41 protein-coding genes are annotated in these 57,671 nt (G+C 42.9%); 14 read left to right on the top strand and 27 right to left on the bottom strand.

What is annotated here, in order from left to right:
* Window positions 1–112: 112 nt before the first annotated feature.
* From B4Q04_RS10555 to pxpA, 10 genes are all read right to left on the bottom strand, one after another.
* Entirely contained in the window at window positions 113–1,693 is a 1,581-nt protein-coding gene (locus tag B4Q04_RS10555; RefSeq protein ID WP_088696762.1) for an NADP-dependent glyceraldehyde-3-phosphate dehydrogenase, read from the bottom strand.
* Window positions 1,694–1,831: 138 nt separating this feature from the next.
* Window positions 1,832–3,082 carry a threonine ammonia-lyase gene (ilvA, locus tag B4Q04_RS10560; protein WP_013995888.1) on the bottom strand — a complete coding sequence of 417 codons (1,251 nt, stop codon included), beginning with the start codon at window positions 3,080–3,082 and terminating at the stop codon, window positions 1,832–1,834.
* A gap of 77 nt (window positions 3,083–3,159) precedes the next feature.
* Window positions 3,160–4,635, bottom strand: coding sequence for a ketol-acid reductoisomerase (gene ilvC / locus B4Q04_RS10565; protein WP_013995889.1), 1,476 nt, complete (start codon window positions 4,633–4,635; stop codon window positions 3,160–3,162).
* A gap of 95 nt (window positions 4,636–4,730) precedes the next feature.
* Window positions 4,731–5,261, bottom strand: coding sequence for an acetolactate synthase small subunit (ilvN, locus tag B4Q04_RS10570; protein ID WP_013995890.1), 531 nt, complete (start codon window positions 5,259–5,261; stop codon window positions 4,731–4,733).
* Window positions 5,262–5,610: 349 nt separating this feature from the next.
* Entirely contained in the window at window positions 5,611–6,192 is a 582-nt protein-coding gene (locus tag B4Q04_RS10575) for an O-methyltransferase (RefSeq protein ID WP_088696763.1), read from the bottom strand.
* Between the two features lie 28 nt (window positions 6,193–6,220).
* Window positions 6,221–7,954, bottom strand: a complete 1,734-nt coding sequence (gene ilvB, locus B4Q04_RS10580; RefSeq protein ID WP_013995892.1) for a biosynthetic-type acetolactate synthase large subunit — start codon at window positions 7,952–7,954, stop codon at window positions 6,221–6,223.
* Between the two features lie 82 nt (window positions 7,955–8,036).
* On the bottom strand, window positions 8,037–9,713 hold the full coding sequence (ilvD, locus tag B4Q04_RS10585; protein ID WP_013995893.1) for a dihydroxy-acid dehydratase: 1,677 nt from the start codon (window positions 9,711–9,713) through the stop codon (window positions 8,037–8,039).
* Between the two features lie 425 nt (window positions 9,714–10,138).
* Window positions 10,139–10,978: a biotin-dependent carboxyltransferase family protein gene (locus B4Q04_RS10590; RefSeq protein WP_013995894.1), complete on the bottom strand. Its 840-nt coding sequence runs from the start codon at window positions 10,976–10,978 to the stop codon at window positions 10,139–10,141.
* Entirely contained in the window at window positions 10,971–11,708 is a 738-nt protein-coding gene (gene pxpB, locus B4Q04_RS10595; protein WP_088696764.1) for a 5-oxoprolinase subunit PxpB, read from the bottom strand. Before pxpB ends, B4Q04_RS10590 begins: the two co-directional genes overlap by 8 nt.
* On the bottom strand, window positions 11,705–12,448 hold the full coding sequence (pxpA, locus tag B4Q04_RS10600) for a 5-oxoprolinase subunit PxpA (protein WP_013995896.1): 744 nt from the start codon (window positions 12,446–12,448) through the stop codon (window positions 11,705–11,707). The genes pxpB and pxpA overlap by 4 nt, the downstream gene beginning before the upstream one ends.
* Before the next feature lie 283 nt (window positions 12,449–12,731).
* On the opposite strand from pxpA, the gene B4Q04_RS10605 reads away from it, so the two are divergent.
* Together B4Q04_RS10605 and B4Q04_RS10610 are read left to right on the top strand one after the other, a co-directional pair.
* Entirely contained in the window at window positions 12,732–13,175 is a 444-nt protein-coding gene (locus B4Q04_RS10605) for a hypothetical protein (RefSeq protein ID WP_013995897.1), read from the top strand.
* A gap of 17 nt (window positions 13,176–13,192) precedes the next feature.
* Window positions 13,193–13,756: a hypothetical protein gene (locus B4Q04_RS10610; RefSeq protein ID WP_123772358.1), complete on the top strand. Its 564-nt coding sequence runs from the start codon at window positions 13,193–13,195 to the stop codon at window positions 13,754–13,756.
* Between the two features lie 864 nt (window positions 13,757–14,620).
* Here B4Q04_RS10610 and B4Q04_RS10615 read toward each other — a convergent pair.
* From B4Q04_RS10615 to B4Q04_RS10640, 6 genes are all read right to left on the bottom strand, one after another.
* Complete coding sequence (locus tag B4Q04_RS10615) at window positions 14,621–16,156, bottom strand: YifB family Mg chelatase-like AAA ATPase (protein ID WP_088696766.1); 1,536 nt, start codon at window positions 16,154–16,156, stop codon at window positions 14,621–14,623.
* A 51-nt stretch (window positions 16,157–16,207) separates the two neighbouring features.
* Window positions 16,208–18,607 carry a penicillin acylase family protein gene (locus B4Q04_RS10620; RefSeq protein ID WP_088696767.1) on the bottom strand — a complete coding sequence of 800 codons (2,400 nt, stop codon included), beginning with the start codon at window positions 18,605–18,607 and terminating at the stop codon, window positions 16,208–16,210.
* 465 nt (window positions 18,608–19,072) lie between these two features.
* Entirely contained in the window at window positions 19,073–21,040 is a 1,968-nt protein-coding gene (locus tag B4Q04_RS10625; protein WP_088696768.1) for a protein-disulfide reductase DsbD family protein, read from the bottom strand.
* Window positions 21,037–22,344 (bottom strand): tRNA lysidine(34) synthetase TilS, encoded by a 1,308-nt coding sequence (tilS, locus tag B4Q04_RS10630; protein ID WP_088696769.1) that lies wholly within the window; start codon window positions 22,342–22,344, stop codon window positions 21,037–21,039. The genes B4Q04_RS10625 and tilS overlap by 4 nt, the downstream gene beginning before the upstream one ends.
* A gap of 61 nt (window positions 22,345–22,405) precedes the next feature.
* Entirely contained in the window at window positions 22,406–23,704 is a 1,299-nt protein-coding gene (locus B4Q04_RS10635; protein ID WP_088696770.1) for an anthranilate synthase component I family protein, read from the bottom strand.
* 10 nt (window positions 23,705–23,714) lie between these two features.
* The gene (locus B4Q04_RS10640) at window positions 23,715–24,248 is read right to left on the bottom strand and encodes an NADPH-dependent FMN reductase (RefSeq protein WP_013995926.1); all 534 of its coding nucleotides are present in this window, start codon (window positions 24,246–24,248) and stop codon (window positions 23,715–23,717) included.
* A 221-nt stretch (window positions 24,249–24,469) separates the two neighbouring features.
* On the opposite strand from B4Q04_RS10640, the gene B4Q04_RS10645 reads away from it, so the two are divergent.
* The gene (locus B4Q04_RS10645) at window positions 24,470–25,654 is read left to right on the top strand and encodes a heparan-alpha-glucosaminide N-acetyltransferase domain-containing protein (RefSeq protein WP_088696771.1); all 1,185 of its coding nucleotides are present in this window, start codon (window positions 24,470–24,472) and stop codon (window positions 25,652–25,654) included.
* An 83-nt stretch (window positions 25,655–25,737) separates the two neighbouring features.
* Here the strand turns inward: B4Q04_RS10645 and lpdA are convergent, their stop codons facing one another.
* Window positions 25,738–27,144, bottom strand: a complete 1,407-nt coding sequence (gene lpdA, locus B4Q04_RS10650) for a dihydrolipoyl dehydrogenase (protein WP_088696772.1) — start codon at window positions 27,142–27,144, stop codon at window positions 25,738–25,740.
* Between the two features lie 131 nt (window positions 27,145–27,275).
* On the opposite strand from lpdA, the gene nhaC reads away from it, so the two are divergent.
* The 11 genes from nhaC (at window position 27,276) to ribB (ending at window position 39,247) form a co-directional block, all read left to right on the top strand.
* Window positions 27,276–28,754 carry a Na+/H+ antiporter NhaC gene (nhaC, locus tag B4Q04_RS10655; protein WP_088696773.1) on the top strand — a complete coding sequence of 493 codons (1,479 nt, stop codon included), beginning with the start codon at window positions 27,276–27,278 and terminating at the stop codon, window positions 28,752–28,754.
* Between the two features lie 249 nt (window positions 28,755–29,003).
* A complete protein-coding gene (locus B4Q04_RS10660; RefSeq protein WP_013995931.1) occupies window positions 29,004–29,648 on the top strand; it encodes a peroxiredoxin in 645 nt (214 codons plus the stop codon).
* A 104-nt stretch (window positions 29,649–29,752) separates the two neighbouring features.
* Entirely contained in the window at window positions 29,753–30,067 is a 315-nt protein-coding gene (locus B4Q04_RS10665; protein WP_013995932.1) for a thioredoxin family protein, read from the top strand.
* Entirely contained in the window at window positions 30,048–30,305 is a 258-nt protein-coding gene (locus B4Q04_RS10670; RefSeq protein ID WP_013995933.1) for a DUF6952 family protein, read from the top strand. Before B4Q04_RS10665 ends, B4Q04_RS10670 begins: the two co-directional genes overlap by 20 nt.
* Before the next feature lie 188 nt (window positions 30,306–30,493).
* Window positions 30,494–31,000: a thiol peroxidase gene (gene tpx, locus B4Q04_RS10675; RefSeq protein ID WP_088696774.1), complete on the top strand. Its 507-nt coding sequence runs from the start codon at window positions 30,494–30,496 to the stop codon at window positions 30,998–31,000.
* Window positions 30,993–31,361, top strand: a complete 369-nt coding sequence (locus B4Q04_RS10680) for a diacylglycerol kinase (protein WP_013995935.1) — start codon at window positions 30,993–30,995, stop codon at window positions 31,359–31,361. The genes tpx and B4Q04_RS10680 overlap by 8 nt, the downstream gene beginning before the upstream one ends.
* A 53-nt stretch (window positions 31,362–31,414) precedes the next feature.
* Window positions 31,415–33,364 (top strand): LTA synthase family protein, encoded by a 1,950-nt coding sequence (locus B4Q04_RS10685; protein ID WP_013995936.1) that lies wholly within the window; start codon window positions 31,415–31,417, stop codon window positions 33,362–33,364.
* 109 nt (window positions 33,365–33,473) lie between these two features.
* Entirely contained in the window at window positions 33,474–35,867 is a 2,394-nt protein-coding gene (locus tag B4Q04_RS10690; protein WP_088696775.1) for a DNA translocase FtsK, read from the top strand.
* A gap of 26 nt (window positions 35,868–35,893) precedes the next feature.
* A complete protein-coding gene (locus B4Q04_RS10695) occupies window positions 35,894–36,538 on the top strand; it encodes a LolA family protein (RefSeq protein WP_013995938.1) in 645 nt (214 codons plus the stop codon).
* Between the two features lie 79 nt (window positions 36,539–36,617).
* The gene (locus B4Q04_RS10700; RefSeq protein WP_013995939.1) at window positions 36,618–38,108 is read left to right on the top strand and encodes an LptF/LptG family permease; all 1,491 of its coding nucleotides are present in this window, start codon (window positions 36,618–36,620) and stop codon (window positions 38,106–38,108) included.
* Between the two features lie 8 nt (window positions 38,109–38,116).
* Entirely contained in the window at window positions 38,117–39,247 is a 1,131-nt protein-coding gene (ribB, locus tag B4Q04_RS10705; RefSeq protein WP_084724411.1) for a 3,4-dihydroxy-2-butanone-4-phosphate synthase, read from the top strand.
* 19 nt (window positions 39,248–39,266) lie between these two features.
* Here the strand turns inward: ribB and B4Q04_RS10710 are convergent, their stop codons facing one another.
* The 10 genes from B4Q04_RS10710 to B4Q04_RS10755 all read right to left on the bottom strand — a co-directional run bounded on the left by B4Q04_RS10710 (window position 39,267) and on the right by B4Q04_RS10755 (window position 57,175).
* Entirely contained in the window at window positions 39,267–43,301 is a 4,035-nt protein-coding gene (locus tag B4Q04_RS10710; RefSeq protein ID WP_088696776.1) for a hybrid sensor histidine kinase/response regulator transcription factor, read from the bottom strand.
* Between the two features lie 62 nt (window positions 43,302–43,363).
* Window positions 43,364–45,676, bottom strand: coding sequence for a GH92 family glycosyl hydrolase (locus B4Q04_RS10715; protein WP_088696777.1), 2,313 nt, complete (start codon window positions 45,674–45,676; stop codon window positions 43,364–43,366).
* Between the two features lie 13 nt (window positions 45,677–45,689).
* Window positions 45,690–47,741, bottom strand: a complete 2,052-nt coding sequence (locus B4Q04_RS10720) for a glycosyl hydrolase 115 family protein (protein WP_088696778.1) — start codon at window positions 47,739–47,741, stop codon at window positions 45,690–45,692.
* 97 nt (window positions 47,742–47,838) lie between these two features.
* Window positions 47,839–49,500 carry a RagB/SusD family nutrient uptake outer membrane protein gene (locus B4Q04_RS10725; RefSeq protein WP_088696779.1) on the bottom strand — a complete coding sequence of 554 codons (1,662 nt, stop codon included), beginning with the start codon at window positions 49,498–49,500 and terminating at the stop codon, window positions 47,839–47,841.
* 18 nt (window positions 49,501–49,518) lie between these two features.
* Window positions 49,519–52,593, bottom strand: coding sequence for a SusC/RagA family TonB-linked outer membrane protein (locus B4Q04_RS10730; protein ID WP_088696780.1), 3,075 nt, complete (start codon window positions 52,591–52,593; stop codon window positions 49,519–49,521).
* A gap of 377 nt (window positions 52,594–52,970) precedes the next feature.
* Window positions 52,971–53,756, bottom strand: a complete 786-nt coding sequence (locus B4Q04_RS10735) for a DUF1080 domain-containing protein (protein ID WP_013995946.1) — start codon at window positions 53,754–53,756, stop codon at window positions 52,971–52,973.
* 88 nt (window positions 53,757–53,844) lie between these two features.
* On the bottom strand, window positions 53,845–55,035 hold the full coding sequence (locus B4Q04_RS10740) for a DegT/DnrJ/EryC1/StrS family aminotransferase (RefSeq protein WP_013995947.1): 1,191 nt from the start codon (window positions 55,033–55,035) through the stop codon (window positions 53,845–53,847).
* A gap of 55 nt (window positions 55,036–55,090) precedes the next feature.
* Complete coding sequence (locus tag B4Q04_RS10745; protein WP_088696815.1) at window positions 55,091–55,723, bottom strand: nitroreductase family protein; 633 nt, start codon at window positions 55,721–55,723, stop codon at window positions 55,091–55,093.
* A gap of 45 nt (window positions 55,724–55,768) precedes the next feature.
* Window positions 55,769–56,278, bottom strand: a complete 510-nt coding sequence (locus tag B4Q04_RS10750; protein ID WP_317042119.1) for a sulfite exporter TauE/SafE family protein — start codon at window positions 56,276–56,278, stop codon at window positions 55,769–55,771.
* 255 nt (window positions 56,279–56,533) lie between these two features.
* Window positions 56,534–57,175, bottom strand: coding sequence for a response regulator transcription factor (locus B4Q04_RS10755; protein ID WP_013995955.1), 642 nt, complete (start codon window positions 57,173–57,175; stop codon window positions 56,534–56,536).
* Window positions 57,176–57,671: the final 496 nt, after the last annotated feature.

Here is a 57,671-nt window from a genome sequence, read left to right on the forward strand (position 1 = left end):
ATAGGGGTAAAATCTTATACTTCAAACATATGTTAGCGTTTCAAGGGAAACCTTGAAAGATATACAAAGCTACGATTGAAACCTTTGTGCTTTTGTAGTTTAACGGGATAGATTACAAAATATAATCCGTACTCACGAAGTTAGACAGCTTGGCTTCTAATAACTGCTGAATAGTTTCATTGTTTAAATCGTTATCCTTAAAGGCGACAAATGTTCGAATAGAGAAGGATCGCAAAGCATCATGAACGCTTAAAGTGGCCTGGGCCGAATCTTTTCTTCCCGTAAAGGGATACACATCGGGACCACGTTGGCAAGAACTGTTCAAGTTCACCCTACACACCAAGTTAACTAAGGAATCAATTAAGGGGGAAAGTGCGTATACATCCTTTCCGAACAAACTCACCTGTTGTCCGTAATTACTTTCCGCCATATCGTTTAAGGGCTCTTCAATATCGGAGAATGAAAGTACAGGTACCACAGGTCCGAACTGTTCCTCTTGGTATACCCTCATATCCTTGCTTACCGGATAAAGCACGGCAGGCCAGATATAATTATCAAATTTTTGACCTCCCTTTTTGTTCTTTATTTTTGCTCCTTTTTCAAGGGCATCATCGATCAACTCTTGAATATAGGCCGGTTTTCCCGGTTCTGGAAGAGGCGTCAATTTCACCCCGTCTTCCCAAGGATTACCGAATTTCAAAGCATCGACCTTTTTTGAATACCGTTTCAAAAACTCGTCTTTGATATCCTCATGTACATAGATCACCTTTAAGGCCGTACATCGCTGACCATTAAAAGACAGGGTTCCGGCAATACACTCGTCGATGGTCAGATCTAGGTCGGCATCGGGAAGAATAATGGCCGGATTCTTTGCCTCTAAACCTAAAACCAAACGCAAACGGTTACTTTTAGGGTGTTGCTCTTGCAAGGCATTTGCCGATTTACTGTTTCCTATCAAGGCCAATACATCTACCTTACCGGTCTGCATAATGGGTGCGGCAACGGCCCTACCCCTTCCGAAAAGGATGTTTACTACACCTTTAGGGAAACTAGTCTGAAAGGCCTCCAACAAAGGCGCAATCAATAAGACCCCGTGCTTTGCCGGCTTAAAAATAGTGGTATTCCCCATAATAATGGCAGGAATAAGCAATGCAAAGGTTTCATTGAGCGGATAGTTATAAGGCCCCAAACAAAGTACAACGCCTACAGGTCCCCTTTTAATATGGGCATACACACCATCATGTTTTTGAAACTTGGCCGAATTACGGTCCAAATCCTTATACTCCTCAATGGTATCGTTTATATAATCTACGGTACGGTCAAATTCTTTCTGGCTATCGGGTAATGATTTGCCGATTTCCCACATCAGCAATTTTACGATTTCCTCCCGTTTGGTCTTCATCTGCCGTACAAAGTTCTCCATACATTCAATACGGTCTTTTACGTGCATGGTCGGCCAAACGCCTTGCCCCCTATTAAAAGCCTTCATGGCGGAATCTAGGGCATCAAGGGCTTCAGGCTCACCCATATCGGGAATACTTCCCAACAATGTGGGTTTGTAGGCTTCGGTAGAAGATATGGTAGAAAAGACCTCAGTGGTCTTACCTTCCCACGTTTTCAGTTCTCCGTTTACCAGGTATTTTCTTTGGTCTATTATCTTGTTAATCTGATATTCTTCAGGTATAGTTGTCATTTTAAAAAGGTTAGTTCTTTAACTTAAAAAATTAAGGAGTACAATTCTTACAAAAGTACATAATTAAAAAAATCGAAGTTACCTAAAATAGGCCTCCCTTACACGAATTTCATAAAACAACCGAAAATCGTGAAACCTCTACACGAGATACTGAAACAAATCGGGTTTGTCGTTCAGGTAGTCCCCATAAAAGTTGTTTGCCTTCATTCGCTGTACCAGCGGTTCTAGGTCGTCAGGACTTTTAAGCTCGATACCGACAATGGCCGGCGCGTTTTCACGACTCGACTTTTTTGAATATTCAAAATGGGTGATATCATCATCAGGACCTAAGATCTCTGCTACGAACTCCTTTAAGGCACCGGGTCTTTGTGGAAACCTCACAATAAAATAATGTTTAAGGCGGCCGTATAAAAGCGCCCTTTCCTTAATCTCCGCTGTTCGGGTAATATCGTTATTGCTTCCACTAAGAATGCAAACAACGGTCTTGTCCTTTATTTCGGATGCAAAGCCATCCAAAGCCGCTATGGTCAATGCCCCGGCAGGTTCGACTACAATGGCATCCCTATTGTACAGATCAAGAATGGTCTGGCAAACTTTACCTTCCGGCACGGTTACCATATCATAAAGACCTTCCTTACAGATGGAAAAGGTCAAATCCCCCACTTTTTGCACCGCAGCCCCATCAATAAACTTATCGATTTTGGAAAGCTCCGTATTCACATTGTTTTCCATGGAAGTCTTCATCGATGGCGCCCCTTCTGGCTCAACACCTATGATTTTGGTACTAGGCGACAGTTCTTTAAAGACGCCTATTAAACCCGAAGCGAGTCCACCTCCGCCCACGGCCACAAAAATGTAATCTATAGGCTCTTTAAACTGCTCCAAGAGCTCCAAGCCTACCGTACCCTGCCCTTCAATGACCTTAGGGTCGTCAAAAGGATGGATATAGGTCTTATTGTTGCTTTCACAAAATGCCCTGGCACTTTTGGACGAGTCGTCAAAAGTATCGCCCTCAAGAACAACGGTGACCCATTCACCGCCGAACATTTTGGTCTGCTCTATTTTTTGCTTCGGTGTTACCGAAGGCATATATACCGTCCCTTGAATTTTTAGGTGATTACAAGCAAAGGCTACGCCTTGGGCATGGTTTCCCGCACTGGCGCACACAATTCCCTTTGCCCTTTCCCCTTCAGAAAGCGAATTGATCTTATTGAATGCCCCACGAATTTTATAGGAACGCACCCGATGCAAGTCTTCCCGCTTAAGAAGGACATTGGCACCGTAAGCCTTTGACAGCCGTATGCTTTGCATTAGCGGGGTTTCCGTAGCCACTTGGGCTATGGTCACAGCCGCCTTTTTGATATCCGGTATACTAGGAAAATACGTCATATTAAAAAACCCTGTCTAGAATTTTAACTTCCTATAGTTTGGAAGACTAAAAAAACCGGACAGGGTCGTTTTATCAATTATACAATCGGCTTCATGGCCGTCATAGAAGCACGAAGTCTAGCGCCTACGATTTCGACCGGATGCTCACGAAGTACTTTGTTCACTGCTATGAGTTTAGCATTGTCTACCCCGTTATCTTTACCTTCGCCATAAGCCTTACCGATAACGTCGGTATCGATTTTCTTCATAAAATCGGCCAATAGAGGCTTACAGGCATGATCGAACAGGTAACAACCGTACTCAGCGGTATCGGAAATAACGCGGTTCATCTCGAACAATTTCTTTCTTGCAATGGTATTTGCAATTAGCGGGGTTTCGTGCAATGACTCATAGTAAGCCGACTCACCGATAATACCCGATTCCGTCATGCTTTCATAAGCCAATTCAACACCGGCCCTTACCATTGCGATCATTAACACTCCATTGTCATAAAATTCTTGCTCAGATATTTTATCGTCACCTGCAGGAGTTTTTTCAAAAGCCGTTTCACCGGTTTCCGCACGCCAAGTCAAAAGATTTTTATCGTCATTGGCCCAGTCTTCCATCATGGTTTTTGAGAAATGACCGGTCATAATATCATCCATATGCTTTTGGAAAAGCGGACGCATAATCTCTTTCAATTCTTCAGAAAGTTCAAAAGCCTTGATTTTGGCAGGATTCGACAAACGATCCATCATATTGGTGATACCACCGTATTTCATTCCTTCGGTAATGGTCTCCCATCCGTATTGGATTAATTTGGAAGCATAGCCGGCATCGATTCCCTTTTCGATCATTTTGTCGAAACAAAGAATACTACCTGTTTGCAACAATCCACAAAGGATAGTTTGCTCACCCATTAAATCGGACTTTACTTCGGCAACAAAGGAAGATTCCAAAACACCTGCCCTATGGCCTCCTGTGGCGGCGGCATATGCCTTGGCCTGCTCCAAGCCCTTTCCTTCAGGATCGTTCTCTGGGTGAACCGCGATCAAGGTAGGTACACCAAAACCTCTTTTATATTCTTCACGCACCTCAGAACCCGGACTCTTAGGCGCTACCATAATAACGGTAAGGTCTTCGCGTACTTGGGTACCTTCTTCCACAATATTAAAACCATGTGAATACGATAAAGTCGCTCCCTTTTTCATCAATGGCATTACCGCTCCAACAACGGCAGTATGTTGTTTGTCAGGAGTAAGGTTGATCACCATATCGGCACTAGGAATCAATTCCGCATAGGTACCAACGGTAAAACCGTTTTCCGTAGCGTTCAAAAACGATTGTCTTTTTTCTTTAATTGCGGCATCCCTTAGCGCGTACGAAATATCAAGACCCGAATCACGCATGTTAAGTCCTTGATTGAGACCTTGGGCCCCACAACCAACGATAACTATTTTCTTTCCTTTTAAAGCCGATACACCTTCGGAGAATTCCGAAGCTTCCATAAACCTACATTTTCCCAACTGGGCCAATTGATCTCTTAAAGAAAGTGTATTAAAGTAATTTGCCATTTTTCAATCGTGTTTTTCAAATTCTCGCTAAAGCTATCTTACTTCATAGACATCAACAAGACTTTTTATTAAATTAATTATTGAATATAATTTTGTTATTTTTCTTGATAAAATTCATTGAGCAAAGCGGTAATCCGCATTTCCTCCTTAGATACCGAAATACGGCCCGAACGTACAAATTGCATAATACCGAAAGGCTTTAATTGATCGTACATTTCATCGATTTCGTTTCTACGTCCCGATTTAGCGATCACAAAAAAGTCGCGCGCCACGGTAACGATCTGCGAGTTGTTCTCTTTTATGATATTTTGGATCTGTCTTTCATCGAACAAGAGCGCCGATGCAATCTTAAACAGGGCCGATTCTTGATAGATCGTTTCGTCGTCGGTATGATAAAAGGCCTTTATCACTTCGATCTGTTTTTCTATCTGACCTACGATATTGTGCGTCCATCGCTCGGTGGTATGCACAACAATGGTAAATTTAGATACGCCATCTATCTCTGACTTAGAAACGTTTAAACTCTCTATGTTAATGTGTCTCTTTAAGAAAATCCCTGAAATTCTATTCAGCAAACCTACATTGTTCTCGGAATATACCGATATGGTAAACCATTGTTTTTCCATTGCGTATTTTAATAGTATCTGATCGAGCGCAGTCGACAACCAAATTATTCAATTTTATTCGCCCCCAACTGCGCTCGAGGGTTATTATCTTCTTTATTTATTCGCTATAATCCGAATACGTTTGTAATCGGTATACCACTTATTCCCTATAAATCGTTCGTCTTTTTTACCTTAAAGATTAACTCACCCGAACCACAATCCAAATCAAGGATTCTTTCATGCGATTTTGGTGAAAAGCCCTATCAAGGCTTTCCTATAATCGTATACGAAAGCATGCTTATTATCGTAAAATCAAGCATTCCAACTCTGTACTACTTGACTCATCCATACTTTTTTCAAAGACCTGCGCCTATTTGGTTTTTACCGCAACGATGAGGCCTGTCGACCAGTCCAACTTGGTCAAAACAAAATCATCCCGGCCTTCCAAATAGCCTATCAAACGCCCTACATTATCTTCATGGCCTTCAGGCCAATTGGGTTGGACCGCCATATCGTCCACAACATAGAAACCTCCTATAGCCAAAAGACGAAGCGTTTCATCTATTTCACTGTATTTTCCAGGCCAAGCATCGGCAAAAATCAAATCGAAATGCCCCCCTTCATACGAACGGATCCAATCCGACCCATCTTGACAAATCAATTCCACCCCTTCGTCGGCCCCAAAATACTCCGATACGATCTCTATGAGGTCACTATCATTGTCTACCGAAACCAAACTGCTATCAGGCCCCATACCATCGATCATCCAAGATAGGCTCAAGCCAATGCCCGTGCCCATCTCCAAAAATCTTCCGTTGGGCTTTGACAACATCAATGTTTTCAACAAGCTACCGACATATAGATCGGAAGGCATGGTAAAGCCCACTTCCTTCGATTTTCGCTGAATCTCTTGATAGATTTTTGGTTGATCCGATATTTGGGAGTCGAGCATATCTCTAGTCTATGAGGACAAGCCCCTATTATTTCAATCGTATTTCGGAAACAGAAGCCCCGGAAGGAATCATCGGAAACACGTTGTCTTCCTTCTCCACCTTAACCTCTAGGAAATAAGGCTTATCAGAAGCGATCATTTCTTGAATGGCCGTTTTAAGATCTTCCCTTTTGCTCACCCTTTTCGCCTCGATGCTGTAACCTTCGGCAATCTTGACAAAATCAGGGTTTACCATTACGGTAGAAGCATATCTCTTATCAAAGAAAAGCTCTTGCCACTGACGTACCATACCCAAATGGTCATTGTTCAATACCACGATCTTAACAGGAACGTTATGCTGGAAAATCACCCCAAGTTCTTGAATGGTCATTTGGTAGCCCCCGTCTCCGATAATGGCGACCACTTCACGGTCCATAGCACCCATTTTGGCCCCTATGGCCGCAGGAAGGGCAAATCCCATTGTACCCAATCCCCCGGAAGTAATATTACTCTTAGTCTTTTTGAATTTCGCATACCGACAGCCTATCATTTGATGCTGACCTACATCGGTAACGATTACCGCATTTTGCTCGGATGCGATGTTTATCTCCTCGATTACCTCGCCCATGGTCAAACCTTCTTTGGTAGGGTGAATATCGTTCTTGATCACCTGATCAAATTCGATTTTATATTTTTCCTTGAACTCGTTATGCCAAGCTTCATGCTTGTTCTCGTTGATCAATGGAAGCAACAAGCCCAAAGTCTCTTTAGAATCGCCCAGAACCGCTACATCGGCATGGACATTCTTGTTTATCTCCGCCTTATCTATCTCAAAGTGAATAACTTTAGCTTGTTTGGCATAGGTATCCAGACTTCCCGTAACACGATCATCGAAGCGCATACCTATTGCTATAAGCACATCACACTCGTTGGTCAACATATTAGGTCCGTAGTTTCCGTGCATTCCTACCATACCAACATTCAAAGGGTGCTCGCTATCTAAGGCCGAAGCCCCCATGATTGTCCAAGCTGCGGGAATACCCGATTTTTCGACCAAGGCCTTAAGCTCCTCTTCGGCCCTTCCCAAAATAATACCCTGACCCCAAACTATAAATGGTTTCTTTGCATTATTGATCAGTTCGGCCGCCGCCTCAATAGATTCGACCTTTGGTTTAGGCACCGCATCATAACTTCTTACGGCAGTGCATTTTTCATAACTAAATTCAAATTCGTCGAACTGGGCGTTCTTAGTGATATCCACCAATACCGGACCCGGTCTTCCCGATCTGGCAATATAGAAAGCCTTTGCCATGATTTCAGGAATTTCGGAAGCCTCGGTAATCTGATAGTTCCATTTGGTCACAGGAGTCGAAATTCCGATAATATCGGTTTCTTGAAAAGCATCGGACCCCAGCAAATGACGGGTGACCTGCCCTGTAATACACACCATGGGCGTAGAATCTATCTGAGCATCTGCCAAACCTGTCACCAAGTTGGTCGCACCCGGTCCGGAAGTAGCCATAGCCACCCCCACTTTACCCGAAACACGGGCATAACCTTGGGCCGCATGCGCCGCACCCTGTTCATGGCGCGTTAAAATATGGGTAAGCTTATCCTGAAACTTGTACAGCTCATCATAGACCGGCATGATGGCCCCGCCAGGATACCCATAAAGTAAATCGACCCCTTCGGCCAGCAGACAATGAATAATAGCTTCGGCCCCACTGATCTTCAGAGTTTCCTTCTTTGGGTTTTCCTGTGTTTTTATTTTTACTGTTTCCATAGGTCTTTAAATCCTTAAATAGCTAATCTGCAGAGACCTCTCTGCCAAAACACCTCCCATAACAAGAGGTTCTTGTTTTTTATTAAAATTCATCCGTTACACAACCCTGCGCCGCCGATGAGACCGAACGGGCATACTTGTACAACACTCCTTTTTTAAACTTCAATTCAGGCTCTACCCAAGATTCCTTGCGTTTAGCCAATTCTTCATCGGAAACCTCAACATTTATAGAGTTGGTTTCAGCATCGATGGTAATGATATCACCATCTTGTACCAAGGCTATGGTTCCACCTTCTTGCGCTTCGGGGGAAATATGCCCTACCACAAAACCGTGCGTCCCTCCCGAGAAACGACCATCGGTAATCAAGGCCACATCCTTACCTAGGCCCGCACCCATAATAGCTGCGGTAGGCTTCAACATTTCCGGCATTCCCGGTCCTCCCTTAGGTCCTTCGTAACGAATGACCACTACATCGCCTTTCTTTACCAATCCGGTACGAATACCGTCGTTGGCCGCATATTCACTATCAAACACTTTGGCGGTTCCCTTGAACAACAACCCTTCTTTACCCGTAATCTTGGCGACCGAACCATTTTCGGCCAGGTTTCCATAAAGCATACGCAAATGGCCCGTTGCCTTGATCGGCTTATCGAGCGGCATAATAACCTCTTGCCCTTCTTCTAAATCCGGAACATTTTCAAGGTTCTCCGCCAATGTTTTTCCAGTAACCGTTAAACAATCGCCATGTAATAAACCGTTCTTCAACAAATACTTTAATACAGCAGGTATACCACCTACACGGTGAACATCTTCCATTAAAAATTTACCGCTAGGTTTCAAATCGGCGATAAAAGGTGTTGTATCACTTATATGTTGAAAATCTTGTAAAGTAAATTCTATATCCGCCGCTCTTGCGATGGCCAAAAAGTGTAGTACCGCATTCGTAGAGCCCCCCATAATAGTGACCAATCGAATAGCGTTTTCCAAAGATTTTCGCGTAACGATGTCCAAAGGTTTGATATCCTTTTCGATCAATACACGCATTTGCTTACCGGCAGCAATACATTCTTGTTTCTTATCGTCGCTTATGGCCGGGTTTGAAGAGTTATACGGCAAGGACATCCCTAGGGCCTCAATCGCCGAGGCCATAGTGTTGGCCGTATACATACCACCACACGCACCTGCGCCCGGAATGGATTTTTTGATAATACATTTATACTCGGTCTCCTCCATGGTTCCCGCAACTTTCTCCCCCCACGCCTCAAAAGCTGAAACAATGTCCAGTTTCTTATTATTATGGCATCCTGAAGCAATGGTTCCACCGTAGACCAAAATAGCAGGACGGTTCAACCGCAACATCGCCATCAAGGCCCCTGGCATATTTTTATCACAACCAACAACGGTTACCAATCCATCATAAGACATACCCTGAACCACCGTTTCCATAGAATCGGCGATCAAATCTCTTGACGGCAAGGAAAAACGCATCCCTGGTGTACCCATAGATATACCATCACTGACCCCAATCGTATTAAAGATAAGGCCGACCGTTTCTTTTGAATTGACCCCTTCCTTGACCAACTTGGCCAAATCGTTAAGGTGCATATTACAAGGGTTGCCCTCATAGCCCGTACTGGCAATACCGATCAAGGGTTTATTGAAGTCTTCGTCTTTAAAACCGATGGCATATAACATTGCCTGAGCAGCCGGTTGAGTTGGGTCTTGAGTTACGTTTTTGCTATACTTGTTAAGTTCCATTGAGAGATTTAAAATTGATTGTTCAGTTTACACTAAATGTTCTTTATATTCAAAGGTATCGTTTTCTATATTTCAGTATTTTCCATTGCGCTCCCCTATCTAAATCCAATAGTTAAAAAAATTACACAACACACTATAAAACAACTATTTAACTATTATTTTTTATCATATTCAATTCGTCTTCCATCGACCTTACAGGGCGCATAACCACAGGTTTAAAACCCACTTCATCACTAAAATTAAAAAGGCCTGTATCAGTTTTACATGATACAGGCCTTTCCAAACAATGAAAATCTGCATCATTCCTCTTTAGGAATGACTCTCACAACCACGATAGTATGTGTACTTATTTTCATCATAACAATATTACGTAAAATGAGGTTTTACAACAATGAACAATTCACAGAAATACACATCTATTTTTATCAATTCAATTGAAAATGCACCTCATCACCATACTTTTTCTGGGACAAAATCGAAATCGCCCTATCAGAAAGCTGTAAAACCCTCGGATAGCCACCAGTGGTCTGCCCGTCTTTCATCAAAATAATCAATTTACCGGAAGGGGTGAGTTGCACCGTTCCGGGAAGTGTCGCCGAGGTAATCATCGAAGTCTTGATGCCTATAATCTTTTCTTCCAATTGATAGGCCATTCTATTGTTTTCGTTCGCTATGGAGAATGCCTTATAAAACAACATCTCCAACTGCTTATCGGAAAGACTGTCGTACTCCGGTCCTTTTGACACGGTCAACACCTGTTCCTCCAAAAAGGAATCAACTTTCAATTTGCTGATTTTAGGTTTAAAATCAAGGCAAGTCTCATAAGGCAACTCTTCCCCATCTACAAGGTGGCTCTTTTTGGTTACGGAAGAAAACAAGGAACGACTACCCAACACCACAGGCGTTTTAAAGCCGCCTTTTACAGCCAGATAACTACGAAATCCCTTTTCAAGTTTCCCAAAGGAGAGGATATCGCCCTCGGAAACCTTGATTACCTCGTAATTGGCCACAGGTTCATTGTTCAAGGTAGCACTCAACAATGCTCCCCCTATAGCGATATACGTAGCTTCCTCAAAAAGCAAGGTCGGGCCGGTCATGGTTATTTCCAAGACGGCCGAAGCACTATCGTTCTCCAAAAGCTGATTTATTTTTTTTGCCGAAAAACCATCCATAAACCCCGCAACGGGCACCCCCTTGTCCAAAAAACCATAACGACCCACATCCTGGACCGTAGTAAATAGTCCTGATTTAAGTATTTTAAGCATCTAGCAAAATTTTTTCCAATTTGTAAATACCCACTTCACCTTCAATCTTATGCAAATCGTATTCCGCCCTATTTACGGAATAGAACTGCACCTGATCACCCACACTGACAAAGCAGGGCTCTTCTTTCTTAGGGTTGAACATGGGTACCGGGCAGTTTCCGATAATGTTCCACCCCCCAGGCGATTCTTGAGGATATATCCCCGTCTGCTTCCCTGCCAAGCCCACGGATCCCGCCACCACCTTCGGACGGGGCTGCGGCCTCCTATCGAACTCCAATGTTTCGGGAAGTCCCCCCAAATAAGTGAAGCCCGGCAAAAATCCTATACCGAATACCGTATAAACATGGGAAGTATGCAAGGTTACAATTTCACCTATAGACATTCCGGACCTCTCGGCGATTTCAATTAAATCTATCCCGAAGTCCAAATCATAGCATACGGGCAAACGCCAAAGCACACGCTGCCTCTTGACCACTTTAATATCCTCGTTATACCAATTTTGAAGCTTCTCCTTAAAAGCATCGAACTCGATCGGCTCTTCCCGGTAGATCAACGCAACGGAATTATAGGCCGGCACAATTTCCCAACGGTCACTCTTTAAGCAACACTCCCTCAAATACTGGGTAAATTGAAGAATATCTTCCAATATATCACGATCCACCCTACTTGGCCATTCCAAAAGGATGGCATGCCTACCAAAGGGCCGTATGGAAATAGAATACTTTTTCACTTTTCTATCAATATATTTAGGTGCGACAATTCTTGAGTAAGATACAATACTATTTGCAATGCACCTTGGGTATCCCCATGAACACAAAAAGTATCGGCAAGTATCTTTACCTTCTTTCCCGTAACCGTAACCACCTGCTGTGTGCCTACCATTTCGGCTACGTGCGCCAAGACCTCTTCTTTAGATGTTATCAGTCCGTTCCCAAACCGACGGGAAACCAAACTTAAATCGTCGTTATAGTTACGATCGGCAAATGCCTCATACTTTATCTTAAACCCTGAACACAGGGCCTCCTTTGCCACTTCTGAGCCATAGGGCACATATATAAAGGTAGTTTTCTTGTATTTTTCCACAGCCATCAAAAACAGACGGGCCAAATCGACATCTTTGGCAATATCGTTATACAAGGCCCCATGGGCCTTAATATGGTGCATAGATTTTCCTTTCTCAAGAAGCGTTCCTTCCAAAAGGGATATCTGCTCCCTAATACTGCCTATCAGTTCGGCTTCGGGTATTTGTATAGAAACCCTGCCAAAGTTGGATGTATCGGGATAGGAAGGATGCGCCCCCACTTTTACATTATATATATGCGCAAGATCTACGATATCGGAAATACTCTGCGCGTTACCCGCATGCCCTCCACAGGCCACATTGCACGATGAGATCAAGGGCAAAAGATCCTTTTCAAGACCTATACCTTCACCCACATCACTATTTAAGTCTATATAACTTGGCTTCATCCTTCGTCTTTAAAATTTCTAAATTACTCATAATCTTTTAGACCGTTAAAACCTTAAAATGGTTTTTTAAATAGGGCAAGAGTAGAAATTCAGCTCCCTTTCAACCCTTCATTTCACAACAGTTTTAACATTTTTTAATGTCGTTTATCTAAAAAATTGCAGTTCGTCTAAAACTAGGGTGTCATATATCGAGAGTATATAATATCCGAAAAAATTACGGGTTATTATTATCCCAAATCGAACTCCCCCTACATTTTAATCGGGGCCAAATTGACCTACTGAAATGAAGTGCTTAGAATGTAACAGAAAGCTTGGCTACACCGACCACAAAAATTCGATGGACGAATTAGGTGTCGAACTTTGCAGCGAACACCGACCAAGGATAAAAAAATTAATGCTGACGAACAACACCCCTCGAGAGGCCATACAACTGTATTATGGACTCAAAGAAGCGGGCGTGAGCTCAATGCTTGAGTGGTGGGACGGTAAAAAATCTATCGACATAGCCATTTCAAGGGTCAAACTCAATATCGAAATCGACACAGAATACCATATGATGACCCATGAACAGGCCATCAACGACCTCGAAGAGGCCATGCATTCCTTTCAAAATGGTTTTACGACCATAAGAATTCCCCATGTCCTAATAAAATATTATCTTAAAGAAACCGTTACTAATATTCTAGGGATAATGGAAGGCTTGCGCGTACATATCAAAGCGATATAAACCAAAACCTTAATGCCATGCCACACACTACAAAGATCTTAAAGACTCCTTTAAGAATTTCAATTGCTGTTTTACTTTTGGGCATGTTGTCACGTATCTTCCATTGGCCACACGCACCCAAGGCCATATTAGTGGCCTTTATAGCCATTTTGGTACTGTACGGAATTCGCTTCTATAAAAAGCATACCAAAGAATTTATAGATTACGTAAAACTGGTAATGGTGGTCAGCTGGACCCTGAACGGTATTTTTAGGGTTTTAGACCTACCCTTCACCCTACTCTTTCAGATTCTTATCGCCATTTCTTTCATTACATGGTTTATTATGGAAGGAACCGCTTATTTCTTAGATGAAGACCGCAGGGCCAAAAACAGTATGGCACGGGTAATATGGAATTTTGCCATGGTCATAGGTGCCTTGGCCATTATTGTAGGAAGCCTGTTGAATATTTTGAACGAAACATATGCCATACCCCTTATGGCCGTAGGAATCGCAATTATCGTAGCCTACATATTGAAGGACGTATTCGCCGCCGGCAAGAACGAAAAGGAAGACCAAGGCAACGAGGAGTATCAATTGTAAGCCAGCTATACCTTTTTTTTTCCTACAGTTCCCTTAAAGCCGTTTTTTTACGTTTTCTTTTAAAAATGCCATTTGTGCATTGCACAATATTTCATTTTTTTACCCCTCCCCCACTTCACCCCCTATACACCGAGAGACAAACGCCACTTTATATCGTTAAAAGGATAAGCCGACCGTTACCTTTTAAAGAGCTCACCCGCCTTTTATCGATTTTTAGGTCATCCGTCGAATATAAGCCCCCTTGCCCGAGCCGTATAAACATACAGCCCCTAGCTTCCGTTTTACTATTAAACAATTGCTATGAAGGAAAAAACTACCCTTAACGATTACTTTGTTTATATTTTTTGCGCTTTCTGTTTCTTATGGTCACTTTATGTGATATTCTTTGCTAGCCTCTATTGAAATTATTGATTATCAAAAAGTTACACCCTAAATCAACGAATACCCATGTTCATTCGATTATAGAATACCACACTTTTAGCACAACTCGATGTGATCCAAATCCCAAATAACAAATAAAATAACCCAAAAATTGTGGGGATTTTCTTTAATATTTTACAATTACTTACTCATATTTTTGTTACGGAACAACACCAGCAATTTTATGAAAACAAAAGACAAGCTCACTTACGTTTATGTAGCATTCAATGTAATTTTTATTATTGTTATGGCCATTTTTCTTTATAAAAACCAGCCATTTTAATAATTAACCATCTATTTTCAGAACATGCTTGCCCCATCTCACTAATGAAAAGATAGTGCTTTTACACAAGTTTTGAACAGATCAAAAAAGCAAGAGGCCGTAATTTCAAAATTACGGCCTCTTGCTTTTAACAGCCAAGGGAATCATACGATCGGAACCGGTCAACCCAGCCAACCTTCCCTATCTAGACTGCGATACTGAATAGCTTCGCCAATATGGTTGCCACCTACCTGTTCCACACCTTCCAAATCAGCTATGGTTCGTGCCACTTTTAAAATGCGGTCATAGGCCCGGGCCGAGAGATTAAGCCGCTCCATTGCATTTTTCAACAATGCCTTGGAAGAAACATCCAAAGTACAGAATTCCCGTATTTGTTTGGTATTCATCTGGGCGTTGTAGTGTACATTTTCTATTTCCGCAAACCGCTTGGTTTGAATGTCACGGGCCGCCGTCACCCGTTTTCTGATTTCCACACTGCTTTCCCCCTTTCTATCTTCCGATAATTTTTCAAATGGAACCGGGGTCACTTCGATATGGATATCGATACGGTCCAACAAAGGGCCCGATATTTTCCCCAGATACCGTTGCATTTCGGCAGGAGAAGATGTCACGGGAGCATCGGGATCATTGAAATACCCTCCGGGACTCGGGTTCATACTTGCCACCAGCATAAAACTACTGGGGTAGGTAACGGTAAAACGCGCCCGTGAAATGGTAACCTCGCGGTCCTCCATAGGTTGCCGCATTACCTCCAGCACCCTACGTTCGAACTCAGGAAGTTCATCTAAGAACAGAACCCCATTATGCGACAATGATATTTCACCTGGCTGCGGGTAACTTCCCCCGCCCACTAATGCGGCAGCACTAGTCGTGTGGTGCGGGTTCCTGAAAGGACGTTGGCTCATCAAGCCCATATTCTTGATTTTCCCTACAACACTATGGATCTTTGTTGTTTCCAAAGCCTCATGTAAGGTCATTGGCGGGAGTATGGACGGTAAGCGTTTGGCCAACATGGTCTTTCCGGCCCCCGGGGGACCTATTAAAATGATATTATGGCCTCCAGCCGCGGCAATCTCCATGCAACGCTTGATACTTTCCTGCCCTTTGACATCGGCAAAATCATATTCGGGAAAATCCAAGGCCTTATAAAACTCCTCTTTGGTATCTACTATGATTTGTTCCAAGGGCGTACCTTTATCAAAAAAGGAAATGACCTCACTGATATTGGTAACCCCATACACCTTTAATCCTGGTTCTATAGCTGCCTCTTTGGCATTTTCCATGGGAAGAATAAATCCCTCAAAACCTTCCTCCCTAGCCTTGATAGCAATGGGCAAAGCTCCCTTTATGGGTTGCAGACTACCATCTAGCGATAGTTCGCCCATAATGATATACTTATCAAGGTCATTGGAATTTATTTGGTTCGAGGCCGTTAAAATACCAATGGCCAAGGTAAGGTCATAAGCCGAACCTTCCTTTCTTAAATCGGCCGGAGCCATATTTATGGTGATTTTTTTGCCCGGTATCTTATACCCATTGTTCAGTAAGGCAGCGGCAATACGGTAATTACTTTCTTTAACGGCATTGTCGGGAAGGCCTACCAAGTGGTAACCTACCCCCTTATCTATGTTGACTTCGACGGTAATAGTGGTTGCATCAACCCCAAAAACCGAACTTCCGTAAACTTTCGTTAGCATTGTTATGGTTGTTTAGAGTAACTATTTATCGATTAAATCACATCCTTCCCCTCAATCCATATCGGCCGGTTCAAATATGAGTAATGATTCAGACGTCTTCACGATTTCCTCCTTGTTCATCATCATCTTTCGGAATTCCCCTTTGATATACATTTCCGCCTGATCCTTGTAATGAGGGCTAAACGGATTTCCACTTTGGCCGGTGGGCAGAATACTAATGGAATTCTCCACATCGGAGAAATCGATAACCCGCCTAGTGGATGGCCCCGAACTCACCTTGTAAACTCCATCTTCGGTGTAGGGAAAATACATATTGTTAATAACCTCGCGACTTCCGTTGACCGGAAAGGGTCCGACATTGAAATAAGGCCTAAGGGATTCGAGCTGCCCTATCGGATGGGCATGCTCTAAGGTGTGTACCCGATGCCACTCCCATTTTGAGCTATCCTGCCCCAATGAAACACTTAAGGCCAACCAAGCCTGCCTAAACGCCGAAGTAATGATGTCAGACGGGGTTTCTCGGACCTCAGTGGAGATATTATCCCACCAAATAGATTGTTCATTGGCAATAATCGAGGCTATGGTCCGCTTTAAAAAATGGGTATTTTGCATAGCATCGAACAATGCCTTCCCCAGCTCGTCTTGAAAAATATTGCGTAAGACCAAATACAACCAGCGGTGATACACCGTAGCCTCTATACTATCTAAGGGATAATCCCCCTTCCAGTCCTTAAGCTTCCCCACGATTTCGAGTTGTTCGGCATTCAAGCCTTCCGTATCGATCTTATCCAGAAGGTTTTGTACTATTTCGATGTTTACCGGCGAGGTTACATCGTTGATCATTTTACTGACCGACTGCATATCCCAATCATTCTTAGCATCCAGCAACTGAACGATTCGCCTGGCCCGGTTTTCCGGAAGGTAATAACCGGGATACAACCTTCCTCCTATGGAATCGGGTTGATTATTGGCCGAATAGACATAACGCGACTCGGGATTGATCGCATGGGGATTATTGCTGAAATCAAGATATTGTTTTTGCGTTGGCAAACCTTGGTTTGGCTCGTAAATGAATTTGGTATTTACACTATCGGGTATGTGGTACAGTTTTGCCGAGGCCCACCAAGCTACATTCCCCTCTACATCACCATACATAATATTGAGGCCCGGGGCATGAATATCCTTTAGGCTGTTTTCAAATTCGGTACGGTCGCGCGCATGCGACATCCCATAAAGGGCATTTAACACCTTATTTTTCGCTTCGGTGTATACCCACCACATAGACACCGGCCTATCTCCTGCTATTTGATCCGCCAAACCGTTCAGAATAGGTCCGCGATGTGTTTTTTTATAGGAAAATTGCACATCTTCGGCATCTTTTACCTTGATGGTCTTATGCACCGTTTCATAATTTCCCCAACTACTCCCTTTTCTATACTTTAGGTAATCCGTAGCATGTGACTCCTCATAATAGAAATCAATATCATCGTTCTCGAACATGGTCATACCATAAGCCAAGGTTCTGTCGTGTCCCAACAAGGGAAAAGGAACCCCTGCCAAATGGTAGCCGTATTTTTCATAAGCAGGTGTGCTCACATGGGCTTCGTACCAAACGGAGGGTTGGGAAAAGCCAATATGTGGATCATTTGCAAAAATAACCTTGCCGTTCTTGGTTTTTTCAGGAGAAAGTACCCAGCTATTACTCCCTTCAAACAGTGGAATGGAAAGCTTTTCCAATGAAGCCATCACCCCATCTACAACATTCCGCTTAACGGAATCGGCAGCAGCAAGGGGAGTACTTTGAATTCGCAGTGAAGTGGAATCGGAATTGATCGGCAAATCCCTAATATATTCATACCCCAACCTATCCTTGATCTGGGTCAACAAAGGGTCCGTTTTATGTGCCATGGCAAAACTAAAGGCCATATACCCCATAGTATTGTAAATATCCTTGAGCTCGAAAGGTTCTTTATCTATTCCGGTCAAATAAAATTCAATTGGGGTAGCCCCTTCGGCTATAAATTCGTTGACCCCATCTAAGTAGGCCTGGGACAATTGAACCGGTATTTCATTTTGATTTAGCTCCGATACCGTTTTAACGGAAACATCATCAACCCCAAGGGCCAAAAAGAATTTGTCGGTCTTTACCAATTCCTCCCCGAAAACCTCGGCCAACCTACCACTGGCAATTCGCCGCAACAATTCCATTTGCCACAAACGGTCTTGGGCATGTACATAGCCCAGTGCCCTGAACGCATCCATCTCGTTTTCCCCATAAATATGGGGTATGCCAAAAGTATCGTAGTAGACCTGTACGTTTTCCGTTAAATGTTTTAGTGTTTTTTCGCCATCATAATCTGGAGTCAGCTGCCATGCGAATAGACCCAGAACCACAGCCAGCAGGCCGAATATCAAAAGAAGCCCCTTTCCTAACCGTTTTAGTATTTTCATTCAAGATCAATTTTTTTTAAGGAAATATAAGAATTATTTGCAAGGCGCTTAAAATTGATCGCCGAAGGGTTATTGAGTTTTTAGCGACAACCCGAACATTCCTTCTCTATTAAGAAAAATCAGAGGAACTACATCAAGCGCCAAAACCCTCCTAAATAGCAGTGCCATCAAAACCGGAGTGGTCAAATCAACCTTCAAACCATCAATAAAAATACAGCCAATACCTACAATAACTGTTTTAAATTTAACATTTCTTGTTAAAAAATTAAGATTTTGGCCGACAATTTAAAAATTAGGCACGAATAAAAAAATTCCGACAAAATATCCTTGAGGGGAATCTATCCGTCACATGTATACCCAAATCCTTTTTTTTAGATTGGCCAGACCAAACCATCAAAGCATATTGTTGACGAAGGCGCTAATGAAAAAGGATTTTCCCACTGATCATGCAATAAACGGAAGCTCTTATTTTTCCTTATAGCGAGCCAATCCGAACTGGAGCCATTTACGGTACGTTTCCGAATCGGTATACTGCACCGGATGGCTCAGGATTTCCAGGTCAGGGGTCATCAACACGTAAAAGGGCTGCGAGGCCGCATTAAAATTGACACTTTGAAAAGTACCCCACTTCTGCCCTACGGTTTCGATGTGTTTGATTCGTCCACTATCATATTGAAAATCGAACTTTTCAGTCTCGGGAAGTTCTTTTCGATCATCAACATACAAGGAGATCAATACATAGTCTTCGTTTAAAATAGAGTAGATATCAGGTTCGCTCCATACATTCTCTTCCATCTTTCGGCAATTGACACAGGCCCAACCCGTAAAATCCAACAGTATGGGCTTATCTACCTTCTTGGCATAAGCTACGCCCTCTTCAAAATCCTTAAAACAATTTATCCCCAAAGGGCAATCGCTTTCAGTTTCCGAAACACTATAAAATGCAGGAGGAGGAAAACCGCTCAACAACTTGAGGTTGGAAACCCCTAGGAGCCCCAATAAAATATAGATGGAAACCCCCATACTCAGCAAGCCTACCGCCTTTCGGTCCATGGAGAGTTTTGCTTTTGGTCCGTCGTGCGGAAATCTAAAAATACCGAAGAGGTAGAGCGTGAGCAAAACGAACAACACCACCCAAATCCCCAAGAAAATTTCCCGTTTTAGAATCCCCCAATTGCCGACCAAATCTGCATTGGAAAGAAATTTAAGGGCCAAGGCCAATTCCAAGAATCCCAGCACCACTTTTACGGTCGTCATCCACCCGCCAGATTTTGGCAAGGAATTCAACCATGCAGGAAAAAGGGCAAAGAGTGCAAACGGCAAGGCCAGGGCCACTCCAAATCCCGTCATACCGGCGGAAAGGTTCATAGCCACATCACCTTCCTCCAAAACCGTACTCCCCAAGAGTCCCCCTAAAATAGGCCCCGTACATGAAAAAGACACAATAGCCAAGGTAACGGCCATAAAGAAAATACCGATAACCCCTCCAATTTTGGAAGAGGCGGCATCCATCTTGTTCGCCCAAGAGCTCGGCAAGGTCAACTCATAATACCCAAAAAAGGAGAAGGAAAAGAACACGAAAATCAAAAAGAAGGCTATGTTCAACCAAATATTCGTTGCGATGGTATTGAGAATTTGCGAATCTACCGAATCGAAAACATGAAAGGGCAGACTGAGCAAAAAGTATATCAGTACGATAAAGAAGCCGTACAACAGGGCATTTACGACTCCCTTCGACTTTTGTTTTGAGTGCTTGGTGAAAAATGAGACCGTAAGGGGAATCATAGGAAAAACGCAGGGTGTCAACAATGCGATCAAGCCTCCGAGAAACCCAAGTCCAAAAACCATCCAAAGACTTGACCCCGTTCCTATATCTTCCTTGACATCCTTTAAGGCTTCCTTATTCTTCAAATCGAGTTTTAACGCAGATGAAAGCTGTTTACTGCGTTCATCTATCGTTTTGTTCTCCGTTATGGCAACCCCTCCATCCAAAACAAAACTAAAATCCTCATCCACAGGTATACATACCTCTTTACAGATTTGGTAAAAGAAATTAATATCGATTTGATTGACACTAGGGTCGAGTAATCTTATTTTCTGGGTAAAAATGGCGCTTCCCTTAAAGAAAGTCTCATCGACTTCAAAAATATCACTGTATTCCACCACCGTTTCACTTTCGGTCGTTTCCCCTAAAAGTTCATAGGTCTCGCCGGCTTTTTTATAGGTAAACTCACTCGGTAAGGAACCGCCTTCGGAAGTAAATTGCGAATAAATATGCCACCCCTCGTAGATATCGCCCTTAAGAACAAGCTCATAGTCCGTATCATTGATCTTGCGCACCTCTTGCGACCACTTTACAGGGTTGTCGTCATCTTGACCGAACAAAGACAAAAAACTAAAAAACAGGGAGATAAATACAATTATATGTTTCATTGCTTTAATGTAATCTTTATAATATCACTGGTGTGTTCCGATACTTTAAAACGTTCATCGGCCCTACGTCCGATAACCCAAACGATAGCATCGCCCGAACACAAAAGCCATTGCGCCTCTTTCGAAACCACATCTACTTTTTCGTCCTTAAAATACTTCGACAGCTTTTTTTTGCCCGTCATTCCCAAGGGATAAAAGTAGTCGCCTTTTTTCCATTTCCTTATCGTTAACGGATACTTTAACGCTTTTTTATCTATGTAAAGTGTATTTAGATCAGACTTAACATATTCGCCTACCTTTTCAATTTTCAAGGAAACAGGTTCACTTACCACAGTATCCCCTTCATCGATATGGTATTCGTTAACATCGGGCGCTTCCTTGGCCACCAATAGAAGATAATCCCGATCCTTTACCAAACGATAATCTTTTGACTGTATTTGCTTTCCGCTCATAGCCGATAGAAGGTTTTCGACATCGTTCCACTCCGTAAAACCATAGGGCTTAAAAAGCAGGTATAAATAGGTCGAAACAGGTTTCAGCTGCAATAACTTTGCTACAGAAATACGTGTTACACCAGCAGTTTCCTCAAAACATTGTGATTTTAAATCGGAAATATGATGTTCCAAAACAAGGGCCGTCTGGGAAAGGTAATTCTGCGTTTTCTGGAAATTCGCCAAAAAGGCAGGGTTCAATTCCTTTAGGGCCGGTACGATTTCATGCCTGATCTTATTTCTTAAATACTTGGTATCGGCATTACTTGCATCTTCTCGCCAGACCAAATTTTCCGCTCGGGCATAAGACAAGATCCACTCCCTTGTAAAATGCAATAAAGGCCGTGAAAGATTATGGGATTTTACGGGTATTCCGGTCAAACCATCTATACCCGTTCCCCGGGAAAGATTGATCAAAAAAGTTTCCAAACTGTCATCGGCGTGATGGGCCGTCACCAAGGTTTTTATACCTTCCCTATCCATAATTTCAGAAAACCAGCGATACCGAAGCTCCCGGGCCGCTACCTGAATAGATACTTTATTTTGAGTCGAGTAAGATTTTGTATCAAAGCGGGTTACGTATATTTTTACCTTGTGCTTTTTAGCCAAATCCCTTACCAAACCTTCATCGGCATCACTTTCAGCTCCCCTCAGGTTAAAATTGCAATGGGCCACGGCAAAATCAAGATCCAATCGTGCGCACAGGTGCAAAAGAGCCACACTGTCAACACCCCCCGAGCACGCCAATAAAAAGCGGTCATCGACCAACTCCGTAAATTGATCTTCTATATGTTTTTTAAACTCTTCCAACACGGTTCAAAGGTAAGCAACAATTAGAATCTTTTTTAATGTAAACGCTTTATGAAAGCTGACTTCAACTCTCCAAAACCTCACGCATGGCCTTCGCCTTTAAAAGGCATTCCTCGTACTCCTTTTCCGCCACGGCTTTTGCAGTTATCGCCCCTCCTACCGAATACGAAACATACTCCTCCGATGCATTGTACAATATACTTCGGATCACCACATTAAAATCGAAATCGCCATCGGGGGTAAAATACCCTACGGCCCCGCTGTACAAGCCCCTCTTAAAAGCCTCTAGCTCCTCGATTATTTTCATGGCCGAGACTTTTGGCGCCCCGGTCATACTCCCCATGGGAAAGGTCCCTTTTACCAAATCTACGGGATTCGCCCCAGGGACCACCTCGGCCACCACGGTAGATATCATTTGATGCACCTGTTCAAAAGTGTATACCTCACATAACTCTTCAACTTGGACACTTCCCTTAACAGCGTGCTTCGAGAGGTCATTGCGGACCAAATCTACGATCATAATGTTTTCGGCCCGTTCTTTAGGGTCGTTTTGAAGCGCACTGACCAATTTGGCATCGGCCGAATCTTGTTGCGAACGCTTGGCCGTACCCTTGATCGGCTGGGAAATGATTTTATCGCCCTCCTTACGTAGATAGCGTTCCGGCGAGGCCGACAATAAGAACTTATCGTACATCTTTAAAAAGGCCGCAAACGGCGCCTTAGATATAGCATTTAGCCTTTGATAGGTTCTATAAGGATGTATTTTTGTGTCTTCGGCATAAAACTCTTGACAAAAGTTGGCCTCATAGATGTCCCCCCTATGGATGTGGGCCAACATTTGCTGTACCTGACGGAAGTATTCATCCTTAAAAATACGCAGTTTAATGCGTATGTTCTTAGTTGCGGAGCCTTCCCCAACATTGAAAGTATCACCCCCGGAAATAGCTTTAAAATCCGATTGGATCTCATCATCGACCATCCTGAGATAGTCGAAACTCACAGTATCCCCTATAATCTTTATGATTTTTTTAGGCTGGAAGAAATACAGCTCGGGAAAATGCAAATGATCCGCATTTTTGGAAAACAAACGCTCAACATCATTCTTAAGATCATAAGAGAGGTAGCCAAAAATATAGTCATTGGTCAAAACCTGGTATTCCTTGAGCTTTTCAAAAGCCCCCTCACTATCGGTTTGAAGCAAAGTAAGGGCATCTACCGCCAATAGCGCATCAAAAGACCCATAACGGTTTTTGTGCCCGTTGCCGTCTAACCAAAGGACATCGTCATATTGTTGGGCCCACAGCAACAGCCCTTCCTTAAAACTTTCGATATCGGAAACGACAAACGAGCTATTGGTTCGCAAACGAATGGTTTTATAGTTTACCCAAAAATTGGTTTAAAGCCTCGCGATGTGCTTTTGCCAAATCAGCGGAAACAATACCTTCTCCCTTATTAAAGGTTTCCCCAAACGATGGCAAAGAGAAGCTTGCGACAACTTCGGCCCCGAAACGCGGCAACACATTTTGGGTAATTTCCAAGGCGCCCATCCCCCCTCTTTTTCCATTGGAAGTAGCCATCAAAAAAACCGGGGTATCTTCCAAAAACTTGCGTTCGACCCGAGATAACCAGTCAGTGAGGTTCTTAAAGTACGCCGATGGACCGCTATTGTGCTCATTCACCGAGATAATCACCCCATCCGCCTTCACCAAGTCTTCCTTAAGCTCTACTAAGGAATTCGAGTAACCGTTCTCCCTTTCATAATCTTCACTGAACATCGGAAAAGGAAAGTTCACCATGTTCAACAACTGCACCTCATGGTCTTTTATAAGTGATGCCGTATACTTTACCAATTCGTAATTAATAGATTTAGAGGAATTGCTTCCCGCGAATGCTAATATTTGAGCCATATTTTTTAAATAAAAGGTGTTTTGGCGAAATTATGGCAAATACGACTGAATTGCGAGTATTTTATCTAATTTTGCTGCGAAAACATCCAAACCCCTTGTTTTACAAGTATATAGATCAAAGATTTTTGCTTGACCAGAAATATTGAAAAAGAACGACTGTACTAAAAACGGAAGTTCTGAGTTATAATGAAGGTTTTAGGTGTTAGTGAAATTGTTTTAACGTGGACAAAAAGACAAAAAGACTCTATTTTATAGACGCTATGCGGGCATGGGCCATTCTAATGATGCTACAAGGGCATTTTATTGATGGTTTGCTAGACCCTATGTTTAGGGACACTTCAAATGTCGCTTTTAATATCTGGAAATATTTCAGAGGCATAACCGCTCCGGTATTCTTTACCGTTTCAGGCTTTATATTCACCTTCCTTCTCATCAAGGGAGACAAAACCGGACTCCAAAACCCTAGGGTCAAGAAAGGGGTCAAAAGAGGTCTCGAACTCCTATTTATAGGCTATTTACTGCGAATGAACCTTTTTGGCCTTCTACAAGGCAAGATTTACGATTCGTTTTATTTGGTAGACGTATTGCATTGTATCGGTCTTTCCTTATTAGGAATTATAGGCATATACCTACTTACCCAGAACAGAAAGAAATTTGTCTTTCCAACGGTATTGCTAGGAATCACCCTTACGCTATTCCTTTTTGAACCGGCTTACAAAACGTGGGGCTTTTCCTTTCTACCCGATGCCTTCGCCAACTATTTAACCAAGAACAACGGCTCCGTTTTTACCATCATACCTTGGTTTGGTTATGCCGTTTTCGGTTCGTTTCTATCGATTATCTTTACCAAGTTCAAAGATTTTAAATACCTCTATTTTGTAGCCATACCGCTTTTTGCCGCCGTGGGCATGGCCCTTGTTTCGTATTCATCGAAGTTGTTTTTGTTGCTTTCGCAAACAACGGGTTTACAACTGTTTGCCGATATATATTTCAACAATTACTTATTCATACGACTCGGTAATGTCCTGGTTGTTTTTAGCATTTTTATGCTTATACGCGGAATACTTAAAAACAGCACCCTACTCAAAATCGGACAAAGCACCTTATCGGTATACATCGTTCACTTTATTATCCTTTACGGAAGTTTTACAGGAGTGGGACTCTACCGGTTTTTCCACCATTCGCTCACACCTGCCGTAGCGATTTCAGGAGCCTTGTGCTTTATGGTCATATGCACCTTTACCGCACTTCGCTACGAAGACAATAAAGAGGTGATACGGCTCAAAATAGCCACATCGGTAAGGTTTGCCCTGGTAAAGGGCGAAGTATTGGCGACCAGTGGATTCCAGACAGCTAAAACCCTATTCTTTAGATTACTTAGACGGGTCGGTTTGGCAAAAAACTAACCCTGATATATTCTCTTAAAAAAAGACATGAAAAAGCCCCGGATGAACTTTCACCCGGGGCTTTTTTAATATTAAACCAAGATTTAAACGTGCAAGGCACGATTATCGGTAGCGGCAAGGGCCGCTTCTTTTACGGCTTCCGCAAATGTCGGATGCGCATGGCTCATTCTAGAGATATCTTCCGCAGACGCCCTAAACTCCATGGCCGTAACCGCTTCGGCAATCAAATCGGCAGCACGTGCCCCGATCATATGTACACCTAAAACTTCATCGGTTTCCTTATCGGCCAGGATTTTTACAAATCCGTCCAAATCCATACTGGCTCGGGAACGTCCCAAGGCACGCATTGGAAATTGTCCTGTTTTATACGCCACACCAGCTTCCTTCAACTGCTCTTCCGTTTTTCCTACAGAAGCAACTTCAGGCCAAGTATAGACCACACCAGGTATTAGATTGTAATCGATATGTGGTTTTTGCCCCGCCAATTGTTCGGCAACAAAAGTTCCTTCCTCTTCGGCCTTATGTGCCAACATCGCACCTTTGATCACATCGCCAATGGCGTAAATATTAGGGGTACTGGTTTGCAAGTGGTCGTTTACTTCAATTTTTCCGCGCTCATCGATTTTAACCCCGGCAGCTTCTGCGTTCAGTCCATCGGTATATGGCCTACGCCCTACCGACACCAGACAATAATCGCCTTTCAACTCTACTTCCTGTCCTTTTTTATCATCGGCTTTAACGATAATCTCATCGCCTTTTCTTTCTACCGATTTTACTTTATGGGATACACTGAGTTTTACTTTTTGTTTTTTCAAAACCTTGGTAAGCTCTTTTGAAAGTCCCGCATCCATGGTCGGAATAATACGATCCATATATTCCACTACGGTAACTTCGGCACCCAAACGCTTATACACTTGACCAAGTTCCAAGCCTATCACCCCACCACCGATAACGATTAAGTGTTTCGGTATTTCCTTCAACTCCAAAGCCTCCGTAGAGGTTATGATACGTTCTTTATCTATTTTGATAAAAGGAAGTGTAGAAGGTTTGCTTCCTGTGGCTATGATGGTGTTCTTGGCCTCGATAGTTTCCGTACTACCATCATTTTTTTTGATATTTATATGTGAAGCGTCTTTAAAACTTCCGAATCCTTCAAAAACATCGATTTTGTTTTTGTCCATCAAGAACTTCACACCGTCACAAGTCTGCTTTACCACAGCGGCCTTTCTTGCGATCATCTGCCCAAGGTTAACTTTTATCTCACCCGGTATATCGATACCGTGCTCTTCAAAATGCTTTATCGCATCTTCGTAATGGTGCGAAGAATCTAACAAAGCTTTTGACGGTATACAGCCGACATTCAAGCAAGTACCGCCCAATGTGCTATATTTTTCGATAATTGCGGTTTTCATGCCCAACTGCGCACAACGAATGGCAGCAACATACCCTCCTGGTCCTGAGCCAATAATGGCCACATCGTATGAACTCATAAAATTTTCTTTGTGTTTGAAATACAAAATTAACACTATTTTCCGGTTTGAGGTATCCTTTGACGATTAATACAAAAGTTGCACAAACGACTCCAAAATCGTAATATTACCTCATAGCTAAACCGTAATTAATGACAGAACAAAATTCTGGGGAGCACAGGGAAAACGAAAACATCGTAAAAAATAAGGAATTGAACATCTGGGAAGCCTTAACCCCTGTCCTTGCCCTTGTTGCAATGCTAGCTTACAACGTTTACGTTTACGGAGACGATGCCCTAAGCGGTTCCAATCAGTTTATACTCTTGCTTGGTGGCGCCGTAGCCGCCGTCGTAGGGATATTCAACAAGGTCTCTTACAAACAAATGATGGCAGAGGTCGCCGAAAACCTCAAGTCTACTAGCGGAGCCCTTCTCATTCTACTCATGGTAGGGGCCTTGGCCGGCTCATGGTTGATAAGCGGTATCATTCCCGCCATGATCTATTACGGACTCCAGATTTTAAACCCCACTATATTTTTAGCGGCCTGCGTAGTAATATGTGCCATAATATCGGTCGCCACCGGAAGCAGCTGGACCACTTCGGCCACCGTAGGTATAGCCCTGATCGGCATTGGGGACGCGCTCGGCATTTCCTTGGGTATGACCGCAGGTGCGGTACTATCAGGCGCCTATTTCGGAGACAAACTCTCGCCTTTGAGCGACACTACCAACCTGGCCCCGGCCATGGCAGGAGGGGAACTCTTTGAACACATCAAATACATGTTATATACTACGGTACCCACCATAAGCGTAACCTTGATCTTCTTTATTATTTTAGGGTTTACCGCCGAAACCACAGGGTCTGCCGATATCGATTCGATCTTGACCTCCATCGACTCATCGTTCAATATTAGTCCATGGCTCTTCTTGGTCCCGATCATAGTAGTCGTATTGATCGTAAAAAAAACACCGCCACTTGCCGCCCTTTTGATCGGCACACTTTTGGGCGCCCTTTTCGCCTTGATTTTTCAACCCGAAGTTGTAGCCGGCATTACCGGAGCCAAAGAATTAACCATCAAGTCGGGCTACAAAGGCGTTATGAACGCCATTACCGTTGAAACTTCGGTTCCAACCGATAACGAAACCCTGAAAGACTTGTTTTCCGCAAAAGGAATGGCAGGTATGCTCGGCACGATATGGCTGATTGTATGCGCTATGGTTTTTGGAGGGATAATGGACGGCATAGGCGCCCTCGACCGTATTACAAAATCACTTTTGGATATGGCCAAAACGACCTTCGGACTGTTCGCCAGTACGGTAGGAAGCTGTTTAGCCCTGAATATTACCGCGTCCGATCAATATCTCGCTATCGTGGTTCCCGGAAAAATGTTCAGCAAGGCCTATGCCGACAAAAATTTGGCTCCCGAAAACCTAAGCCGAACCCTTGAAGATTCCGGTACGGTAACTTCCGTATTGATCCCTTGGAACACTTGTGGTGCTTATCACAGTGGTGTTTTAGGGGTAGGTACGGCAGAATACGCCCTATTCGCCGTATTCAATTGGTTAAGCCCCATTGTAACCTTGATTTTCGCCGCTTTCCATATCAAAATCAAACAGCTGGTTACAAAATAACCCACTTTCCGGAAAAACTTTGACCTCCCTATAAATTCAATATTAATAAAAAGAAAAAATATATGCCATATTATTGTCAATTCGTTAATTTTTAGGATTTAATATTATCACAATCCCACCAAAACACACAACACCTTCCCTGCATACATAATAGCTATCACAGTATTGATTTTTTAGATGCCCTACCGCTTTTTTCACCGCAATATTCCTGTAATTTTGTAGTAAATTGAAACTAAAAAATATTTGACTATGGCTTTTGTAGGTAAAAAATTTCCAAACTTGAGTGTTAACGCAATGAACGAATTAGGCGACACATTCAAATTGAACGTTTTAGAGGAAGCTCAAAAAAACAACAAGAAAGTTGTTCTTTTCTGGTACCCTAAAGACTTTACATTTGTTTGCCCCACCGAATTGCACGCTTTTCAAGCGGCTTTAGGTGAGTTCGAAAAAAGAAACACTTTGGTAATCGGTGCTTCTTGCGATACTGCAGAAGTGCACTTTGCCTGGTTGAGCACAAGTAAGGATAACGGTGGTATCGAAGGCGTTACCTATCCGCTATTGGCAGACAGCAACCGTAACCTTGCCTCTACCTTGGGTATTCTTGACATTACCAACGAGCAGTACGATGAAGAAACAGGTGTTATTACCGTTGAAGGCGATAACGTAACCTATCGTGCCACTTACCTTATCGACGAAGAAGGTACCGTGTTCCACGAAGGAATCAACCACATGCCCTTGGGCCGAAACGTAAACGAATATTTACGTCTTATCGATGCCTATACCCACGTACAGGAAAAAGGTGAAGTTTGCCCAGCAAACTGGGAAGAAGGTAAAGATGCAATGACCGCCGACAGAAAAGGTGTTGCCGAATACCTTTCTACACACTCCAATTAATCTAGGCCTTACAAACCTAAAGAAAACCGCTTGTATCAGCTTTATACAGGTACAAGCGGTTTTATTACAAGTCTAATCATTTACGAATTTTAAAACCTAGGATTATGGTGCTAGAATTAGAACAAGACAATCTGCAAGATATCATTGCGGAGAAAAAGAACGTAGTAGTGCAATATTCTGCCGGCTGGTGCGGTAATTGCCGTATCATGAAGCCTAAATTCAAAAAAGAGGCGGCGTCTCACGAAGATTTGACGTTTGTAATCGCTGATGCGGAAAAATTTCCCGAAAGCCGAAAACTGGCCAACGTTGACAACTTGCCTACATTCGCTACTTTTATCAATGGGGAGTTAAAAAACCAAGTACAAACGAACAAATACGATGTTCTAAAAGAATTGATCAGTGAAGTTGCCAGTAATTAAGCATTTGACAAACTTTATCGAAGAGAACGACGAAGATTTTGTTATCGAGACCATCGAAACACTAGAGGCCTTGACCGAGGTACCTTCTTTAAAAGACGAAGAGCTAGATGTGATCGGCGAGTTGATATCGAACATGTACGGAGCCATTGAAGTGCACAAAAGCATAAAGGAAGGCAAACCAAAAAAAGAGGCGCTCAATGAATTTATGCAGCGTGTTATGGGAGCTATCGACAAATAGACCCAGTAAAAAACAGCTTTACATTTTACCGAAAAAGTGAAACAACCTTTGATTTTCAAGAGAATCGAAATAGTTGTTTCACTTTTTTGTTTTGCCCCTCTTCTTCTTTATAAGGAGATTTCTTTCGTACACCTCTATATTTAGCTATTATTTTTTTAATTTCACGCCCAATATAAACAGAACATATCATGGCTACAGTAACCTTAAAAGGAAACGAAATACACACATTGGGAAACCTTCCCTCAACCGGAAGTAAGGCCCCTGTTTTTACCTTGGCGAAAAACGACCTTTCTTCCGCATCACTTTCCGACTTTGCGGGCAAAAAGGTGGTTTTAAACATATTCCCAAGTGTCGACACAGGTACTTGTGCACAATCTGTACGGCAGTTCAACCAAGAAGCGGCAGAACTTGAGAATACCGTAGTTCTATGTATATCAAAAGATTTACCGTTTGCCCAAGCCCGTTTTTGTGGTGCCGAAGGCATTGACAACGTTATAATGCTCTCCGATTTTCGCGATGGCAGCTTTGGCCAGGCGTACGGACTTACGTTTTCAGACGGCCCATTGGCCCCACTACACTCAAGATCTGTAGTGGTGATCGACGAATCGGGTAAGGTTATCTATACCGAACAGGTCGGTGAAACCGTAGATGAACCGAATTATAAAGCGGCCCTTGAAGCTTTAGCAGATGCCTAAGGAAGAGTCGTTTGTTGTAAACCGGATAAAAAGTGTGGGCTTCGCTTTACGTGGGGCCCTTCTTTTGATTCGTACCGAAGCAAGTATTAAAATCCAGGTATGCTTGGCCATTGCCGTTACCATTGCCGGATTTTACTTCAACATATCCCCTACGGAATGGATGTTTCAAATCTTTGCGGTCTCATTGGTCGTCGGAATTGAAGGAGCCAATACCGCAATAGAAAAAATATGCGACTTCATCCATCCCGATTTTGACAAAAGAATAGGTTTTATAAAAGACATCTCTGCAGGAGCAGTAATGCTGGTCTCCATTGGGGCCATTGTCATAGGCTGTATTATTTACATACCGAAAATATTCTAGCGCTCCCCTATTAAATGGTGTAGGGTATTATTCGCTAGACAAAGACATTTTATTTGTTAGATTTTAAGAACATATATCGACTGAACGAATATGCCGTAACCTTATACCGCATATTTCTGGCCTACATATTTTATTTTGTAGCACGACTCTTATTTTATCTGTACAATCAAGACCTATTTAAACTAGGGGGCATTGGCGATTTGTTGGCCTTGTGCTTTTGGGGACTTGCGTTCGATACCACCGCAATATTGTACGTAAACCTCCTGTTCATTGCCCTTAGCCTTCTCCCCTTATGGGTGAACACTTCCAAAACGTACCAAAAAACACTGCTGTGGATCTATATGACCACCAACCTGATAGCCTTTGCTACCAATTTCGTTGATTTCATATACTACAACTATACCTTTACCCGAAGTACATTCGCCTCTTTTGAATCGCTTGAAAACGAAAAAAATAAAGAAGAGCTACTACTATCCTTTATAACGGATTACTGGCACGTATTCCTTATTTTCTTTATATGCGCCTTTATTTGGGTCAAACTATACAAAGGTGTTAAGGTTCGAGAAGCCGTCCCTTCCAAAAAGTTGCCCTATTTCTTAAGCTCGGTAGCTGCCCTTTTAGTTACCGCTGCCCTCGTTGTGGGGGGCATACGTGGTGACTTTAAACACAGCACTAGACCTATCAACATGGTTGATGCCAGCAGACATGTGAAGGTTCCCGAACATGCCAACATTGTTCTCAACACACCATTTGCCTTTATCAGAACGGTCAAGTCTTCCGACTTTAAGCGAATGGAAGGCGTGCCCCAAGCCGTTATCGACTCTACCTTTCATCCTATAAAACAGTATAAGGATAGCGTTCCCAACAAACCCAATATCGTTCTTTTTATATTGGAAAGTTTTGGCCGTGAATATTTAGGTTCGTTCAATAAGGATATGAACATAGACAACTATGTAGGCTACACCCCTTTTATCGATTCGCTCGCACAGCATAGTCTGATTTTCCCCAATGCCTTTGCAAACGGAAGAAAATCGATTCACGCCATGTCATCGATCCTTGCCGGTATCCCTTCGTTTAAAATAGCCTATACCTCTTCCCCATATGCCAATAGGGAAATAAAATCGATCATCTCTGCCGTTAACGAAATGGGCTACGACACCTCTTTCTTTCACGGTGCCCCCAATGGCTCCATGGGCTTCCTAGGTTTTGGCAACGTGCTTGGATACGACCATTACTACGGGAAAACCGAATACAATAACGATGAGGATTTTGATGGTATCTGGGGCATTTGGGACGAGCCCTTCCTTCAATATACCGCCGATGTACTCTCAGAAAAACAAGAGCCTTTTTTCTCAACGATTTTTACGGTCTCCTCACACGCCCCTTATCAGATTCCCGAAAAATATAAAGGAAAGTTTCCAGAAGGGACTTTAGACATACACAAATGTGTGGGGTATACCGATTACGCACTAAAGCAGTTCTTCAAAAAAATAGAAAACGAACCATGGTACAAGAATACCATTTTTGTGATAACCGCCGACCATGGCAACCAAATCTATTATGAAGAGTATCAAAAAATAGTAAATCGTTATGGCGTGCCCATTCTTATCTTTGACCCGAACGGAAAATACAAAGGCGTAAACCGTGATTTGGCTCAACAGATAGACATATACCCTACCCTGGTATCACTTACGGGCTATCAAAAACCGTTTAGAAGTTGGGGCCGAAGCTTGATTTCCGATACGATCCAGAAACCCTATGCCCTATCGAACACCAGTACCAATTTTCTTTTTATGAGAGACAGCCTTATTGTAGTTCGTAACGACGAAAACACTTTAGGTCTTTACGATATAAAGGATAAGGGCCTTATAAACAACATTGCCAAGAAAAACCCGTTTAAGACCAAAAAGATGGAAGAGATGACCAAAGGGTTTATTCAAGATTACATGAACCGCATCCTCGATGGTCGTTTAGATGCCGAAAACAGTACAGAAACGGAATAACCCATAAGTTTAAAACAAGTGGGCATTTTATAAAATCGAAAAGACTTTTCGCAATCCTTACGTCGAAAACTTCGTAATACGTATTTTTGCACCCAGTGGAAAAAAAGTAATGGCCAAAAAGAAAACAACGACAACAAAAAAGAAGACAAGTTCTAAAAAGGTAAGCCTCGGGCTATCGAAACAGAACAAGATCATATTAGGAAGCCTTCTGATACTGTTCAGTATGGCCCTGTTCTTCTCGTTCGTATCTTATTATTTTACTTGGCAAGACGACCAAAGTTTACTTTCTGAATTTGCCAACCGAAACGAACAGGCCAAGAACCTGCTGAACAAATTCGGGGCCAGTGTAAGCCACTTCTTTGTTTACAAAGGTTTTGGTGTCGCTTCATTGATACTTTCCGTAATGCTATGCATAACGGGCCTCTACCTCTTTTTAAGCCTTGACAAAAAGGGCCTTTTGAAAAAGTGGATATGGGGACTCATTTTTATGATATGGATTTCCATTGCCCTTGGCTTTTTTGCCGAGACCAAACCGCTTTTAGGGGGACTGGTAGGGTATGAAATGAACGATTTCCTACAAGACTACACAGGAAAGATAGGCGTGGTACTCATCCTTATTTTCGGCCTGATCTTTATTTTGGTCCGCTTCTTTAAACTTACGCCAGAAGGGGTTGCCAGTGCCTTTAAGAAAAAGACCTCTAGTTTAAAATCGGAATTAAAATCAACTGGGGAAGCCGAGCATGCCACTGCTCCCGCCCCTGCAAAGGAAGCGGTAACCAAAGCGGAAAAAGAAGAGCCCATAGTGCTCGACACCTATACCCATAAAAAAGATATCCCCCCCCTAAAGACCGAAGTGGAGCCCATTGACGATTTTGAGGTGACCGTTCCCGTGGAAGAAGAAACCGAGGAAGACCTCGCCATGGAAGTCGAGAAAATTGTGGAGGAAAAAGAAGAGTCTACCAATATTGCCGATAAATTGGTTGAAGATTTCGGTGAGTTCGACCCTACCCTAGAACTGGGCAATTACAAGTTCCCTACCATGGAACTCTTGGATCAACATGGGGTTACGGGCGGAATTACCATCAACCAGGAAGAACTGGAAGAAAACAAAAACAAGATTGTAGATACCCTTAAAAACTACAAAATAGGAATCTCCCAGATCAAGGCTACCATTGGTCCTACCGTTACACTTTACGAAATTGTTCCCGAGGCCGGGGTTCGAATTTCAAAAATTAAAAACCTAGAAGACGACATAGCCCTTTCATTGGCTGCCCTAGGAATACGTATTATCGCGCCAATTCCCGGAAAAGGAACCATCGGTATTGAAGTGCCGAACAAAAATGCGACCATAGTTTCCATGCGGTCCGTCATCGCTTCCAGCAAATTCCAAAAGGCCGAAATGGAACTGCCAATAGCGTTCGGTAAGACCATTAGCAACGAAACCTTTGTTGTTGACTTGGCAAAAATGCCCCACCTGCTGATGGCCGGTGCTACGGGACAAGGTAAATCGGTAGGTTTGAACGCCGTACTGACCTCCCTCCTGTACAAAAAACATCCAGCCGAAGTAAAATTCATATTGGTGGATCCAAAAAAAGTAGAACTTTCCATCTATAACAAAATAGAGCGCCACTTTTTGGCTAAATTACCCGATTCCGAAGAGGCGATCATCACCGACAACGCCAAGGTAATCAACACCTTGAATTCCCTTTGTATCGAAATGGACAACAGGTATGAACTGTTGAAAGTTGCCATGGTGCGTAACCTCAAGGAATACAACGCCAAGTTCAAGGCGCGGAAGTTGAATCCCAACGACGGACACAAGTACTTGCCTTATATCGTTTTGGTCATTGACGAATTTGCCGATTTGATCATGACCGCCGGAAAGGAAGTAGAAACGCCTATTGCCCGTTTGGCGCAATTGGCCCGAGCCATCGGTATACACCTTATTATTGCCACCCAAAGGCCTTCGGTCAACGTAATAACCGGTATCATCAAGGCAAACTTCCCTGCCCGCATAGCCTTTAGGGTAACCTCAAAAATCGACTCAAGAACGATCTTGGATGCCCAAGGTGCCGACCAATTGATCGGTCGTGGTGACATGTTGTACACCCAAGGTAACGATGTTACCCGTATCCAATGTGCTTTTGTAGATACGCCCGAAGTAGCCAAGATTACCGAATACATAGGGGCTCAGAGAGCTTACCCGAACGCCCATGAACTACCCGAGTACTCAGGGGAAGATTCTGGCACAAGTATTGATTATGATATTGCCGACCGCGACGCGATGTTCCGTGAAGCTGCCGAGGTCATCGTAACGGCACAGCAGGGTTCGGCCTCATTGATCCAACGAAAACTGAAATTGGGTTATAACCGCGCCGGCCGTATCGTAGACCAGTTAGAGGCAGCAGGCATTGTAGGTCCGTTCGAAGGAAGTAAGGCACGACAGGTTTTGGTGCCCGACCTTACCGCATTAGATCAATTATTAAGCAACGAACGCTCGTAACACGAGTTATTAACTTAAAACGTAAAATGAAAAAGATTTTTTTACTATTTGCCTTGGTATTGCTATCAAATTCAACCTTTGCCCAAAATTCCGAAAAAGCAAAGGCACTCTTGGATGATGTGTACAACAAAGTAAAGAGTTACGACAACATATACGTAGATTTTAAATACGTACTGAACAATTCAGAGGCGGGCATCAACCAGGAAACACGTGGAGAGGTAACCCTCCAAGGCGATAAATATCTCGCCAATATCTTTGGCACCACCCAATTGTTCGACGGTTCTAAGGTGTACACCATTATACCGGAGAACGAAGAGGTTACCATTGACGATAAATCAGAAGATGAAAATGCACTGACCCCGGCAAAAATGTTGACCTTTTACAGGGAAGGCCACAATTACGGAATGGACATTTTACAAAATGTCAATGGCAGGAAAATTCAGTATGTAAAGCTCACCCCTATCGATACCAATTCTGAAATAAAGACTATTTTATTGGGTATCGATGCCGAAACAAAGCATATTTACAAACTGATAGAAACCGGTAAAAATGGAACGACCTCGACCTTTACCGTTAATTCTTTCAAAACGGACCAGCCTTTGTCAAAAACCTTGTTTACTTTTGATGAGGCGAAGTACAAAAATGACGGGTACTACATAGTAAGAAATTAATATTGCCACATTGAGAATTCTAGACCGATATATTTTATCGCGGTTCCTTTATAATTTTTTGAGTTCGTTCGTAATATTGATGTTCATCTTCATATTTCAAACGATATGGTTGTTCATTGATGATTTTGCGGGAAAAGGTCTAGATATTGCCATTATAGGCAAGTTTTTCTTTTATATGATGCCCAGCTTAACGGAGAAGGTTTTACCCCTGACCGTTCTTTTGGCCTCTATACTTACTTTTGGAACCTTGGCGGAGAACTACGAGTTCGCCGCAATGAAAGCCTCGGGTATTTCACTTCAACGCTCCATGCTCAGCCTCATTATCTTTATGGCCATATTAGGAGGGGTCACCTTCTATTTTGCCAATAGCGTTATACCGGCTTCCGAACAGAAAATCTACAATATGCGGCGCAACATTGCCAAGGTAAAGCCCGCTGCCGCTATTGAAAAAGGGGTGTTTAGCGATTTTGAGGGAATGAGTATCAAGGTAGATGAAAAATACGGTGAACAAGACCGTTTTCTGAAGAACGTAATTATCCACGAAAAATCGGCCTCCAATGTAAACGTAACGGTCATCAAGGCCAAAACGGGCGAACTTATCAGTAGCCAAGATTCCGAACTTATTCAATTGGTTCTACGTGACGGTCACGATTACCGGGACATGGATAAAACCAAAAGCACCGAAAAAAGAAAATACCCCTTTACCAAGACCAATTTCGAAGTTTATCGAATGAATATCGAAATTCCAGAAATGGAGCAAGACCTTGAAGAGGAAAGTGTATCGAATCGTGAAAAGATGAAAAACGTTTCACGATTGCTAAAGGATATGGATTCATTGGAGACCGATAACCGAAGGATCGTTCAGGCCTTTTCGAAAAACATTGTCTACCGAATGGGAGCCTTTATTCCCCTTAGCCCGGCAGATACCATAGCTAGACAAAAAGAAAAACTGCCGAAACCAAAGGAAGCTGCAATCGACACTATCCAAAAGAAAGCGACCCCCGACATAACGACGGAAGCAAAAGTAGACAGTTTAGAAACCACTACGGAAACGGCAGAAAAAGAGCAGCCTCCCGTAAACATCATCGATTTCTTTAAAGATTGGCAAAAGATCCAAGTGATGAATTCGGCGAAGAATTCGGTATCGAATATCATGACTTCTATCGAAGGTAAAAAACAGGAACTCGACAAACGATATGAAATACATAGGCGACATGTTTTTTCCTTACACGATAAGTACGCCTTGGCCCTTTCGTGTATTATCTTATTTTTTGTAGGTGCCCCATTGGGTGCCATTATACGAAAAGGGGGTATTGGCCTACCGATGGTAGTAGCCATCTTACTGTTCTTAGTCTATTACTTTTTAGGTGTATTTGCCGAAAACTATAGTTATAAAGGAAACATTCACCCCATTATAGGAGCTTGGTTACCATCAATGATCATGCTGCCATTGGGAGTTTATCTAACACAACGTGCAACGGCGGACAGAGGTATGATGAATCTCGGAAATGCCTTTGACCGTATCAAACGTCTTTTTTCAAAAAAAGACCAATCCGAAGAAGAAGAATGAGTACCGACATGGATAAGAAAAGTCAATTGAATACTATAGAGGAAGCGATTGAAGAAATTCGAAAAGGCAATGTCATTATCGTTGTAGATGATGAAAACAGGGAGAATGAAGGCGACTTTTTGGCCGCTGCGGAACTGGCTACGCCCGAAACCGTGAATTTTATGGCGACCCACGGCAGAGGATTGATCTGCGCCCCACTAACCGAAGGCAGGTGCAAAGAATTGGGCCTACATATGATGGTCAGCAACAATACCGACCCCATGGAAACCGCCTTTACAGTGTCAGTAGATTTGCGCGGTGGCGGAGTTACCACAGGTATTTCGGCAGCGGACAGGGCCAAAACGGTTCTTGCCCTGACCAAGGAAGACACCAAACCGCACGATTTGGCACGCCCAGGACACATCTTTCCCCTTGTAGCCAAGGAAGGGGGCGTTCTAAGAAGAACGGGCCACACAGAGGCTGCGATTGACTTTGCAAGGCTGGCCGGACTCAAACCTGCGGGCTACATTGTTGAGATCATGAACGAAGACGGAAGCATGGCCCGCCTACCCCAACTCTTGGAGGTTGCCAAAAAGTTCGACTTAAAGATTGTTTCCATTGAAGATTTGGTAGCCTACCGAATGGAACATGACAGCCTTATCGCCAAAAAAGAAGATTTTGATATCGATACCCGTTTCGGAAAGTTCCGATTACGCGCCTACCAACAGACGACGAACAACCACGTACATATTGCGTTGACCAAAGGCTCTTGGAAAAAAGATGAAAAGGTACTTACCCGAATCAACTCGACCTTGGTCAATAACGATATCTTGGGCACGCTTACGAACAATCCCGATGCCAAGCTCGAAGATATGTTCAATGCCATCAATAAGGAAGGAAAGGGCGCCATTGTATTTATAAACCAAGATGCCGAATCGCTCAACCTATTGTCCCGATTGGCCGAACTAAAGGAACTACAGAAAAAAGGAATTCGAAAAGCGCCAAAAATAGATATGGATGCCCGCGACTTTGGTATCGGCGCACAAATTCTCCACGATTTGGATATCGCCAAAATGAGAATCTTATCCAACTCGCCCCAAACCAAACGTGTGGGTATCGTAGGGTACGGCCTTGAAATCGTAGAATACGTCGGGTATTAGAACATCTTTCTCCGTCGTTTTATTTTATCAGCTGACTAGGCGGATATCCGAACTGCTTTTTAAAGCAGCGACTAAAATATAGGGGATCACTAAAGCCTATAAGGCTGGTGACCTCCGATACGTTGTACTTTTTGGTCCGTAGCAATTGGGCCGATTTTTTCAGTCGAATGGTCCGTATAAACTCATTGGGCGCCAAATCGGTAAGTTCCTTGATCTTTCTATACAATTTGGACGAACTCATACCCAATGCCTGACAGAGCAAGGAGGTGTTCAGGTCGCTATTGCCCATGTTCTCATGTATCAGTTCCGTCAATTTTTCCATAAAAGACTGATCTATGGGCGAATGGGTCAAGGTATTTACCTGACTTTCGATTTCTTCGGAAAACCTATTTTTCAATTCTTTTCTAGAATTGATGATGTTTTCAATCCTCGTCTTTAAAAGCGAAGGATCAAAAGGCTTGACCAAATACCCATCGGCTCCCGAGCTATATCCTTTGATCTTGTCATCGTTATCCGATAGGGCCGTTAGAAGAATGACGGGAATATGGCTTATATCGGCATCGTTCTTCAAGGCTTTACAAAATTCGAGCCCGTTCTTGACCGGCATCATAATATCGGCAATACAGATGGCGGGCTTTACCTTTAAACATACCTCTAGCCCCTTCTTCCCATTTTCCGCCTCAAAGACCTTGTAGTAATCGGACAGGTAATCGACCAAATAGCTCCGCAGTTCGGCATTGTCCTCTATAATCAATATCCGCTCTTTTAAATGGGTACTTTGAATGATTTTTTTGGCGGTGATGAGCTGTGGCGACTCTTCCACGACTTGGCTTTTTTCGTAATCGAATACCTCATCGTCATCGTAGGCCTTTCGGTCTATAGGAAGCTTTAAGGTAAACACACTGCCTTTGTTAAGCTCACTTTCAATCGTTATTTTTCCCTTATGCAATTCAACCAAGGCCTTTACCAAAGAAAGACCTATGCCTGATCCCGTATTAAGGCTGGTACTGTTCGGGACTTGATAGAATCTAGAAAAAACCTTCTCTTGGCTTTCTTTGGGAATCCCGATACCATCATCACTGACTTCAACCAGAAGGTGTGCTCCGCCTTTTTCTTCCTTTACTTCTATAAAAAGGTCTACATGCCCATAACCCTGGGTGAATTTTAAGGCATTGGACAAAAGATTGTAAAGCATTTTGTCAAACTTGTCCCTATCGATATAACCCTCGATGTTTTGGTGTTCACAGATAAGATTGAAGTTTATTTTTTTGTCGTCCGCCAGTTCCTCAAAGGAGCGAAAGGTGTTTTTGGTATAAAGAAGAATATCGGTCTTGGTCACCTTCAAACGCAATTCACCGGACTGCGCCCTTCTAAAATCCAATACTTGGTTCACTAAATTCAGTAATCGATTTGCGTTTTGATGAATCAGGTTGTACCGGCTCTGCTGAAAATAATTACCGGAGTCCTTTCCATCTTCTATCAGTTGCTTTGCAGGACCGAGAATCAGTGTCAATGGAGTTCGTAACTCATGCGATATATTCGTAAAGAAACGCAGCTTTTCGTTGTTGAGTTTCTCATCGCGTTCACGTTTTACCTTCTCCATCAACCATTGTTGCTTGAGCACTATTCGTGCCCGTATCTGTTTACGGATAAGGTAGAAAGCCAGGGCCAGTACCAAAAGCATCAGAAAAAACGCTTTATATGTAAACCAAAATGGGGGAAGAATTTCAATCTGGTACGAAGACACATCGCTCCATACCCCATGACTGTTCATAGCCCTTAGCTTGAACACATAATCGCCTGAAAAAAGATTGGTATACTGAACGGTGCGTTGCCTGACATCTACGGTATTCCAGTTTTCATCGAAGCCTTCAAGAATATAACTGTATCTGTTTTGCCTTCCGTTAACGTAAGAGGGACTCGAAAAGGTAAGCGAGAAATTTTTGTTCGAATTCTCCAGTACCAGCTTTCGGCCTAAATTAATATCGGATTTCAATATTTCTTGGCCGTTGACCACCGAACCGATCTCTACCGCCTTGTTCTGTACCCGAATACTTGAGATAATAGGCTTGGGCGCGTATTCGTTCACCGAAAGTCCTTTTGGGGAAAAGGTGATTACGCCATCCTTCCCTCCTAAGTACATATGGGTCTCATCGGCATAATAGAAACCTCGTGTACTGAATATATCAAGTCGGTTTCCACTTTCGGTATGGTACAATTTCAATTCTTTTGACGCAATGTCGAGCTTCCCCAAATTATTATTGTTCATATTAAGCCACAAAAAACCATCTTTTTGGGCCACAAAATTGGTGACCCAACGGTCTTTTAGGCCATCGATATCGGTAATGGGAACAAAATCATCAAGCGAAACATCGTAGTAACAAAGTCCTTTTCGAGTAGCCGCCCAAACTTTACCGGAAACATCTATGGCTATATCGCTCACATTATTATGGGGTACCCCGATATGGTCTTCCGAACGGGTCTCAAACACCTTGACCTTCATTGACGACTTATCATAACAATAGGCGCCCATTTGGGTGGCGAACCAAATTTTTTCATCGCTCTCTTTAATAGCGTTAATGTCTAGGCCAGGCAGCAAATTGCCGAAAGACGTATCGACCTGTTTGGTTTTTACATCTAAGACCACGGCCCCTTCACCATGGGACCCAATGACCATATGCCGATTTCCCAAGGGCTCAAAAGCCAAAATAGGGGCTTTATCAATCCCCACATCGATCACCTTATTGGTTTTCCTTACATAATCATAAATAAGAATTTTCCCGTCCCATAGACCACAGTAAAAGACTTTGCCGTCTATAGAAAACATACTTGCGATATCTTTCGCGGTTTGATACAGAGGAATATAACGATTGCCTTCGGAAACAAAGAGACCGTTATGACGTGTAGCCACTATTATTTTTCCGTCAAAAGTTTTCGAAAAATCACGTATACGCGGAACTTGATTATCAATATAACGACTGATCGAAGTATTGTAGGTAAACTGGTTTTCGTAAGGGTCGTATTTATCAAGGCCTTCTTCCGTACCCACCCAAAGCACCCCCGAAGCATCAAAATACAAGGCGGAGACCAAGTTATCGACTAGGGAATCATCATCTGACAACTCGGAAAAATACCATTGGTACTTTTGCTTACGTAAATCTTCCAATTCGTCGACTTGAACAATCCCTCCCAAGGTTCCGAGCCAATATTTCCCGTTAGGGGCCTTGGCTATTGAAATAAAGTAAGGCCCAAGTTTGTCACGCACCCCCATATCCTCTATAGGAAGGTCTTCAAAACGGTCTTCGCTGGCGTTCAGCTTAAACAGGCCATTTCTACTGCCTACAAAAAGATCGGCCTTATGATCTTCATAAATGAAATTTATATAAGGGTTGGACTCCTTTAAGTTCTCCGGTAACAGGGAATATTGCTTCACCTGAACGATAGAGCCTAGGTTGTCCAAAGAAATCCTGGCAATGCCTACGGCCCCATAACTCCCTACCCATATATGTCCTTTTGAATCTTCAAAAATCTCCTTGATATAGGTAAATCCTTCCAGGGGCACCTTGCTAAAGCTCTCGTTATGGGAATCGTATAGAAAAAGCCCTTGATCTTTGGTACCGACCCACACCCTTTTGAACGAATCGATATGCACCGACCTGATTTCCTTATCCTGTAACGAACCTACATTTGCAGGGTCGGGCAAAAAGACCTTGAACCTATAGGTATTCAAATCAAATCGAGCGAGCCCATTTCGCGTTCCGATCCAAAGTTGGTTTGCCTCTTGATCAAATTCCAAGGCGGTAATATCGTCATTCGGAATGGTGTTTTCCGATGGCGAAGCGCTGGTATACGATTTAAACTCATATCCATCAAAGCGGTTCAGGCCGGAAAAGGTACCGAACCATAAAAAACCATTATTATCTTGAACAATATGCCTGACCGAATTATGGGAAAGTCCACTTGCATCGTTATAATGTTCAAATTTTAACGATTGCCCATGCAGTCCCCATATGGAGACTATAATCCAGAAGATACATGTTAATCGATAGCCCATTAATTTTTTGAATTGTGACTACAATTTATGACATTAAAGAAGAACTGCTAGCCCATACGTCATTAATCTAGCTCGGGCCTATGTCCGACCATGTTAAAATCCAATACGGCACCTTTCTCGAGGAGGTCGTGGGAAACACTGTATGCATTGTATTCTTCCCCGTTTAGTTGAATTCCGTTTACATAGACCTTTCCCGAACTGGCCCCTTTCGCATTTATAGTCAGCTTATTACCGTTGGTAAGATTAATCACCACTTTATCGAAACTAGGACTCCCGAATTCATATTTCGGGTTTTCCTCGGTTCCCCCGTTCATTTGAAACAATCCAATTTTCATAAGCACGGCCAAACTGCCCATCAGGCCTTGATCTTCATCCCCGTTATAGCCGGTAGCCGGCGACAATCCTCCAAAAACGGTTTGCGCCACCTTTCTCGACCAGTATTGGGTCAGGTCGGGCCTATCTAGCTTATTGAATACAAAGGCCGTTTGTATGGAAGGCTGGTTCCCGTAGTTGATGGGGATATTGCGATATTCGGGATGCAGTTCCTGCGAATGTGAACTCCCTGCCGTAAAGCCTAACTTCTCGGCCTGTTCGAATTGCATATTCAATTTTTTGGCAGCTGCTTCCTTCCCTCCCATTAACGCGGCAAGTCCTTCTTGATCATGGGGTACGAACCATGTGGATTGTGCCCCGTTCGATTCAATAAACCCGTTTTCATGCTCGTACGGATCGTAATTTTCACGCCATTTGCCCGAAACATCTTTAGGTCGCATCCATCCTACGGAAGCGTCGAATACATTTTTATAATTATCGGAACGCTTCATGAAATAGGAATAGTCCTCAAGGTATCCTAGCTTTTTTGCCAATTGGGCCAAGGTCCAATCTTGATAGGCATACTCCATGGTCATGCTCGCCCCATCTTGGTGGCCACCGAATCTTCCCTCTGGAATGGGGTGTGGTACATATCCGTTCTCTAAGTAATATTTGAGTCCGCCGCCTATCGTTGTATGGTGTTCATACCCTGCTTTGCCCATAATACCGCCTAGCATATGGTTTTTCTTTAAAGCTTGGTAAATCCCTTCTAAATCTTCAGTAATCAGACCTTTTTGGATGGCACTTACAACAAACGGTGTAGACGAAGCACCGGTCATTACATAGGTGTAATTTCCTCCGGATGGCCCCCTTGGCACCATTCCCCCATCTTTATAGTATTGTAGGAGCGAATGCACAAATTCTTCCATGATTTCGGGATATACCAAGCCCCAAAGCGTGTTGATGGTCCATTGCGCACCCCAAAAGGAATCGGAATTGTAATGATTGAATTGAGGCTTTCCACGGTCGTCGAGAGGCAATTGCCCTACTCTAAACTCCTCCCCCGTATTATCGGGGTAGGCCCCATTGACATCGCTGATGATCCTTCGGCCTTGAAGTCCATGCCACAAATCCGTGTAAAACCTTTTTCTGGCGGTCTCTGTACTGCCCTCGACTTCTATTCGTGCCAGTAGACCGTTCCATTCTTTTCTAGAATCTTGAACGACCTTATAAAAGTCCCAATGCGGCAATTCGGCATCGATATTCGCCTTGGCATTGGCAACAGAGGTATACGAAATACCGGCTTTCATAAGAACTTCATCAACACCATCCCTTAAAAAGACCAAATAATTCCCCGTGGTTTCGTCACGTTCTATCGAATCGATCCCGGAATTGAAGTCTATGGCAAAAAAGAGTTTTACGGGTTTGGGCCTTCTACTTGTTTCAGTGATAAGCAATTCCCCTATCAAGGAACCGTTCCCCGCAATTTCAAGTCGTCCGTCAGTATTTTTATTAGGCCCCAACATTCCGTTTAAATTAAAAAGTACGGCCGGTCTTTTTCCTTTTTTAGGAAAGGCATATTTATGTAATCCCACACGTGTTGTACTGCTGAGCTCAACATTGATATTGTACTTTTCCAATTCTAGATAATGATACCCAGGGGAGACCTTTTCCTTGTCATGGTCAAACTTAGACCGAAAATCGGTGAATATCTCTTTTCTATTGGTATCATCTATGGTTACCGGCATAACCGACAAACCTGAAAGTTGCCATGCATGGATATGGCTAAACCCCTGAACGGTGTCTACCTTGTACCTATACCCACTTCCCCAGGCACCATCCACTTCGGTATCGGGACTCAAGTTGACCATTCCGAATGGCCTACTCGCCGACGAAAAGAAGAACCATCTTGAATTTTCAGTATCGAGCTGAGGGTAGACCATATCTACAGGTTCTACCATCTCAACTGTTTGAGGGCCTTGGTTTTCAGCCCCACAAGACGAGAGTGCAACCGCTAATGAGATGCAAATTCCGTATAGGGAAACTTTTGAAAATAAATTCATATAAAGAGTTTCTTTAGCTTTTTGTATTAAGGTTTAAGGTGATTTGATCTAACATTTGAAAAGTTGGGAAGCCATTGTTGGGCCTTCTTATTTCAGGGTTGTACCAATTCTTCCATTTTACTTCTTTGTCACCGGTTTTTCGGTTACGATAAATGATCTCCAGTTGTTCTTTTGCTTGTGGCAACAAGGCTTGGGCATCGTTCAAAAACTTATCGTCACCCGTGTCTTCGAACTGTTTCTTAAAGACGGACATGTCGTGCAGGGTTTGTTCAAAATCGACCAAATCTTGATAAAGGCGAGCAGAAAGATAGATATAGTCGTGGTAAAAATTCTTGTTCCTCTTCACTTTCCCCAATCCTTTTTCGGCTTCTTGAACGGCCCTATTTATTTCTTGCCGTATGAACCTGACACGCTCCAAATCGTTCTCGACCCTTTTATAGTCATGCGCTACAGGTAATTTTCCGGGACGTTGAATAGGGCTATCGGATAAATAGGATATGGCTTCCCTTATTTCCCAAAGGTGCTGTACATAGCCTATTCTTTCCTGTTGTGCCCTGTGTAAATATTTCATCGATGCTACTGCATGTTCGGCACTTTCCCCATCAAAATAGCCTTCCGTCCATTTTTTGTAAAAAGCATCCGCCTCAAAACTGTTGGGGGAATTACAAACCTCGGCATAAGCTTCGATGTTTAAAAGAAAGGGTCTAAAATTCTGTCCGTTTACCAGACAAAACGTATCGGCATCATATCCTGAGAACATCTCTTTCATTACCGATTCCACTTTTTCAGGATAAGGGTTATGCACGGTATGGTTCAGCCAAAACCCGGCATGCATATAGGTACCGAAATCGTAACCATCGGTGGTATCGGGATAATATTCAAAATCGCCAAACCCATGGTCGGACCATGCCACGATCCAATCTTTAGGAGGTCGGAAGCCATCGTTCCACATTTCCATTCCATCGGAATAACAAACCAAGACCTTATCGGCATTTGGTTTATAGGCATCCACCAAATCACCAAACGCTTTATATACCTCATTGAACACCTCTACCTTATCTTCCCCGCAACTACTTTCGTACTCCCAATCCCACACTTGGTGTCTGGGGCGTAAAATAAAAATATCGGTTTTACGCAATGGGGTCTCCTCTAAATAATAACGCCATGCGGTCAACCAGTCTTCCTTATAATCGGCCCAACAAGTAGCTTTATCGGCCGACATAGGGTGTATTTGATAACCAAGGGCAAAATCTATGGCCACCTTCATCCCTTTTTTCTGTGCGTAGTCTATCATCTTTTCTACATAGGCGATATCTAGCTTGTAATCGGTCAGTTCTTTATATTCCGGACGAATAAAAAATTCGGGTCGTCCCAGCATATCAAAAATTTGGATGGCATTGTACCTTAGCCGTACCAATGAATTGATCATTTCGGTATAGCTCTCCCAATCGTACGACAGTAAATCGCCCCTATAATTGGCCAACTCATCCACATCGTTTTCAAAGTAGCAAAGCAAGGGTACTTTAGGAGGTGCTATTTTTCTATCCGTAAAATTAAAGAGGTCTTTTATCGATTTAGGTGTAACTTCCTTACCGGTCCAATATTGCAAGGGATCGATACCCAGCATTTCGTTTGAATAGTCGTAAACCGCATATTGAAAGCCCTGTACATCGGAACCTGCAATAACGATGACCTCCTTTTCTTCCTGTAACGTTGTTTTCGCCCATATACCTCCCCTAGGACCAGGTGTTTCTTTTGTAATCTTAATTTTACCCTCCTCGTTCAGCACGGCAATCAGATCATTTGAAGCCGGAGTTCCCAATACGATTACGGCTCCCTTATCGGTAAGGTCGTTGACATCGGAAACGATATGGACTTTTGCCGATACGGTTTTCTCTAAATCTTGTTTAAAATCGTCAACCGCATTGCGTTCCGTTTCACTTGCCCCTTTACCTATCACTAAAAAACAGGAAGTTGTCTTTTCTTTGGAGAAGGAATAAAACAAGAGCACACCCAGAACCTCAAGTACTATGAGGATTCGGCTAAATCGTAACGTTGTCTTCATTTTATGGATTATATACTGGTCTTAGCATTGGGGGCATTTCAAAAAATATGGACAGGAATACCACTCCCGTCCATATTTAACCAACTCAAAACTTCAATTAATAACCAGGGTTTTGTTCAATATTGTTATCGGACAGAATAATTTCGCTAGCAGGAATAGGTCTCAATAAATGCACCGATGGATCAAAAGAACCATGATCGATCACATGGGGATTGTAAAGCTTCATACGCTCCTCTAGTTTGCCCGTTCTTTTTAAATCGTTCCATCTATTGGTTTCCCCTGCAAGTTCCAAGGCCCTTTCATCCAAGATATCGTCTATGGTTACGGCGGCATAGTGGTTCGCCACGCCCGTAGCACGCTCCCTAACGATGTTCATATGGGAAATGGCCATAGCCGGATTACCCGCACCTAGGTAAGCTTCAGCTGCAATCAAATGCGATTCGGCCACCCTGAACACAAAAGTGTCCCTATAACCGCCTTCCGCCTCATCAAAGCCGACATCGTCGAATTTTTTGAAAATGGGGAAGTTCGTGGTGTTCGTATTCGCCGTATAAAGGTAGTTGACCCCAGGCACGTCTACGGGAGCATCGTTGTAGTAATACTGATCGGGCTGATAGACATAATATCGGTCTAATTTATCGGCCAACTGATCGGCAGTCAATGCATTCTTAGGAAAATAAGCAACCGTATCACCCACGGCAATTATATCGGTACCCACAGAATCTACGACATTGGCGAACAACGTCCTATGAATGGTTGCTTCTTCCCTAGTATCGTTATCATCGAACAAGGAATAGAAGAACTCGGTAGGCATTGCATTACCATCCCTGAAACCATATGGGTTTTGCCTATTCATTCCAGGCAATTGGTCCACGCTGTACATTAATATGGAGTGCTTGTTGTTGTTACGGTCTTCGTAATCACCACCTGCACCGTATTGTATGGCAAACAACACTTCATCATTTACCTGGTTGTCGTAGTCGAATACCTGGGCGTACGTTTGTGACTTGATATCATAGCCATCAATCGCACTTTCTGCCAAGGCGGAGGCTTTTTCAAAATCATCAGAACCGGCAAAGGAGGTATAAGCCCTTGTCAGGTATACCTTTGCCAATAAATGCTGGGCCGCCCTTTTCGAAAACCGACCGGTTTCAGGATAGGCCTCTAAATCGGGAATCGCCTCCTCTAGATCGGTAATGATCTGGGTATAGGTCTCTTCTTCGGTCGAACGGGTGTAATCGGAACTAATTTCCGTAATTTCTTCCAAGGAAATTACAACCCCGCCAAACTGTTGCACTAGATTGAAATAGGCCAAGGCCCTCAAACCTTTTGCCTGGGCAATACCATTATCACGGGCAGATAGGTTAGAGTCGACCCAAGAGATTTCATTGGTAAACCGGTTGACGACTATATTGGCCTTACTGATTACACTGTAATTTCTACCCCATTCGGAAGAGAAGCTACCGTTACTGCTGTTAAGGTTAAAATAAACGTTCAACGAACTTAAATCGGTACTGATGTTTCCTTGGGTGGTAAAAATATCCGTTCCCAACATGGCTACATCATACCCCTTGTATACCGGTCTTAGGGCGTCGTAAATACCAACCACCAATCTATCCGCGTTATCTTCCGAAATAAAGTCCTCACCTGTTAGGTTGGTGTAGTTCTCTTCCTCTAAGTAGTCGTTACAGGAATATGTGGCAAAGCTTAGGGCCAAACCCAATAGCAACCTTCCGATGTTCTTTATATATCTATTCATTTTCTTAAAATTTTATCTTTAGAATGCAACTTTTAAACCTATCAAGGTAGTACGTGTCTGAAAGCTCATATTGTATGAGTTTTGCAACCCTGTTTCAGGGTCTGGCCCTTCATAATCGGTAAAAGTGAAAGGGTTTTGAACATCGACCGACAATCTTGCACTAGACATTTTCAACCTATCCAATAGCTCGCTAGGAAAATTATATCCTACCCCGATATTCCCTATCTTAACGAAAGACATATCTTCAAACCAGTACTCACCTACATTTGGCGTAACACCAGGCAAGGGGTTTTCCGCATCGGGGTTGTCGGGGGTCCAATACGAAGTACTTATTTTATTAAATGCAGTCTCACTGGCATTTATATCGTGATGTTGATGAAATTCGGAATGGCCAAAAACTCCCTGTCTCGTATACATCATAACCGACATATCAAGGTTTTTATATTTAAAGGTATTGGTCATACCCCCTGTCCAATCGGGTGCCGTTGTACCAATGACCACCTTATCGTTTACGGCATCGATGGCTCCGTCGTTATTTTGGTCCTTGAATTTGTACTCACCGGGCACCGCCCCATAAACCGCGGCTTCCGTGGCTTCATCTATTTGCCAAATACCCAATTTTTCATATGAATAAATGGCGTCAGAAGGTTCTCCTACGATCAAGGCACTGTGTGTACCGAAAACCTGTAATTCTAAATCCCCTTCCAGTTTTAATATTTCATTTTTGTTTTTGGCAAAGTTCAAACTGGTGTTCCAACTGAAGTTTTCGGTTTGAATGTTTTTGGTGTTCAAGGTAAACTCTACCCCACTGTTTTTCATTGAACCAAAGTTCCCCACCGCACTATCGAAACCGGTCAACATTAACAGGTCTCTAGAGAATATAGCCCCTTCGGTCTTTTTATCGTACAATTCCAATGAAAAATTGACCCTGTTGTTGAGCATCCCAAAATCGAGTCCGAAATTGATTTCTTCTGACTCTTCCCAAGTCAACTTGTTATTGGAGAAGCCGCTAACAATATTCCCGTTGGTCAAATTATCACCATAGAGGTAATTGGCCCCTTCAAGGAAGGCAAAAGATTGATAAGGCCCTACGGTATTGTAGTTACCCGATTTACCATAACTCAACCTTAGTTTTAGGTTAGACAGCCAATCGGCGCCCTGTAGAAATTTCTCTTCACTTGCCCGCCATGCGAATGCTGCAGATGGAAAGAAGTTCCATTTGTTGCCCTCTGCCAATTTAGAGGCCCCGTCATATCTTCCGGTAAAGGTAAACAAGTACTTGTCGTTAATATTATAGTTTAAACGACCGGCAAATGAAGCCGTGGTCTCTTTTTGGTAGTACGAGCTATTCTCACGAATATCGGTACCCGCACCTGTATTATAGAAGCCGTGAAAATCAGGAACATTCCTCGTCTCTATATTATTACCTTCGAGTTGATCATAATAGACCGAAGCGATCAAAGTAGTACTCAATTTTTGCTTATCGGTTATATCGAAGTTGAAGTCCGCCGTATTGTCCCAAGTATAAGAATTGTTCCAATCCGTACCGTAATAAGCCCTTGTTCTTGAAGGGTCGTTCCTTGCCGCTTTGGTAAGCAAGCCCCTATGCTCCCCGTTTCTTGTAGTAGATAAGTTGGGAGAAAAAGTTGTTTTCAAGGTTACCTGATCGCTAGCCGCATATTGCAAGTAGAAGTTCGATATCACGTTCAATATCCTTTGGTTGACCTTCCAAGCCCCGTTCACCTCATAATAGGGGTTCATAAATCTTGGGTCTTCATCGTCGGGAACCAATATCAATTCCCCATTATCATCATAAGGATCTACGGTAACGGGCAACCTATAGGCACTTCTAAAAAGTTCCCGACTACCTGATTCTTGCTCCGAATACGAAAGATAGGCGCGTAGACCTATGGTCAATCGGTTTATTTTTTTTGACAAAGACACCGATGCGGTATAGCGCTCATAGGCTTGATCATTGCCCACTACGCCCTCATCTTTTAAATAGCCAATGGATCCACTATAGACCAATCCATTCTCTCCACCCGACATAGAAACGGTATGGCTGGTCTGCATTGCCGCCCTAGTAATGTAATCTACCCAATCAAAATATCTTCCGTTGGCTATGTTGTCGGTTTCCCCATTATTAAAAAACTCGGTAGACCGGTTAAGGGTATAATTATTGAAATCCGCGGCCGAAAGGTTTGATGAAGGGTTATTCAACCAATCTGTTTTCCATTGTTCAGCCCGCAAGCTATCATCGATAAAATCAACATACTCGCTTCCCGACATGGTATCCGGAAGATTGGTCGCCGTACTGATACCGAATGAGGCATCGTAGGAAAACTGGGTCTTCCCTTCTATTCCGTTTTTTGTGGTAATGATTACCACCCCGTTGGCACCTCTTGAACCATAAATGGCGGTTGCTGAAGCATCCTTTAAGATATCCATTTGCTGGATATCGGCCGGGTTAAGCAAGTTAATGTTATCGAGAAAAATACCATCGACTACATATAGGGGCCTTGATAAATCTTCCGTTACATTGTCGCTCTGACCATCTTTATTCGCTTGGTTGCTGTTGGTAATTACCGTATTACCCCTAATCCGGATAGACAAGGGCGACCCTGGTTTTGAGTTCAGCCTTCTTACATCTACACCTGCTACCGTACCCCGTACAGCCTGTCCCAAATCGGTTTTTCGTTGTTCCGTCAATTGCTCCGTTCCGATAGATGCAACGGCACCGGTCAAATCGGTTTTCTTTACCGAACCGTACCCAATTACCACAACTTCATCAAGTCCCATAGAGGATTCACTCAGTTGAACGGTATAGGTCGAGGCACCGGTCAAAGCAACTTCCTTGTCTTCATATCCTATATATGAAACCACTAAAGCCTTATCGGAATCGCCTACCGATATGACAAAATTTCCGTCAAAATCAGATACAACACCATTGTTCGTACCTTTTACTAAAACACTGGCACCTGGCAAAGGTATATTAGCCTCATCGACCACAACACCGGAAATCTGTGTTTGCGCCCATGAAACTGTTGTCACCCCTAAAAGGAGGAATGCCATTAAAAGTCTGAGTTTTTTCATTTTAATTTAGTTAGTTGAACATTATACCAAACCTAAGACTCTTGCCCCCGATCCTTATGGACATATTCTCCAAAAACATGGATAGATTTCCCATCCCCTTATTTTACAAGGGTTGCCAAGTATGTTAAATACTAATAATTAATTTAAGATATCGTAAAAAAAGAGGGCAAAAACACTAATATTCCTTTTTTTTATTCTAAAAACTGCCAAATCAATTTCAGCCTCTTTTTGTCAAATTAATAGCTTAACGACGCCCACCCCCCCCTAAAATCAAATTGAATGCAACAAAAAACCTCTGGGTTCTTACGAATCCCAGAGGTCTTGAAGTTTTAAAACGAGGCCCCTTCTTCAGTGGGCATCAATAACAAATACGCGGTTTACAATTTCCTCAACCAGATATTTCTAAACTGTGTCTTATTGCCATGGTCTTGCAATGAAATAACATCATCGCCATGTGCGGAAGGATAATTATGTAGACCGATATAATAGGTATTTCCATTTATAACACTGTGGTTTTGAACAAGAACCCCATTATGAAGTACGGTAATCGTAGCTTTAGAATCTAACCTACCATCTTCTTTAAAACGTGGAGCCCTGTAGATTATATCATACGTATTCCACTCCAAGGGACTGCGCATGGCGTTGACCAAGGGTGCATGGTCTTTATAAATGCTTCCTGCCTGACCGTTACGGTAGGTTCTGTTGTTATATGAATCCAAAATTTGGAGTTCGTACCTGTTCTGTAAAAATACACCGCTATTTCCACGTCCTTGGCTTTCTCCCTCTACCTTATCGGGAGCACTGAACTCTATATGCAACTGGCAATCGCCAAATTTCATTTTTGTACTAATCCCTCCGGAACCCGGTACGACTTCAAAGTGGTCATTGTCCACTATTTTCCAAGGGGCAGGCTTGGTATTATCTTTTTGGCTTACCCACTGGTCAAGATTGCTTCCATCGAACAAAATGATGGCATCGGAAGGGGCATCCCCTAGCTTTTCACCTGGGGTTACCACCGGAACTTCCGGTTCCCAGATTTCGGTCATCTGAGGTTTCATGGGCATAGGAGAAACTTCGGGAGGGGTACTGGAGTGTTTTTGTGCCGAAAGCTGTATGGAGAACAAACAGGCCAAGGCACATACTAGTGATAATTTTGAATTCATAATGAGATTACATTTTGTTTTGATTCAGTATAGTTCTATAAAAAACTAAATATAGCTATAACCGACCAAAATCATCGAAATAAAATTGCTAAATACCAGAAACCACACTGACCATTTTGGCCGCTCTCTCCTTACAATCGCTTTCCGACCATCCTAATTTTATAAGGCAAGAAACCGTACGGCCCACCCATTTATCGCTAGCCGAAAAGTCAGACTTGGAGTAGTCGGGCAATCGTTCATAGACATCTTTGGGCAGCCTGCCCAAGGAACGTTTTTCTATCAGGTGCTCCCATTTACGGTAATAATGCCAATTATTGTCGTACCAGTAAAAACAGGCATCGACCCCGGCCTTACCCAATTCGGTATGTGCTTTTTTAGCTTTTTCGGCATCGGGCATAAAGAAGTTCAAAAACGCATAACTCTCTTCCCCTCCTTCAGGAACCCTTCTAAAGCTTACGTTCGGCAAATCTTGTAAAGCCTCCCTTAAAATGGTGTAATTTTTTTTCTGAATGGCCAAAAACTCATCTAACCTTTCAATTTGGGCCAAACCTACCGCGGCGTGCAGTTCCGATATTCTAAAATTATACCCTAAGAAGGGATGGGTTTCCGCTCCCCTGTCCTTCCCTAGGTGATCATGTCCGTGATCCGAATAATGATCGGCATTGGTTTTATAATCGTCGTTATTGGTTATTACCGCACCACCTTCCCCACAGGTAATGGTCTTAACATAATCGAAGGAAAAACAGCCCAAGTCGCCATAACTGCCCAAGGGTTTGTTTTCAAACGTACCTCCTATGGCCTGACAGGCATCTTCCAACAACAACAGCTGATGTTTTTCGCAAATAGCCTTTAAAGCCTTTAGGTCGGCCATAGAACCGCACATGTGCACCGGCATGACCACCTTGGTACGCTCCGTTATGGCATTTTCCACGGCTTGTGGATCCAAGGCCAGGGTATCGTCGACATCGACCAAAATAGGCACGGCGCCAATCGCTAAAATGGACTCAAAACTGGCCACAAAGGTAAATGTGGGCATAATAACCTCATCGCCCGCACCTACACCGGCACTGGCCAAGGCAACCGTTAAAGCTGCCGTACCGCTGCTTACCAATTGGGCGTGTTTTACCTGCATTTTATGGGCAAGTACCTTTTCAAGTTCAAGGGCCTTCCAGTGGCCATTGCGCATACCGTCAAAACCGTATCGCATCAGGACCCCTGAATCCAATACGTCGTTTAGCTGTTGGCGTTCCTTATCTCCGAATAATTCAAATCCTGGCATATGTTATTCTAGGTGTTAAGTGTTAGGTGTTAGGTGTTAGGTGTTAGGTTAAATATCAGTTTATTTCAATGATGCTTTCCTCAATATTTTTTCTGACTTTTTTAAATTCGGAAAACATATCGTCATCGGCCCTATAGCCAACCGGAAGTACCAAAACCGAGGTGAGTCCTTTTTCCTTCAAATTTAAAACCGTATCGTAGGCAGAGGGAAGGAAGCCTTCCATAGGGCACGAGTCTATTTTCTCCATGGCGCAAATGGTCAACAAATTGCCCAAGGCCAAGTAGGCCTGATTTTTAGACCACTGCTCTATTTCGTGCACTTCCTTTTTAGAAAAGTCGGCCACTAGGGCCTTTTTGAAGGGATCTAAAATATCCGGACTTGTACCCCTGATTTTTTTGACCTGTTCAAAATAGCGACTTATATAGGCCTCATCGATATCACTTTGAATACAAATAACCAATACGTGGGAGGCTTGTACCACTTGTTGTTGGCCGAAGGAGTGCTCGACCAATTCCTTTTGTAGTTCTTTATTGTGAATGACCACCAAAGTAATGGGCTGCAAACCGTAGGAAGTTGCCGTGAGGTTGAAGGCCTGTTTTAACCGTTCAATTTTTTCTTGCGGAAGTATTTTTTCCGAATCGAACTTCTTTACGGCGTAACGCCATTCTAAATTTTTAATAGAATCCAAACTCACTTTATTTATGTTTTCACCGATGTGAAAAATTATGCTTCGTTATCCTTTATTGAAAAACCAAAGTTTAATAAACATGGCCACCATCATAGCGCCTAAAAAGGCGATAATAATAAAACCATCGCCCCTTTTAACGGAAAGCCTACAGGCCGACCATACACCGGAGCCATTACCAATGGGCAAAATTAGCCCGATTTTCCAATTGACCTTATCGTTCAATACAAAAACCGCCAAGGCAGACAAGGTATATATAAGCACTACCGCCACTTTAGTCGCATTTGCCCTGACCAAGGTCATTTGGTTTACGTAATGCAAAAATAGGATAATTATAAAACCCGGCCCGGCATTAATGAACCTACCGTAAATTCCAAAAAAGAAAAAGGCAATGATAGCAATATAAAAGGGTTTTCCGCTAAGCTTCCCCTTAAAATCGCTCCCAAAAATGCGGCCACCCCCAAATATGAATAAAAAGATAGGTAGACACGTCCTTGCCCTTAAAGCCGGAAGCGGCCAAGGCGGCCTGTACAACAACGCCCACCCGATTGGTGCCATTGGCTATGGCCGGTGGTAAGCCTAAAAAGATAAGGACGGGAAGTGTAAGCAAAGAGTCCCACCTGTTACCGCGTTGATATACCAACAACAAAACCTACCTCGATCAACAAAGCCTAGTGATACCATTCACCCATGCTACAAAAGATAGATTTCAATCGTATAAAAACAAAAAAGCTTTACGTAACGTAAAGCTTTTCTTCGGAGGATGGAGGTCCACCTACAGAACCTCCAGGAAAGCAAACAATCTTTAAGCGCTTAGGCCAATGAGTTGGCATATTCCAACTCTTGCAGTTTTCTAAGTGCTTCCGACTTTGAATTGACATCTAATTTTAAATAGATGTTCTGCACGTGAAAATTAATGGCACTGGCCGTAACGAAAAGTTTTTCGGCTATGGTCTTATAAGTCGCGCCTTGGGATAGGTAATCGATCACTTGGTTTTCTCTTTCCGAGAAAATCTCGATCGATTTTCGCTGAAACTTTGAAATAATCTGTCTGATGATATCATTGCTCATCGTTGCACCATCTGACTTGATCGAATCAAGGGCGTTGTAAAGCGTACGTTCACTCACCGGTTTGGATAGGTAGCCATTTGCGGTATTTTTGAACGCTTTTTTGACCAAGTCAAAGTTGTTCTGGGCACTGAGCATGATAATCTTCACCTTTGGGTCTTTCTTTCTAAAGAGTTTAATACCCTCTATACCGTCAATTTCGTCAAGAGCTACTTCTGAAAAAACAATGTCTGGCGAAATGGTGTCATATTCCGCCAAGGCATCCTTGACCGAAACGTAGATTCCTTTTAGGGAATACTCGGTATAAGACTCAAAATACTTCTGGTAAGATTCGTGCGATGATAAATCATTATCGATAACGATAATTTTTAAAATGTTAGTTTCCATGGTAGTGGGATTTTTAGCATCTTATTGAAAATCAATAAAATACCTGGTTAAATTTGGGTTTACTCTTACTAATTTATCGTTCGGTAAAACGATTTTTATTTTCAAATTCGGCGTAGGAAGGCTCTTTCCCGTTGATTCATAAATCAAGAGATTGTGATATCCGTTTTTTTTGTTTTGAACAAAGACCTATGGTTAAGGCAGTACTCTGCCGGGTCTCGGTTACGGAACGAAACGGATAAATGCGCTATACGCTGGGTGAATCGATAAGTTTTAACGCTGTAGGTAAAGCTTTAAAACCTAAAATGATCGCTTTGAAAATTTGTCTCTATCAAACGTAGGGACAATGCACTTTGTTGAAGGGTTCAAGTGTGCTCTTCTTGTGATAATGTCGTAGGTAATAATGGTACATGGCTTGTGGATTTGGGGTTAATAAATAGGTTCATTTGGTATGGTTATACTCAAACTTAAGCATTATTTCCATCGTGAATATTGCCTA

Source organism: Zobellia sp. OII3 (assembly GCF_002211465.1).
In the GTDB taxonomy this organism is placed as follows: Bacteria; Bacteroidota; Bacteroidia; order Flavobacteriales; family Flavobacteriaceae; genus Zobellia; species Zobellia galactanivorans.

Excerpts from the sequence above, each read along its gene's own strand:
- B4Q04_RS10555 (WP_088696762.1), bottom strand. The coding sequence starts at position 1,693 with ATGACAACTATACCTGAAGAATATCAGATTAACAAGATAATAGACCAA.
- ilvA (WP_013995888.1), bottom strand. The coding sequence starts at position 3,082 with ATGACGTATTTTCCTAGTATACCGGATATCAAAAAGGCGGCTGTGACC.
- ilvC (WP_013995889.1), bottom strand. The coding sequence starts at position 4,635 with ATGGCAAATTACTTTAATACACTTTCTTTAAGAGATCAATTGGCCCAG.
- ilvN (WP_013995890.1), bottom strand. The coding sequence starts at position 5,261 with ATGGAAAAACAATGGTTTACCATATCGGTATATTCCGAGAACAATGTA.
- B4Q04_RS10575 (WP_088696763.1), bottom strand. The coding sequence starts at position 6,192 with ATGCTCGACTCCCAAATATCGGATCAACCAAAAATCTATCAAGAGATT.
- ilvB (WP_013995892.1), bottom strand. The coding sequence starts at position 7,954 with ATGGAAACAGTAAAAATAAAAACACAGGAAAACCCAAAGAAGGAAACT.
- ilvD (WP_013995893.1), bottom strand. The coding sequence starts at position 9,713 with ATGGAACTTAACAAGTATAGCAAAAACGTAACTCAAGACCCAACTCAA.
- B4Q04_RS10590 (WP_013995894.1), bottom strand. The coding sequence starts at position 10,978 with ATGCTTAAAATACTTAAATCAGGACTATTTACTACGGTCCAGGATGTG.
- pxpA (WP_013995896.1), bottom strand. The coding sequence starts at position 12,448 with ATGAAGCCAAGTTATATAGACTTAAATAGTGATGTGGGTGAAGGTATA.
- B4Q04_RS10605 (WP_013995897.1), top strand. The coding sequence starts at position 12,732 with ATGAAGTGCTTAGAATGTAACAGAAAGCTTGGCTACACCGACCACAAA.
- B4Q04_RS10610 (WP_123772358.1), top strand. The coding sequence starts at position 13,193 with ATGCCACACACTACAAAGATCTTAAAGACTCCTTTAAGAATTTCAATT.
- B4Q04_RS10615 (WP_088696766.1), bottom strand. The coding sequence starts at position 16,156 with ATGCTAACGAAAGTTTACGGAAGTTCGGTTTTTGGGGTTGATGCAACC.
- B4Q04_RS10620 (WP_088696767.1), bottom strand. The coding sequence starts at position 18,607 with ATGAAAATACTAAAACGGTTAGGAAAGGGGCTTCTTTTGATATTCGGC.
- B4Q04_RS10625 (WP_088696768.1), bottom strand. The coding sequence starts at position 21,040 with ATGAAACATATAATTGTATTTATCTCCCTGTTTTTTAGTTTTTTGTCT.
- B4Q04_RS10640 (WP_013995926.1), bottom strand. The coding sequence starts at position 24,248 with ATGGCTCAAATATTAGCATTCGCGGGAAGCAATTCCTCTAAATCTATT.
- lpdA (WP_088696772.1), bottom strand. The coding sequence starts at position 27,144 with ATGAGTTCATACGATGTGGCCATTATTGGCTCAGGACCAGGAGGGTAT.
- nhaC (WP_088696773.1), top strand. The coding sequence starts at position 27,276 with ATGACAGAACAAAATTCTGGGGAGCACAGGGAAAACGAAAACATCGTA.
- B4Q04_RS10660 (WP_013995931.1), top strand. The coding sequence starts at position 29,004 with ATGGCTTTTGTAGGTAAAAAATTTCCAAACTTGAGTGTTAACGCAATG.
- B4Q04_RS10665 (WP_013995932.1), top strand. The coding sequence starts at position 29,753 with ATGGTGCTAGAATTAGAACAAGACAATCTGCAAGATATCATTGCGGAG.
- tpx (WP_088696774.1), top strand. The coding sequence starts at position 30,494 with ATGGCTACAGTAACCTTAAAAGGAAACGAAATACACACATTGGGAAAC.
- B4Q04_RS10680 (WP_013995935.1), top strand. The coding sequence starts at position 30,993 with ATGCCTAAGGAAGAGTCGTTTGTTGTAAACCGGATAAAAAGTGTGGGC.
- B4Q04_RS10690 (WP_088696775.1), top strand. The coding sequence starts at position 33,474 with ATGGCCAAAAAGAAAACAACGACAACAAAAAAGAAGACAAGTTCTAAA.
- B4Q04_RS10695 (WP_013995938.1), top strand. The coding sequence starts at position 35,894 with ATGAAAAAGATTTTTTTACTATTTGCCTTGGTATTGCTATCAAATTCA.
- B4Q04_RS10700 (WP_013995939.1), top strand. The coding sequence starts at position 36,618 with ATGTTCATCTTCATATTTCAAACGATATGGTTGTTCATTGATGATTTT.
- ribB (WP_084724411.1), top strand. The coding sequence starts at position 38,117 with ATGGATAAGAAAAGTCAATTGAATACTATAGAGGAAGCGATTGAAGAA.
- B4Q04_RS10710 (WP_088696776.1), bottom strand. The coding sequence starts at position 43,301 with ATGGGCTATCGATTAACATGTATCTTCTGGATTATAGTCTCCATATGG.
- B4Q04_RS10715 (WP_088696777.1), bottom strand. The coding sequence starts at position 45,676 with ATGAATTTATTTTCAAAAGTTTCCCTATACGGAATTTGCATCTCATTA.
- B4Q04_RS10720 (WP_088696778.1), bottom strand. The coding sequence starts at position 47,741 with ATGAAGACAACGTTACGATTTAGCCGAATCCTCATAGTACTTGAGGTT.
- B4Q04_RS10725 (WP_088696779.1), bottom strand. The coding sequence starts at position 49,500 with ATGAATAGATATATAAAGAACATCGGAAGGTTGCTATTGGGTTTGGCC.
- B4Q04_RS10730 (WP_088696780.1), bottom strand. The coding sequence starts at position 52,593 with ATGAAAAAACTCAGACTTTTAATGGCATTCCTCCTTTTAGGGGTGACA.
- B4Q04_RS10735 (WP_013995946.1), bottom strand. The coding sequence starts at position 53,756 with ATGAATTCAAAATTATCACTAGTATGTGCCTTGGCCTGTTTGTTCTCC.
- B4Q04_RS10740 (WP_013995947.1), bottom strand. The coding sequence starts at position 55,035 with ATGCCAGGATTTGAATTATTCGGAGATAAGGAACGCCAACAGCTAAAC.
- B4Q04_RS10750 (WP_317042119.1), bottom strand. The coding sequence starts at position 56,278 with ATGGCACCAATCGGGTGGGCGTTGTTGTACAGGCCGCCTTGGCCGCTT.
- B4Q04_RS10755 (WP_013995955.1), bottom strand. The coding sequence starts at position 57,175 with ATGGAAACTAACATTTTAAAAATTATCGTTATCGATAATGATTTATCA.